The sequence below is a fragment of the Roseovarius bejariae genome, assembly GCF_009669325.1.
Classification (GTDB): Bacteria; Pseudomonadota; Alphaproteobacteria; order Rhodobacterales; family Rhodobacteraceae; genus Roseovarius; species Roseovarius bejariae.
In genome coordinates, this window is sequence record NZ_SZWE01000001.1 from 2,521,478 (window position 1) to 2,576,892 (window position 55,415).

The 55,415-nt window shown below is 61.0% G+C and carries 63 protein-coding genes (2 of these 63 running past the window's edge); 56 read left to right on the forward strand and 7 right to left on the reverse strand.

Annotated features, from left to right (window positions below; translation table 11 throughout):
• Positions 1-591, reverse strand: partial view of a metalloprotease TldD gene (gene tldD / locus FDP25_RS12095; protein ID WP_154152046.1) — the beginning only. 834 nt of this gene lie to the left of the window's left edge; the window shows 591 of its 1,425 coding nt (coding positions 1-591); the start codon lies at positions 589-591; its stop codon lies off the left edge, out of view.
• 191 nt (positions 592-782) lie between these two features.
• Here tldD and coxB point away from each other — a divergent pair, with 191 nt between their 5' ends.
• From coxB to FDP25_RS12135, 9 genes are all read left to right on the forward strand, one after another.
• Positions 783-1,637: a cytochrome c oxidase subunit II gene (gene coxB / locus FDP25_RS12100; protein WP_154152048.1), complete on the forward strand. Its 855-nt coding sequence runs from the start codon at positions 783-785 to the stop codon at positions 1,635-1,637.
• 82 nt (positions 1,638-1,719) lie between these two features.
• Positions 1,720-2,664 (forward strand): heme o synthase, encoded by a 945-nt coding sequence (gene cyoE, locus FDP25_RS12105; RefSeq protein WP_154152050.1) that lies wholly within the window; start codon positions 1,720-1,722, stop codon positions 2,662-2,664.
• Between the two features lies 1 nt (position 2,665).
• Positions 2,666-2,842, forward strand: a complete 177-nt coding sequence (locus tag FDP25_RS17070; protein WP_172982795.1) for a hypothetical protein — start codon at positions 2,666-2,668, stop codon at positions 2,840-2,842.
• The gene (locus tag FDP25_RS12110) at positions 2,842-3,429 is read left to right on the forward strand and encodes a cytochrome c oxidase assembly protein (RefSeq protein WP_154152052.1); all 588 of its coding nucleotides are present in this window, start codon (positions 2,842-2,844) and stop codon (positions 3,427-3,429) included. Before FDP25_RS17070 ends, FDP25_RS12110 begins: the two co-directional genes overlap by 1 nt.
• A 26-nt stretch (positions 3,430-3,455) precedes the next feature.
• Positions 3,456-4,268 carry a cytochrome c oxidase subunit 3 gene (locus FDP25_RS12115; RefSeq protein ID WP_154152054.1) on the forward strand — a complete coding sequence of 271 codons (813 nt, stop codon included), beginning with the start codon at positions 3,456-3,458 and terminating at the stop codon, positions 4,266-4,268.
• Positions 4,269-4,368: 100 nt separating this feature from the next.
• Positions 4,369-5,049, forward strand: coding sequence for an SURF1 family protein (locus tag FDP25_RS12120; RefSeq protein ID WP_154152056.1), 681 nt, complete (start codon positions 4,369-4,371; stop codon positions 5,047-5,049).
• A complete protein-coding gene (thrC, locus tag FDP25_RS12125) occupies positions 5,049-6,437 on the forward strand; it encodes a threonine synthase (protein WP_154152058.1) in 1,389 nt (462 codons plus the stop codon). The genes FDP25_RS12120 and thrC overlap by 1 nt, the downstream gene beginning before the upstream one ends.
• Positions 6,434-7,696, forward strand: a complete 1,263-nt coding sequence (locus FDP25_RS12130) for a M16 family metallopeptidase (protein ID WP_154152060.1) — start codon at positions 6,434-6,436, stop codon at positions 7,694-7,696. The genes thrC and FDP25_RS12130 overlap by 4 nt, the downstream gene beginning before the upstream one ends.
• Positions 7,696-8,280, forward strand: coding sequence for a GNAT family N-acetyltransferase (locus FDP25_RS12135; RefSeq protein ID WP_154152061.1), 585 nt, complete (start codon positions 7,696-7,698; stop codon positions 8,278-8,280). The genes FDP25_RS12130 and FDP25_RS12135 overlap by 1 nt, the downstream gene beginning before the upstream one ends.
• 72 nt (positions 8,281-8,352) lie before the next feature.
• Here the strand turns inward: FDP25_RS12135 and FDP25_RS12140 are convergent, their stop codons facing one another.
• The gene (locus FDP25_RS12140) at positions 8,353-9,723 is read right to left on the reverse strand and encodes a multicopper oxidase family protein (protein WP_154152063.1); all 1,371 of its coding nucleotides are present in this window, start codon (positions 9,721-9,723) and stop codon (positions 8,353-8,355) included.
• Positions 9,724-9,784: 61 nt separating this feature from the next.
• Complete coding sequence (locus tag FDP25_RS12145; protein ID WP_154152065.1) at positions 9,785-10,078, reverse strand: HNH endonuclease; 294 nt, start codon at positions 10,076-10,078, stop codon at positions 9,785-9,787.
• 76 nt (positions 10,079-10,154) lie between these two features.
• Between FDP25_RS12145 and FDP25_RS12150 the strand changes: the two genes are divergently transcribed.
• The 5 genes from FDP25_RS12150 to FDP25_RS12170 all read left to right on the forward strand — a co-directional run bounded on the left by FDP25_RS12150 (position 10,155) and on the right by FDP25_RS12170 (position 15,800).
• Positions 10,155-11,489 carry a mechanosensitive ion channel family protein gene (locus FDP25_RS12150; protein ID WP_154152067.1) on the forward strand — a complete coding sequence of 445 codons (1,335 nt, stop codon included), beginning with the start codon at positions 10,155-10,157 and terminating at the stop codon, positions 11,487-11,489.
• Positions 11,486-12,643: a TIGR03862 family flavoprotein gene (locus tag FDP25_RS12155; RefSeq protein WP_154152075.1), complete on the forward strand. Its 1,158-nt coding sequence runs from the start codon at positions 11,486-11,488 to the stop codon at positions 12,641-12,643. Before FDP25_RS12150 ends, FDP25_RS12155 begins: the two co-directional genes overlap by 4 nt.
• 64 nt (positions 12,644-12,707) lie before the next feature.
• Entirely contained in the window at positions 12,708-14,054 is a 1,347-nt protein-coding gene (locus FDP25_RS12160) for a TldD/PmbA family protein (RefSeq protein ID WP_154152077.1), read from the forward strand.
• On the forward strand, positions 14,041-14,817 hold the full coding sequence (locus FDP25_RS12165) for an inositol monophosphatase family protein (protein ID WP_154152079.1): 777 nt from the start codon (positions 14,041-14,043) through the stop codon (positions 14,815-14,817). Before FDP25_RS12160 ends, FDP25_RS12165 begins: the two co-directional genes overlap by 14 nt.
• Positions 14,818-14,897: 80 nt before the next feature.
• Positions 14,898-15,800: a DMT family transporter gene (locus FDP25_RS12170; RefSeq protein ID WP_154152081.1), complete on the forward strand. Its 903-nt coding sequence runs from the start codon at positions 14,898-14,900 to the stop codon at positions 15,798-15,800.
• Here FDP25_RS12170 and FDP25_RS12175 read toward each other — a convergent pair.
• Entirely contained in the window at positions 15,733-16,557 is an 825-nt protein-coding gene (locus FDP25_RS12175; protein ID WP_154152083.1) for a glycosyltransferase, read from the reverse strand. The two genes, FDP25_RS12170 and FDP25_RS12175, sit on opposite strands and share 68 nt — an antisense overlap.
• A gap of 442 nt (positions 16,558-16,999) precedes the next feature.
• On the opposite strand from FDP25_RS12175, the gene rpsL reads away from it, so the two are divergent.
• The 13 genes from rpsL (at position 17,000) to rplP (ending at position 26,509) form a co-directional block, all read left to right on the forward strand.
• Complete coding sequence (gene rpsL, locus FDP25_RS12180) at positions 17,000-17,371, forward strand: 30S ribosomal protein S12 (protein WP_085818537.1); 372 nt, start codon at positions 17,000-17,002, stop codon at positions 17,369-17,371.
• 12 nt (positions 17,372-17,383) lie between these two features.
• Positions 17,384-17,854, forward strand: a complete 471-nt coding sequence (gene rpsG, locus FDP25_RS12185; protein ID WP_154152085.1) for a 30S ribosomal protein S7 — start codon at positions 17,384-17,386, stop codon at positions 17,852-17,854.
• Between the two features lie 19 nt (positions 17,855-17,873).
• Complete coding sequence (gene fusA / locus FDP25_RS12190) at positions 17,874-19,991, forward strand: elongation factor G (RefSeq protein WP_154152087.1); 2,118 nt, start codon at positions 17,874-17,876, stop codon at positions 19,989-19,991.
• Positions 19,992-20,083: 92 nt separating this feature from the next.
• Entirely contained in the window at positions 20,084-21,259 is a 1,176-nt protein-coding gene (tuf, locus tag FDP25_RS12195; protein ID WP_154149366.1) for an elongation factor Tu, read from the forward strand.
• A gap of 208 nt (positions 21,260-21,467) precedes the next feature.
• Entirely contained in the window at positions 21,468-21,776 is a 309-nt protein-coding gene (gene rpsJ / locus FDP25_RS12200; RefSeq protein WP_057795293.1) for a 30S ribosomal protein S10, read from the forward strand.
• Positions 21,777-21,788: 12 nt separating this feature from the next.
• Positions 21,789-22,613 (forward strand): 50S ribosomal protein L3, encoded by an 825-nt coding sequence (rplC, locus tag FDP25_RS12205; RefSeq protein WP_154152089.1) that lies wholly within the window; start codon positions 21,789-21,791, stop codon positions 22,611-22,613.
• Complete coding sequence (gene rplD, locus FDP25_RS12210) at positions 22,610-23,227, forward strand: 50S ribosomal protein L4 (protein ID WP_154152091.1); 618 nt, start codon at positions 22,610-22,612, stop codon at positions 23,225-23,227. The genes rplC and rplD overlap by 4 nt, the downstream gene beginning before the upstream one ends.
• On the forward strand, positions 23,224-23,520 hold the full coding sequence (locus tag FDP25_RS12215) for a 50S ribosomal protein L23 (RefSeq protein ID WP_154152093.1): 297 nt from the start codon (positions 23,224-23,226) through the stop codon (positions 23,518-23,520). The genes rplD and FDP25_RS12215 overlap by 4 nt, the downstream gene beginning before the upstream one ends.
• Before the next feature lie 346 nt (positions 23,521-23,866).
• The gene (rplB, locus tag FDP25_RS12220; RefSeq protein ID WP_154152095.1) at positions 23,867-24,709 is read left to right on the forward strand and encodes a 50S ribosomal protein L2; all 843 of its coding nucleotides are present in this window, start codon (positions 23,867-23,869) and stop codon (positions 24,707-24,709) included.
• A 3-nt stretch (positions 24,710-24,712) separates the two neighbouring features.
• Positions 24,713-24,991, forward strand: a complete 279-nt coding sequence (gene rpsS / locus FDP25_RS12225; RefSeq protein ID WP_154152097.1) for a 30S ribosomal protein S19 — start codon at positions 24,713-24,715, stop codon at positions 24,989-24,991.
• Between the two features lie 3 nt (positions 24,992-24,994).
• Positions 24,995-25,375: a 50S ribosomal protein L22 gene (gene rplV, locus FDP25_RS12230; protein ID WP_154152099.1), complete on the forward strand. Its 381-nt coding sequence runs from the start codon at positions 24,995-24,997 to the stop codon at positions 25,373-25,375.
• On the forward strand, positions 25,375-26,082 hold the full coding sequence (gene rpsC / locus FDP25_RS12235; RefSeq protein ID WP_154152101.1) for a 30S ribosomal protein S3: 708 nt from the start codon (positions 25,375-25,377) through the stop codon (positions 26,080-26,082). The genes rplV and rpsC overlap by 1 nt, the downstream gene beginning before the upstream one ends.
• Before the next feature lie 13 nt (positions 26,083-26,095).
• Positions 26,096-26,509: a 50S ribosomal protein L16 gene (gene rplP, locus FDP25_RS12240; RefSeq protein WP_154152103.1), complete on the forward strand. Its 414-nt coding sequence runs from the start codon at positions 26,096-26,098 to the stop codon at positions 26,507-26,509.
• Positions 26,510-26,626: 117 nt separating this feature from the next.
• Here the strand turns inward: rplP and FDP25_RS12245 are convergent, their stop codons facing one another.
• Positions 26,627-27,325, reverse strand: a complete 699-nt coding sequence (locus FDP25_RS12245; RefSeq protein WP_246175831.1) for a lysozyme family protein — start codon at positions 27,323-27,325, stop codon at positions 26,627-26,629.
• A gap of 94 nt (positions 27,326-27,419) precedes the next feature.
• Between FDP25_RS12245 and FDP25_RS12250 the strand changes: the two genes are divergently transcribed.
• The 27 genes from FDP25_RS12250 (at position 27,420) to FDP25_RS12380 (ending at position 49,219) form a co-directional block, all read left to right on the forward strand.
• Positions 27,420-28,040 carry a 2OG-Fe(II) oxygenase family protein gene (locus FDP25_RS12250; RefSeq protein WP_154152105.1) on the forward strand — a complete coding sequence of 207 codons (621 nt, stop codon included), beginning with the start codon at positions 27,420-27,422 and terminating at the stop codon, positions 28,038-28,040.
• Positions 28,041-28,139: 99 nt separating this feature from the next.
• Entirely contained in the window at positions 28,140-28,625 is a 486-nt protein-coding gene (locus FDP25_RS12255; protein WP_154152107.1) for a bacterioferritin, read from the forward strand.
• Between the two features lie 202 nt (positions 28,626-28,827).
• A complete protein-coding gene (gene rpmC / locus FDP25_RS12260; RefSeq protein ID WP_154152109.1) occupies positions 28,828-29,034 on the forward strand; it encodes a 50S ribosomal protein L29 in 207 nt (68 codons plus the stop codon).
• A 15-nt stretch (positions 29,035-29,049) separates the two neighbouring features.
• The gene (gene rpsQ, locus FDP25_RS12265) at positions 29,050-29,280 is read left to right on the forward strand and encodes a 30S ribosomal protein S17 (RefSeq protein ID WP_154152111.1); all 231 of its coding nucleotides are present in this window, start codon (positions 29,050-29,052) and stop codon (positions 29,278-29,280) included.
• An 83-nt stretch (positions 29,281-29,363) separates the two neighbouring features.
• Positions 29,364-29,732, forward strand: coding sequence for a 50S ribosomal protein L14 (gene rplN / locus FDP25_RS12270; protein ID WP_008757934.1), 369 nt, complete (start codon positions 29,364-29,366; stop codon positions 29,730-29,732).
• Between the two features lies 1 nt (position 29,733).
• Entirely contained in the window at positions 29,734-30,045 is a 312-nt protein-coding gene (gene rplX / locus FDP25_RS12275) for a 50S ribosomal protein L24 (RefSeq protein WP_154152113.1), read from the forward strand.
• On the forward strand, positions 30,038-30,601 hold the full coding sequence (rplE, locus tag FDP25_RS12280; protein ID WP_154152115.1) for a 50S ribosomal protein L5: 564 nt from the start codon (positions 30,038-30,040) through the stop codon (positions 30,599-30,601). Before rplX ends, rplE begins: the two co-directional genes overlap by 8 nt.
• An 18-nt stretch (positions 30,602-30,619) precedes the next feature.
• On the forward strand, positions 30,620-30,925 hold the full coding sequence (gene rpsN, locus FDP25_RS12285; RefSeq protein WP_154152117.1) for a 30S ribosomal protein S14: 306 nt from the start codon (positions 30,620-30,622) through the stop codon (positions 30,923-30,925).
• 13 nt (positions 30,926-30,938) lie between these two features.
• A complete protein-coding gene (gene rpsH, locus FDP25_RS12290) occupies positions 30,939-31,331 on the forward strand; it encodes a 30S ribosomal protein S8 (RefSeq protein WP_154152119.1) in 393 nt (130 codons plus the stop codon).
• 12 nt (positions 31,332-31,343) lie between these two features.
• On the forward strand, positions 31,344-31,877 hold the full coding sequence (gene rplF / locus FDP25_RS12295; protein WP_154152121.1) for a 50S ribosomal protein L6: 534 nt from the start codon (positions 31,344-31,346) through the stop codon (positions 31,875-31,877).
• Positions 31,878-31,889: 12 nt separating this feature from the next.
• The gene (rplR, locus tag FDP25_RS12300) at positions 31,890-32,249 is read left to right on the forward strand and encodes a 50S ribosomal protein L18 (RefSeq protein WP_154152123.1); all 360 of its coding nucleotides are present in this window, start codon (positions 31,890-31,892) and stop codon (positions 32,247-32,249) included.
• Positions 32,250-32,370: 121 nt separating this feature from the next.
• A complete protein-coding gene (gene rpsE, locus FDP25_RS12305) occupies positions 32,371-32,934 on the forward strand; it encodes a 30S ribosomal protein S5 (RefSeq protein ID WP_154152125.1) in 564 nt (187 codons plus the stop codon).
• Positions 32,935-32,946: 12 nt separating this feature from the next.
• Positions 32,947-33,135, forward strand: coding sequence for a 50S ribosomal protein L30 (gene rpmD / locus FDP25_RS12310; RefSeq protein ID WP_069301454.1), 189 nt, complete (start codon positions 32,947-32,949; stop codon positions 33,133-33,135).
• A gap of 262 nt (positions 33,136-33,397) precedes the next feature.
• Positions 33,398-33,871, forward strand: coding sequence for a 50S ribosomal protein L15 (gene rplO, locus FDP25_RS12315; RefSeq protein WP_154152127.1), 474 nt, complete (start codon positions 33,398-33,400; stop codon positions 33,869-33,871).
• Between the two features lie 111 nt (positions 33,872-33,982).
• Positions 33,983-35,353, forward strand: coding sequence for a preprotein translocase subunit SecY (gene secY / locus FDP25_RS12320; protein WP_154152129.1), 1,371 nt, complete (start codon positions 33,983-33,985; stop codon positions 35,351-35,353).
• Positions 35,350-35,928: an adenylate kinase gene (locus FDP25_RS12325; RefSeq protein ID WP_154152131.1), complete on the forward strand. Its 579-nt coding sequence runs from the start codon at positions 35,350-35,352 to the stop codon at positions 35,926-35,928. Before secY ends, FDP25_RS12325 begins: the two co-directional genes overlap by 4 nt.
• Positions 35,929-36,122: 194 nt before the next feature.
• Positions 36,123-36,491, forward strand: a complete 369-nt coding sequence (gene rpsM, locus FDP25_RS12330; RefSeq protein WP_343032037.1) for a 30S ribosomal protein S13 — start codon at positions 36,123-36,125, stop codon at positions 36,489-36,491.
• A gap of 15 nt (positions 36,492-36,506) precedes the next feature.
• On the forward strand, positions 36,507-36,896 hold the full coding sequence (rpsK, locus tag FDP25_RS12335) for a 30S ribosomal protein S11 (RefSeq protein ID WP_154152133.1): 390 nt from the start codon (positions 36,507-36,509) through the stop codon (positions 36,894-36,896).
• 113 nt (positions 36,897-37,009) lie between these two features.
• Complete coding sequence (locus FDP25_RS12340) at positions 37,010-38,026, forward strand: DNA-directed RNA polymerase subunit alpha (protein ID WP_154152135.1); 1,017 nt, start codon at positions 37,010-37,012, stop codon at positions 38,024-38,026.
• Positions 38,027-38,209: 183 nt separating this feature from the next.
• Entirely contained in the window at positions 38,210-38,635 is a 426-nt protein-coding gene (gene rplQ, locus FDP25_RS12345) for a 50S ribosomal protein L17 (RefSeq protein WP_154152137.1), read from the forward strand.
• A gap of 123 nt (positions 38,636-38,758) precedes the next feature.
• On the forward strand, positions 38,759-40,138 hold the full coding sequence (locus tag FDP25_RS12350; protein WP_154152139.1) for a trypsin-like peptidase domain-containing protein: 1,380 nt from the start codon (positions 38,759-38,761) through the stop codon (positions 40,136-40,138).
• Between the two features lie 3 nt (positions 40,139-40,141).
• Positions 40,142-41,449, forward strand: a complete 1,308-nt coding sequence (locus FDP25_RS12355) for a replication-associated recombination protein A (RefSeq protein WP_154152141.1) — start codon at positions 40,142-40,144, stop codon at positions 41,447-41,449.
• A gap of 313 nt (positions 41,450-41,762) precedes the next feature.
• Positions 41,763-43,373, forward strand: a complete 1,611-nt coding sequence (locus FDP25_RS12360) for an ABC transporter substrate-binding protein (RefSeq protein WP_154152143.1) — start codon at positions 41,763-41,765, stop codon at positions 43,371-43,373.
• A 305-nt stretch (positions 43,374-43,678) separates the two neighbouring features.
• A complete protein-coding gene (locus FDP25_RS12365) occupies positions 43,679-45,289 on the forward strand; it encodes an ABC transporter substrate-binding protein (RefSeq protein ID WP_154152145.1) in 1,611 nt (536 codons plus the stop codon).
• Positions 45,290-45,496: 207 nt separating this feature from the next.
• Positions 45,497-46,453: an ABC transporter permease gene (locus FDP25_RS12370; RefSeq protein ID WP_154152147.1), complete on the forward strand. Its 957-nt coding sequence runs from the start codon at positions 45,497-45,499 to the stop codon at positions 46,451-46,453.
• 15 nt (positions 46,454-46,468) lie between these two features.
• On the forward strand, positions 46,469-47,530 hold the full coding sequence (locus FDP25_RS12375; RefSeq protein ID WP_154152149.1) for an ABC transporter permease: 1,062 nt from the start codon (positions 46,469-46,471) through the stop codon (positions 47,528-47,530).
• Between the two features lie 6 nt (positions 47,531-47,536).
• Positions 47,537-49,219 (forward strand): ABC transporter ATP-binding protein, encoded by a 1,683-nt coding sequence (locus FDP25_RS12380; RefSeq protein WP_154152151.1) that lies wholly within the window; start codon positions 47,537-47,539, stop codon positions 49,217-49,219.
• 445 nt (positions 49,220-49,664) lie between these two features.
• Here FDP25_RS12380 and carB read toward each other — a convergent pair whose 3' ends face one another.
• The gene (gene carB / locus FDP25_RS12385) at positions 49,665-52,964 is read right to left on the reverse strand and encodes a carbamoyl-phosphate synthase large subunit (protein ID WP_154152154.1); all 3,300 of its coding nucleotides are present in this window, start codon (positions 52,962-52,964) and stop codon (positions 49,665-49,667) included.
• Here carB and FDP25_RS17075 point away from each other — a divergent pair.
• Both FDP25_RS17075 and FDP25_RS12390 read left to right on the forward strand, forming a co-directional pair.
• A complete protein-coding gene (locus tag FDP25_RS17075) occupies positions 52,927-53,154 on the forward strand; it encodes a hypothetical protein (protein ID WP_172982709.1) in 228 nt (75 codons plus the stop codon). The two genes, carB and FDP25_RS17075, sit on opposite strands and share 38 nt — an antisense overlap.
• A complete protein-coding gene (locus tag FDP25_RS12390) occupies positions 53,151-54,275 on the forward strand; it encodes an aminodeoxychorismate synthase component I (protein ID WP_154152156.1) in 1,125 nt (374 codons plus the stop codon). Before FDP25_RS17075 ends, FDP25_RS12390 begins: the two co-directional genes overlap by 4 nt.
• Before the next feature lies 1 nt (position 54,276).
• Here the strand turns inward: FDP25_RS12390 and FDP25_RS12395 are convergent, their stop codons facing one another.
• Positions 54,277-55,415, reverse strand: the 3' portion of a protein-coding gene (locus FDP25_RS12395; RefSeq protein ID WP_154152157.1) for an SAM-dependent methyltransferase. The gene runs 91 nt beyond the window's last position; the window shows 1,139 of its 1,230 coding nt (coding positions 92-1,230); its start codon lies off the right edge, out of view — the gene reads right to left on this strand; its stop codon occupies positions 54,277-54,279.

Genomic DNA, 55,415 nt, shown 5'->3' on the forward strand with positions numbered 1-55,415 from the left:
GGCGGTCCCGGTTTCACGGCGGCCATCCTGTTCGACGATGACCGAGACATTGAGACGGGTCATGGGCCGGGTATCCGACACCTCTGAGCCATCGGGCCGCAGGATCACCACCTCTTGGTGCGAGGCGGCGATTGTGGCAGTGACTTGTACGACGCGCGGGTCAAGGCCGCGGGCAAAATCGTCGATCTCGCGCAGGGTTTCGAGCTTGACCGGGAATTCCGCACCGGCGATGGGATCGGCATCTGTATATAAATGCCTGTTGGTTCGTGGCGGGGGCGGGGCCATGGTGCCGCCGCCATCACCCACGGCCAGCCGCGCGGTTTCCACGGCGCGTTTGAGCGCGCCTTCGGAGATGTCAGATGAATGGGCATATCCCGCGACTTCGCCACGTACGGCACGCAGGCCAAACCCTTGTGCGGCGTCGTAAGAGGCTGTTTTCACACGGCCATCATCGAAGACCAAGGCCTCGGACCGGCGGCGTTCAAGGAAAAGCTCCCCGTCGTCGGCGCCCTGTGTGGCCTGCACCAAATGGCGCAGTGCCGTGTCACGGTCAAGCGAAGTGTCGAAGGGGCGAAAGGCACTGTCGGTCATGGGGTCCTGTTCCTTGGGGTGCGACAAATTTGTTTGATCTAAATCAAAAAAGCGTCCGTTTGCCGCAATGGTCTTTCTTGTCTGCCGCCCCAGAATATGGTTTCTAACGGCGATGAAACAACGGGATTCCGTCATGAATACGGACCCAACCGCGAATTTAGCAAGAATGCTACAACCGATCAGGGTGAAAAATGCGTAGACTTTCCAGCCTTCTGGCCGCAATGGCCGCCTTCGCAGCCCTTCCCGCGCACGCGCAGGAAGGTCTTGAGATCATTGGCAAACCGACCGATGGTGCCACGGGCTTTCAGCCGGCGGCGACCGAACTGGCGCGGGACTTGCAATGGCTGGATGGCATGATCCTCGTGATCATCACGGCGATCACGATCTTCGTCTGCGCGCTGCTTGTGTTCGTGATGGTCCGGTACAACCGCAAGTCCAACCCGAATTCGGCCAGTTTCACCCACAATTCGCCGATTGAGGTCGCCTGGACGGTGGTGCCGATCCTGATCCTTGTCTTTATCGGTGCGTTCTCGCTTCCTGTCCTGTTCAAGCAACAGGAAATCCCCGATGCGGATGTCACGATCAAGGTGACAGGCAACAAGTGGTTCTGGAGCTACGAATACAGCGATCACGATTTCGGCTTCGATAGCTTCCTTCTGGCGAAAGACGAGTTGGAAGAATACGGCTACAGCCAGAGCGAATACCTGTTGGCCACCGACACCGCCGTGGTCGTGCCCGTGGGCAAGACCATCGTGATGAATGTGACCGGCTCGGACGTGATCCACAGCTGGACCATTCCTGCTTTTGGCGTGAAGCAGGACGCGGTGCCCGGCCGTCTGGCGCAACTTTGGTTCGCACCCGAAAAGGAAGGTATCTATTTCGGCCAGTGCAGCGAACTGTGCGGCAAGGACCATGCCTACATGCCGATCACCGTGAAAGTGGTGAGCGAAGAGGCTTATGAGCAGTGGTTGACCGGGGCGGTTGAGGAATACGCAGGTGATCCTTCGACCTTGCCAAGGGCTGTCGAAGTGGCCTCGGCAGAGTGATCCTAACAGCGGGTGTGCAGTGGTTGCGCACCCCTGATCGGGTTTCAGGCGGCGGAATCGCGCCGCCCTATCGGAGACTACAATGAGCGACGCAAGTCTGAACAGTACGACACAGACGCAGCCGCACGAGGCGCAGTTCGGCGATTATTTCGCGTTGCTGAAGCCGCGTGTGATGACGCTTGTGGTGTTCACGGCCTTCGTGGGGCTGTACGCGGCGCCGGTCGCGACCAATCCTATCATTGGCTTCGTGGCGATCCTGTTCATCGCCGTGGGCGGCGGCGCCTCGGGCGCGCTCAACATGTGGTGGGATTCCGATATCGACCGGATCATGAAGCGCACGCAAAAGCGCCCGATCCCCTCGGGCAAGGTGACCGAGGACGAGGCCTTTGCCATCGGGATCGCGCTGTCAGGCTTCGCGGTGGTGATGCTGTCGCTGGCAACCAACCTCTTGGCGGGGGCGCTGCTGGCCTTCACCATTTTCTTCTACGTGGTGATCTATTCCATGTGGCTCAAACGCTGGACGCCGCAGAACATCGTGATTGGCGGGGCCGCGGGGGCCTTTCCTCCGATGATCGGCTGGGCGGCGGCTACGGGTGGCATCAGTGTGGAATCGGTGCTGATGTTCACCCTGATCTTCATGTGGACACCGCCGCATTTCTGGGCGCTGGCTCTGTTCATGAAAGGCGATTACCACGAGGCGGGCATTCCGATGCTGACGGTCACCCATGGCCGACGCGCCACGCGGGTGCATATCATCGTCTACACCATCCTGCTGGCCATTCTGGCGGTGGGCACGGCGTTTACCGGCGTCGGCGGTCCGTTGTACCTGACGGTGGCGGTCGTGCTGAACGCGCTGTTCGTCAAAGGCTCGGTGGATATCTGGCGGCGGGACGAAGCCATGGCCGAGGCCGATGGTTACGCCGTGGAGAAAAAGTTCTTCAAGCTGTCGCTGCTCTATCTTTTTGCGCATTTCGGCGCGATTGCCTTCGAGGCGGCGCTTGCGCCCTTCGGATTGGGGGGCTGGTAAGATGGCCCTGTCCAGACAGCATGAGATGCACAAACGGCGGTTCAGCCGGAACCTCGGGCTTGGCCTCGTGCTTGGTGGCTTTGTGGCCTTGGTGTTCCTTTTGACCATTGCAAAAGTCACTGATGACGAATTTGCCGTCAAATCACAGACGCAGAACCAGACGCAGGAGGGGAACTGATGGCGATGGACGATAAATCCAAGACGGTTGTACGCCTTCTGGGCGTCGTGCTGACGATGGGGGCGCTGGCTTGGGCTTCGATCCCTCTTTATGATTGGTTCTGCCGGGTAACCGGGTTTGGCGGCGAAACCAGTGTGGCAACCGCTGGAAGTGACGAGATTCTTGATGAAACGATCAAGGTGCGTTTTGACGCCAGCAAGGAGCGCGACTTCCCCTGGGAGTTCAAGCCGTTGCAACGCGAGGTGGAATTGCGCATCGGGGAAACCGGGCTGGCCTTCTACGAGGCTTACAATCCCACAGATGAGCCGATCGCGGGGCAGGCAAGCTATAACGTGGCCCCGTTTGAGGCGGGTGGGTTCTTTACCAAGATCGACTGTTTTTGCTTTAGCCAACAGGTCTTGCAGCCCGGTGAGCGTGTGGAGATGCCCGTGACCTTCTATGTCGACCCCGAGATCGTCACCGACCGGGACGCGAAGTATACGCACACGATCACCCTGTCCTATACCTTCTATCAGATCGACCTGCCCGAAGAGGAACAACAGGCCGCTCTTGATCAAGACAGTAAAACCGATAAAAACTTGAACTAAGACGCCACGAGGGAAAAACACGCGCCATGGCACACGAGAAAAATCACGACTATCATATTCTGCCCCCCTCCATCTGGCCTTTTATGGGGTCGTTGGCCGGGTTCATTATGCTTTTCGGCGCTGTCCTTTGGATGTCGCCCCAAGTCGACAACAACCAGCCGTGGGTTTTCCTGATCGGCTTTGTCGGCGTGCTCTATGTCATGTTCGGCTGGTGGGCCGATGTGGTCCATGAAGGGGAAACGGGTGATCACACGCCGGTTGTCCGGATCGGTCTGCGCTATGGCTTCATCATGTTCATCATGTCCGAGGTGATGTTCTTTGCCGCGTGGTTCTGGAGCTTTTTCAAACACGCCATGTACCCGATGGGTCCGCAAAGCCCCGCGGTGGATGGGGTTTGGCCGCCGGCCGGGATCGAAACCTTCGATCCTTGGCACCTGCCGCTGATCAACACCCTGATCCTGTTGTGCTCGGGCGCGGCTGCCACATGGGCGCACCACGCTTTGGTGCATGAAAACAACCGTGAGGACATGAAGTGGGGCCTGATCATTGCCATCGCACTGGGCGCGATCTTTACCGTGTTCCAGGCCTATGAATACAGTCACGCCGCCTTTGGCTTCTCGGGCAATATCTATGGCGCGAACTTCTTCATGGCGACCGGGTTCCATGGGGCGCACGTGATCATCGGCACGATCTTCCTGTTCGTTTGCCTGATGCGTGTGATGCGCGGCCATTTCACGCCCGAACAGCATATCGGTTTCGAAGCGGCCGCTTGGTACTGGCACTTCGTTGACGTCGTATGGCTGTTCCTGTTCGCCGCCGTTTATATCTGGGGCGGCTAAACGTCAGCGCAAAAAGGGGCGGTTGCAATTCCGCCCCTGAGACGCAAAAAGCAAAGCGCGCGATCCGTCGCGCGCTTTCGTCGTTAAACGGAGCCTGACTTTGGCACGCTATCTTTTTCCCTTGATCCTTGGCCTCGCCGGTATCGCGGTGCTTGTGTCATTGGGTGTATGGCAAACTCAGAGATTGGCGTGGAAAGAGGGGGTTCTGGCCGATATCGAGGCGCGGATCGCGGCCGAACCTGTAGCACTGCCCGCGCAGTTGGACCCTGAGGCAGACCGCTATTTGCCGGTTGAGGTAAGTGGCACGGTGGGCGACAAGGCGCTGCGCGTCTTGGTGAGCCAAAAGCAGGTCGGCGCGGGGTATCGCGTGATTTCTGCGTTTGATACGGGCGGGCGCCGTATCCTGTTGGACCGCGGGTTCATCAAGGTGGCGCAAGAGATCCCCGCCGCCCCCGAGGGCGAGGTGATGGTGCGCGGCAATGTGCATTGGCCGGATGATCGCAATTCCTCAACCCCTGAGAACGATGTTGAGGGCAACACGTGGTTTGCCCGCGACCTAGAGCAGATGGCAGGGGAACTTGAGGCTGAGCCGCTTTTGGTGGTGGCGCGCAAGACGTCGTTTTCCGACGCCCCCGTGACGCCACTGCCCGTCGACACAAGCAACATCCCGAACGATCACCTGGAGTATGCCGTGACATGGTTTGGCCTGGCCGCGATCTGGGCGGTGATGAGTGGTTATTTCCTGTGGCGCATGCGCAAGACAGCAAAAGGCGAGACGTGATGAAATATATCTCGACAAGGGGCAACGCCCCGGTTCTGAGTTTTGAAGAGGCGATGCTGACCGGGCTTGCGCGTGACGGGGGGCTTTACCTGCCGCAAGAAATCCCGGTTATGAGCGCCGGCGATATCGCGGCGCTTGAGGGGCAAAGCTATGAGGAAGTGGCGTTCCGGGTGATGTGGCCCTTCGTCGGTGATGCCTTCACCGAGGAGGAGTTCCGAGGGATCATCGCACGCGCCTATGCGCCCTTCGGTCATGCCGCCCGAGCGCCCTTGGTGCAGTTGGAGCAGGGGCATTTCCTGTTGGAGCTGTTCCACGGTCCGACGCTGGCTTTCAAGGATTTCGCGATGCAGCTGATTGGCCAGCTGTTCGAGTTCTCGCTCAAACGCTCGGGCAGCCGCGTTTGCATCGTGGGCGCCACCAGTGGCGACACTGGCAGCGCCGCGATCGAGGCGTTCCGGGGGCTGGACGCCGTGGATGTGTTTATCCTTTATCCTCATGGCCGGGTGTCCGAGGTGCAACGGCGGCAGATGACGACGCCCGCGGAGGACAACGTGCATGCCTTGGCGCTGGACGGACATTTCGACGATTGTCAGGCCCGGGTGAAAGATATGTTCAACGATTTCGACTTCCGCGATGCGGTGGGCCTTGCCGGTGTCAACTCGATCAACTGGGCGCGGGTTCTGGCGCAGGTGGTCTATTACTTCACCTCTGCCGTGGCGTTGGGTGCGCCGCACCGCAAGGTGAGCTTCACAGTGCCGACCGGCAATTTCGGGGACATTTTCGCAGGCTACATCGCCAAGCGGATGGGCCTGCCGATTGACCGTCTGGTGGTGGCGACGAACCAGAACGATATCCTGCACCGCTGCCTTTCGACCAGCGAATACAAACCCGATGGCGTGATCCCCTCGATCAGCCCGTCGATGGATATTCAGGTGTCCTCGAACTTCGAGAGGGCGCTTTATTACGCCTATAACCAAGATGGCGCGGCGGTGGCGCAACTGATGGATGAACTGAAGGCCGGGGGCTTCAGCGTCAGCCAAGGCGCGCTTCAGGCCCTGCGCGAAAGTTTCGACTCGGGCCGCTGTGACGAGGATGAAACCCGCGCCACCATTCGCAAGGCTTGGGCCGGGATGGGCGAGTTGCTGTGTCCGCACAGCGCCGTGGGCGTCAAGGTGGCCGAAGAACAGCGCCAGACCGGCACCCCGATGATCACGCTGGCCACGGCCCATCCCGCCAAGTTCCCCGCCGCGGTCGAAGAGGCCAGCGGCATGCATCCCCCCTTGCCCGAGCGTATGGCCGACCTGTATGAGCGGTCGGAACGCGTGACCCGGGTCGAGAACGACCTGGGCGCATTGGAAACCCTGATCAAGGAACGGACCGCGCATTGAGTGTCAATCTGACCACGCTGGACAACGGATTTCGCATCGTCACCGAACCCATGCCGGGGCTGCAATCGGCGGCCATCGGGGTATGGGTCATGGCAGGCGCCCGGCACGAACGGGCTGAACAGAACGGCATCGCCCATTTCTTGGAGCATATGGCCTTCAAGGGCACCGAGCGGCGCAGCGCCTTACAGATCGCCGAGGCGATCGAGGATGTGGGCGGCTATATCAACGCCTATACCAGCCGCGAGGTGACGGCTTATTATGCGCGTGTCCTGCAAGAGGATGTGCCGCTTGCCCTAGATGTGGTGGCCGACATCCTGCGCAATCCCACCTTCGATCCGCGCGAGATCGAGGTAGAGCGCGGTGTGATCCTGCAGGAAATCGGGCAGGCACAGGATACGCCTGACGACATCATCTTCGACTGGCTTCAGGAAGAGGCCTATCCCGATCATCCGCTTGGTCGCACGATCCTTGGCCCCGAGGGCCGGGTGCAGGGGTTTACGCGCGATGATCTGGTTGGGTTTGTCGATGAGCATTACGGCCCGGGTCAGATGATCCTGTCGGCGGCCGGTGCCGTGGATCACGAGGCGCTCGTACGTGCTGCCGAGAAGCTCTTTGGCGATATGCCTGCCAAACCCGCGTTCGAGCCCGCCACGGCACGGTTCAAGGGCGGCGAGGCGCGGCACGTGAAGTCGCTGGAACAGGCGCATTTCACACTCGGGTTCGAAAGCCCCGATTACGGCCACCCACAGATTTACGCGGCGCAGATTTACGCCTCGGCCCTCGGTGGCTCCATGTCCTCGCGACTGTTTCAGGAAATCCGCGAAAAGCGCGGGCTGTGCTATACCATTTTCGCGCAGGCCGGGGCCTATGCCGATACAGGCATGATGACGATCTATGCCGGCACCTCTGCCGGTGAAATGGCGCATCTTGCACAGATCACCGTGGACGAGATGAAGCGCGCCGCCGATGACCTCAGCCAAGAGGAGGTGGAACGCGCCCGCGCCCAGATGAAGGCCGGGTTGCTGATGGGGCTGGAAAGCCCCTCGAACCGGGCCGAACGTCTGGCGCGGATGATGCAGATCTGGGGCCGGGTGCCGGACCTGAAAGAGGTGGTCGAGCGGATCGACGCGGTGACCCTGTCGGAGGTCCGCCAACTGGCCGAAACCACTGCCACCACCGCGCCCGCCGCCATGGCGCTATATGGTCCGGTCGAGGCCGCGCCCAGCCTTGCGGCGCTTCAGGACAGGCGCGCGGCGTAATGTTCATCCCGCGCCGGAAAGTCCGGATCGAGACCGAGCGCCTGACCCTGCGGCAGCCGCTTTTGATCGATTTCCGCGACTGGGCCGCGCTGCGCGAGCAAAGCGCCGAGTTCCTCATTCCATGGGAGCCGGTCTGGGCCGCCGACCACCTGACGCGCAAGGGGTTTTCCAACCGGGTGTATTGGGCGCAGAGGGCGATCACCAATGGCTCGGCCCTACCACTGTTCCTGGTCCGGCGCGAGGACGAGCGGCTTTTGGGGGCGATCACGCTCGACAATATCCGCCGCGGCCCGGCGCAGGCCGGCACGCTTGGCTATTGGATCGGGGAGCCCTTCGCGCGGCACGGCTACATGCGCGAGGCCTTGCAGGCGGTGGTCCACCACGCCTTCGGGCGGCTCGACCTGTCGCGGCTCGAAGCGGCTTGCCTGCCGGAAAACACCGCCTCGCGCGGGTTGCTTGAAAAATGCGGCTTCAAATACGAGGGCGTCGCGCAAAGCTACCTGCAAATCAACGGCCGCTGGCGCACCCACGTCCTTTACGCCGCGCTGCGGATGGATCGGCGCGGGCGCACCGACGTGGGCTAAGGCGCCTGGCTTTTTCTTGGCACAAATACCCCGGGGGTTCGGGGGCTGGCCCCCGATGGTGCTCGGTCTGCGTTAACTCACCCTGATCCAGTTCATCATGCCTGACATCTGGTGGCTGGGCATGTGGCAATGGAACATCCAGTCGCCGGGGTTGTGGGCGTTGAACACGACCTCGCGGGTTTCTCCCGGGGCCACGAGGATCGTGTCGCGCCATGGGCCGAAGCCCTCTCCGAACACTTCACGGAAATGCATCCCGTGCAGGTGCATGGCGTGCGGGAAGGCCGTGTTGTTGGTGATCGGAACCCGGATGGTTTCCCCCATGGAAGCTGCAAGAAGTGGTGTATCGCCCATGCCCACCTGTCCGTTGAAGGCCCAGAATTGCCCGGCATCGGCAAGGGCGCCCATGTCCATCTTTTTCCCCTCATACGTGCCGCCCTCGGGCAACCCGCGCATGGCACCGCCTTCCATGAGTAATGGCACAGCGCGGGCGTTTTCCAGGTCTATTTGCGGCATATCGTTCGGGGGCAGGGGCAAGGGCGCAGGGCGGGTTCTTTGCGCGGTTCCAGCCACAGGGAAGGTGGCAAGTGCGAAGGTCCCTTCGCGTTCGACCGAGGCAAGGATCGCCTCGTCACCCGCTTCGGCGGTGATATCGACGATCAGGTCGGTGCGTTGGGCAGGGCCGAGGGTGACGCGATCCACGCGTTCCGGCGTATCCAGTGGCATGGCGTCATGCGCCACAACCCAAGCCTTGAGGCCACGAAACCGAAGGTCGAAAATCCGTGCCGTGGCGGTGTTCACCAGCCGCAGGCGCAATCGCGTGCCGGGGCGCACCGTCTGGCGATGTTCGGGTGTCGCGTTGACGGTGATGTAATTGCCCAACCGACCGGCGTGGGACATATCGTGCCACGCCCCGAAGGAGGGATGGATCACCGCATCCTCGGCGATCCGCCAATCGTCCAGCACCAGAACCCGGTCGTCGTCCACGTCCGGGGCCTCGGGCTCCTCGACCACCAGAACCCCGGCCATCCCGCGCGAGACCTGTTCGGCCGAATTGGTGTGCGGGTGGTACCAGAAGGTCCCGGCATCATTGAGCTTGAACCGATAATCGAAGGTCTCGCCCGGCGCGACGGGCGCCTGTGTGAGGTCCGGCACCCCGTCCATCGCATTGGGCAGGCGCAGCCCGTGCCAGTGAATTGTCGTATCCTGTGCCTCCAGTGCGTTGACCAGTCGTACATCCAGCGTATCGCCTTGCGTATAGCGCAGCATTTCCCCCGGCACCTGCCCGTTGAAGGCCCAGACATCGGTGGCGGCATAGCCCTCCGGGGCCAATTGCCGGGTCGCGGGCGCGGCGGTCAGGTCTTTCCGGGGCGCGGCCAGCGCGGTGTGTGGCAGGGCGGCCAGCGCCGTGGTGGCGGCAAGGAATCTGCGGCGGGTCAGTGGCATGGGCTTTGTCCTCTTGTTGCGGTCAAGATGCGCCTTTTTGTCGTGCGATCAAGGTCTGAGCCTAGCGTTTCCGCCGCCCTCCCGGCGTTTTCGAGTGAAAGCCCGGGGGGCGCTTGGCAATCCAGTTGATGAACCGGGCCAGACGAGGATGGGTGCGCAGGGCCTCGACCGTCGAAAAATCACGCGCCAGTTCGGCCTCGGTCAGGGTGGCGTGGATTTCGTTGTGGCAGATCTGGTGCAACAAAACCGTCGGTCCGCCCTTGCCTCCTTTCAGCTTGGGCACAAGGTGGTGCAGGCTTTGCCGCGCGTCGGGTGGAATGGGGCGCCCGCAAAGCGGGCAAATCGGATGATCCATCGCTTTTTCTTGATCCTTGGGCTTGAGACGGGCAAGAGGATGCCGGTGACGGGCCAAAAGGCAAGAGGTGTTTGGTATGGAGTGGGACGCGCAACCCGAGATCGTTCAGCAAGCCTGGGGGTATGCCTTGCAAGGATGGGAGGTGGCCCAGGGCTGGTTGATGAGCCCCGCAGCGTGGTCACAGTTCGGGCTGTTGATCGGGTCGTACCTGTTGGCGGTGATTCTGAGCCGGAAACTCAAGCCGTGGCTGGGCCGTCTTCTCAGCCCGGATGAGACGCAGCAAGGCGTGTTTTCCAACATCCGGCGCTTCTTGCTGATCTTCGTGCCACTGCTTTTGCCAATGCTGGCCTATGGCTTTACCGGTATAGGTGAGTCTGTCACGCGGTCGCTGTTCGATAGCGGCGCGGTGATCGCCTTCGGCAAGCGGGTGTTCCTGCTGTTGGCGGCGCATATCCTCGTGCGTGACATCATCGGCGATCCGTTCCTCAAGGTCCTTGGCAAATACATCCTGATTCCGGTGGCGGCGCTGCACGCGGTTGGCCTGCTGGAGGTGGTGACCGAGCGGCTTGAGGCGACCATCGTACCGCTTGGCAACATGTCCTTCGATCTGCTCTGGCTGATCAAGGGCGTGGTCATGGGCGCGGTGGTGTTCTGGTTGGGGCGCTGGTCGAACGATCAATCCTCGACCTATATCGAATCCCAGCAAGAAATGCGGCCGGCCACCCGGCAACTGGCGGCCAAGGCTGCCGAGATCGCGATTTTCGGCGCCGCCTTCCTGATCCTGATGAACATCATGGGGATACCGCTTACCTCGCTGGCGGTCTTGGGCGGTGCGATTGGTGTGGGCCTCGGGTTCGGCCTGCAAAAGATCGCGTCGAACTATATCTCGGGCGTGATCCTGTTGCTGGAAGGGCAGGCCACGGTTGGCGACTATGTCGAGCTGGACAACGGCGAGGCCGGGACCATCGTGAAAACCACCGCACGGGCGATGTTCCTGGAAACCTTCGATGGTCGCTGGATCGTGGTCCCGAACGAGGATTTCATCACGACGCGGGTGGTCAACTACTCGGACCAAGGCAGCGCCAATCGCTACGAGGCGCCGTTCTCGGTGTCTTACAACACCGACATCAACCTGATCCCGCCCATGGTGGAAAAGGCCGTGTCGGATCTGCCCTTCATCCTGCAAGAGCCGGATGGCCCGGATTGCGAATTGCGCGCCTTTGGCGACAGCGGGGTGGAGTTTTGTGTCGAGTTCTGGGTGAACGGCATCGACGACGGCAAGAACAAGTTCACCCCGAAGGTGATGTTCGCCATCTGGAACGTCCTGAAAGACAACGGTATCGAAATCCCCTTCCCGCAGCGCGTTGTGCATCACGTGGGTCTGGACAAGGGCGAGCCCCCGGCGGTATGAGCCGCGCCCTGATCATCGGCGCGGGCCCCGCCGGGTTGATGGCGGGGGAGGCTTTGGCGCAGGCGGGCCATGACGTGACCGTGGCCGAGGCCAAGCCGTCACCCGCGCGCAAGTTCCTGATGGCGGGGAAATCGGGGCTGAACCTGACGAAAGATGAAGGGGCCGAGGCCTTCCTCGCCGCTTATGGCGATGCGGCACAGGCGTTGCGTCCGATGCTTGATGCTTTCGGCCCACGTGACGTGATGGCTTGGGCCGAGGGATTGGGCCAGCCGCTGTTCACCGGCAGCACGGGGCGGGTATTTCCCAAGGCGATGAAGGCCTCGCCCCTTCTGCGCGCATGGCTGGCCCGGCTGGAGGGGCAGGGTGTGCGCCTCAACCGCCGCTGGCGCTGGGCCGGATGGGATGGGGAAACCGTTCTGATGGACACGCCCGAGGGGCGCCTGCGCCTGACGCCGGATGCCACCGTCTTGGCCTGTGGCGGGGCCAGTTGGGCACGTTTGGGGTCAGATGGCGCATGGGCCGGGTACATGCCGGATGCGGTGTCCGCCTTCAAAACTGCCAATATGGGATTCCAGGTGGCGTGGTCCGATCACATGCGCCGCCATTTCGGCACCCCTGTCAAAGGCGTTGCCCTGCATGCAGGGGCGATCACCTCGCGCGGTGAGATCGTGATTTCCGAGCGGGGTATAGAGGGCGGCGGTATTTATTCAGTGTCCGCAGCAATGCGCGAGGGCGCGCCGCTGGTCCTTGACCTGCTGCCCGATCTGGACGTGAACACGGTGCGCCAACGGCTTTCCCGCCCACGCGGCAAGGACAGCCTCAAGAACCACCTGCGCAAGACGCTGAAGCTGGACCCGGTGAAACAGGCGCTGTTGATGGAATTCGCCCGCCCCTTGCCGGAGGATCTGGCGCCGGTGCTCAAGGCATTGCCCATCCCCCACCAAGGCCCGCGCCCCATGGACGAGGCGATTTCGACAGCGGGCGGGCTGCGGTTCGATGCACTCGACAAGGGGCTGATGCTGCGTGACCGGCCCGGCACCTTCGCTGCCGGGGAAATGCTGGATTGGGAGGCGCCGACGGGGGGGTACCTTCTGACAGCCTGCTTCGCCACGGGGCTATGGGCCGGGCAGCACGCGGCGAAATGGCTGACCTGACGGGCCACGTTGCAATTTCGTATTTGCGGGGCTACCTCCTGTTCGGCAACAGGAGGCCCATCGCATGACCCGACCGCTGGATGATCTTACCCACGCGCTTTTGGAGGCCGCTCGTACCGCGGGGGCCGAGTCCGCCGATGCCATGGCGGTGCGCGGCACGTCCCTGAGTATCGACGTACGCGGCGGAGAACTGGAACAGGCCGAGCGCGCCGAGGGTGTGGATTTGGGGCTGCGCGTTCTGGTGGGGCAGCGGCAGGCTTGCGTGTCGTCCTCGGATGAACGCCCCGAGACCATCACAGCACTGGCCGAACGGGCCGTCGCCATGGCGCGCGAGGCGCCGGAGGACCCCTTCATCGGTCTGGCCGGCCCTTCGCAACTGGCGCAGGATTGGGATATCGCGGCGCTGGAACTGGCCGATGACAGCCCCGAACCCGCGCCCGGGGCCTTGCAGGACGATGCCCGCCGGGCCGAGGCGGCGGCGCAGGCCGTCGAGGGCGTGACGCAGGTGCAATCGGCCAGCGCGGGCTATTCCGCGCGTGAGATTTACATGGCCGCGACCAATGGATTTGCCGGGGGGTACAGGCGCACCGACCGGGCGCTGGGCTGCGTCGCCATCGCCGGCGAAGGCACCGGGATGGAGCGCGACCACGATGGCGACAGCCGGATTTTTCAGGCCGACCTGCGCGATGCCGAAGACATCGGCCGCACCGCCGGGGAACGCGCCGTCAGCCAACTGGGCGCGCGCAAGCCGCGCACTGGCGCTTATCCGGTGTTGTTCGATGAACGTATCGCGGCCTCGCTTATCGGGCATCTTCTGGCGGCCAGCAATGGCGCGGCCATTTCGCGGGGGTCGTCGTGGTTGCTGGGCAAGCTGGGCGAGGAGGTTCTGCCCAAGGGTCTGTCCCTGATCGAAGACCCGCACCGCCCCCGCGCCATGGCCTCGCGCCCCTTCGATGCCGAGGGCCTGCCGACGCGCAAACGCGCACTGGTGGACGATGGGGTTCTGACCGGTTGGACGCTGGACCTTGCCAATGCCCGCAAGCTTGAGATGGACAGCACCGGCAACGCCAAGCGCGGCACCTCTTCGGCCCCCAGTCCGGGCAATTGGAACGTGGCGCTGACCCAGGGCGCGCAAAGCCGCGAGGACCTGATCGCGCAAATGGGAACGGGCCTGATCGTGACCTCGATGATCGGCGCGACGATCAACCCCAACACCGGCGACTATTCGCGCGGGGCCAGCGGGTTCTGGGTGGAAAACGGCGAGGTCGTGCATCCCGTCAACGAGATCACCATCGCCGGGTCGCTGCCCGAGATGCTGCGCCGCATGACGCCTGCAAACGACGCCCGCCCATGGCTGAGCCGGGTGGTGCCGTCGCTTCTGGTCGAGGGGTTGACCCTTGCCGGCGAGTGATCTGCCCCTTTTGATCGAGGCCGCGCAGGAGGCGGGCCTGATCGCCACGCGCTATACCGGCGACAGCGCCAAGCGCTGGGACAAGCCCGGCGGCCTTGGCCCGGTGACCGAGGCCGACATGGCCGTGAACGAGATGCTAGAGCGTGATCTGCGCGCCGCCCGGCCCGATTATGGCTGGTTGTCGGAAGAAACCGAGGATGGCGCCGCGCGTCTGGGGCGCGAGCATGTGTTCATCATCGACCCCATCGACGGCACCCGCAGTTTCATCGACGGCTCGGCCACTTGGGCGCATTCTTTGGCCGTGGCCGAGGCGGGCATCGTCACGGCGGCGGTGATCTATTTGCCCCTGCGGAACAAGCTTTATGCCGCCGCCGCGGGGCAGGGGGCGACGCTGAACGATGCGCCGATCACCGTCAGCACCCGCAGCCGCCTTTCCGGTGCCCATGTCATCGCCGCGAAACCAAACCTTGACCCCGGGAACTGGAAGGCCGGGCGTGTGCCCGACGTGGCCCGCGCGCACCGGCCCTCGCTGGCTTACCGGCTCAGCCTCGTGGCCGAGGGGCGGTTCGATGCCATGCTGACCCTGCGGCGCAGCTGGGAATGGGACATCGCCGCAGGTGACCTGATCCTGCGCGAGGCCGGGGCGGTGACCAGTGATCGCAAGGGCAACCCTCTTTGCTTCAACAATGCCGAACCCCTGCTGAACGGCGTGGTAACGGCCAATCCCGCGCTGCACCGGGCGATCCTGTCCGAGCTAAGCTAGGCGATAATCTCGCGATGGGGGTTGCCGGGGCTGACGATCCGGGTCTAATGGCAGGACATTCCCAAGACCCGGACCCACCCATGACACGATCCGACAACCTGACCGGCGCGATCCTGATGATGGCCTCGATGGCCAGCTTCACGATCAACGATACCTTCATGAAGGCGTTGGCCGGGGAGGTGCCGTTGTTTCAGGTGCTCTTTCTGCGGGGGATTTTCACCACGGTTGCCGTGGCCGGAATCGCCTGGTGGATGGGGGCCTTGTTCGCCCGCGTCTCGCGGCGCGATGCCGGTAGTATCCTCTTGCGCATGGTGGGCGAGATCGGGTCGGCCTATTTTTTCCTTACCGCGCTGTTCAACATGCCCATCGCCAACATGACGGCGATCCTTCAGGCGTTGCCGCTGACCATCACGCTGGCCGCGGCTCTTGTGTTCGGCGATCCCATCGGCTGGCGGCGGATGTCGGCGATCCTGATCGGGTTCGTCGGTGTCATGCTGATCGTGCGGCCGGGGGCCGAGGATTTCACGGTCTATTCGATCTATGCGCTGGTCGCCGTGGGCTTCGTCACGCTGCGCGATTTGGCCACCCGGCGGCTGTCCAAGGAAACGCCGACGATGCTGGTGACAGTCATCACCTCGACCTCGATCATGATCTTTTTCGGGCTGGCCAGCCTGACAATCGACTGGGCGCCCATGGATGCGCGCGCCTACGGCCTGACCTTCGGGGCGGCGGTGATGATCATCGGCGGCTATCTCTTTTCGATCATGGTGATGCGGGTGGGCGAGATCAGCTTTATCGCGCCCTTCCGCTATACCGGGTTGATCTGGGCGCTTCTGCTGGGCTGGCTTGTCTTCGACGAATGGCCCGGTCCGGTCACCCTTCTGGGGGCGGCGATCGTCGTGGGGTCGGGGATGTTCATGCTGTATCGCGAAGCACAGCTTGGCCGCCAAACACGCTTTTCACATGGGCCTCGTCCACGTTGAATTTTGCGCGCAGCAGGTCCAACTGTGCAGGCGTGGCCGGTGCGGGTTTGTCCTTGCGGTTCGAGGCATTGGAATCGTTGTCGCCATGCACGGCGCGGATATACATCGGCATCCCCGGGTCAATCAGCGTCGGCATGGTTTCATGCAGCTTGTGATGCCCATAGTTCATGATCGTCTTCTTCGCCCCGGGTTTGAACAGGGCCGCAAGGCCACAGGCCAGGAAGGGAATCTGCACCTCGCGCAGGCGGATACCCTCGGGCGATAGCGCGGCCTCGAAGCCGCTGGAGAATTCAAAGACCATGTTCTGCCATGGCTGGCGCATGGGGGCGGACCGCCCGGCCAGACGTCGGATCGCCCGGACAAAGTTTACCCCCACCGCATCGTCGTCATCCAGACGGAATTGCAGGGATTCCTCGGTATCCTCGCCCAGTTCCGCCTTGATGGCGGCCTGCATGGCATAGCGGTGCTTGACAGGCTCCATCTCGACGATCCTGATCTGTTTTACCGGCGCGGTGATGTCGTGGAGCCGGTCGAGATAGGGCTTGGGCATTCGCGGCCCGATCACGATAAGGAAGGTAAATCGCGGGTCCCTCTGCGCCGCGATCGACGGAAGGGTCAGGGTTTCGAAATGGTTGAACCGAAGGTCCATGCGCTCGGGCTGATATAGGTAAGCCTCGCGTTCTTCCACGCTGTCGTGCATCCGTTTGAACCCGCCAAGGGCAGGGTAGGAAAATCGGCATAATCCGATGACGCGCATCGCGGCCCTCACTTGCATGTACTGCGGGGCATGGTGACAAATGCATGGGGCGCAAACAAGGCCAAAGGCAGGCGTTTGGATGCAAACCGCGACCGCGCATTCAGACTTGTCACCCCGTAAAACCACCCGTACACGGTCGCTCCGGGCCCGCGATGCCGCAGGCGAAAAGGGCCATGGAAGCGGCAGTTGACAACCCTCGCGACTCCCCCTATACGCGCCTCATCCCGGCGAGGGGGTCGCCCCGGTGCCGAACTCAAGATTGAAGTGGTCAAGATCCAGGCGCTTTTATATGCCTCGATCCTCTGGGAACCAACCGCGTCGTTCACCTCGGAATGGGAACGAATGCGGCATTTGCGTTTTGCGGACGCGTAAGGCGCTGAAAGTTTAACCGCACGCATCCGCGTGCAAGACACATGTGTTGCAAGACGGGGAAAGAGACCCAATGCCAACGATCCAACAGCTGATCCGCAAGCCGCGGCAGCCCAAAATCAGAAGTCAGAAGTCCATGCACCTGCAGGGGTGCCCTCAGAAGCGTGGCGTCTGCACGCGCGTCTATACCACGACGCCGAAAAAGCCGAACTCGGCCATGCGGAAGGTTGCCAAGGTGCGCCTGACCAACGGCTTCGAAGTCATCAGCTATATCCCCGGTGAAAGCCACAACCTTCAGGAGCACTCGGTTGTCCTGATCCGTGGCGGCCGTGTGAAAGACCTTCCCGGTGTGCGCTACCACATCCTGCGCGGTGTGCTTGACACGCAAGGCGTCAAGGATCGGAAACAGCGCCGCTCGAAATACGGCGCCAAGCGTCCGAAGTAAGAGGAATAACAGATGTCCCGTCGTCACGCCGCTGAAAAACGTGAAATCCTGCCCGACGCCAAGTATGGCGACCGGGTTCTTTCGAAGTTCATGAACAACCTGATGATCGATGGTAAGAAATCGGTCGCGGAAAAGATCGTGTACAACGCCCTCGACCGTATCGAAGACAAGGTCAAGCGCGCCCCGGTCGAACTGTTCCACGAAGCTCTGGACAACATCAAACCCGCCGTCGAGGTCCGCTCGCGCCGTGTGGGTGGTGCCACCTATCAGGTGCCCGTCGAAGTCCGCCCCGAGCGCCGCGAAGCTCTGGCGATCCGCTGGCTGATCACCGCCTCGCGCTCGCGCAACGAAAACACGATGGAAGAACGCCTTGCTGGTGAGCTGCTGGACGCAGTCAACAGCCGCGGCTCCGCCGTGAAAAAGCGCGAAGACACTCACAAGATGGCCGAGGCGAACAAAGCCTTCAGCCATTACCGCTGGTAAACCCTAGAGGCATTACACCATGGCACGCGATTATCCGCTCGAACGCTACCGCAACTTCGGCATCATGGCGCATATCGACGCAGGCAAGACCACCTGCTCGGAGCGCATCCTGTTCTACACCGGCAAATCCCACAACATCGGTGAGGTGCACGATGGTGCGGCCACCATGGACTGGATGGAGCAGGAGCAGGAACGCGGTATCACCATCACGTCGGCTGCGACCACCACCTTCTGGGAGCGCACCGAAAACGGCACCGAGCCCGATTCCGAGAAACACCGCCTGAACATCATCGACACCCCCGGCCACGTTGACTTCACCATCGAAGTCGAACGTTCGCTGGCCGTGCTCGACGGTGCCGTCTGTGTTCTCGACGGGAACGCCGGTGTCGAGCCGCAGACCGAAACAGTTTGGCGTCAGGCCGACCGTTACAAGGTTCCGCGTATCGTTTTCGTCAACAAGATGGACAAGATCGGCGCAGACTTCTTCAACTGCGTGCGCATGATCGAAGACCGCACCGGCGCCACTGCCGTTCCGGTTGGTATCCCGATCGGTGCCGAAAGCGATCTGGAAGGTCTGATCGACCTCGTGACCATGGAAGAGTGGCTCTGGCAGGGCGAAGATCTGGGCGCATCCTGGATCAAGGCCCCGATCCGTGATGAGCTCAAGGACATGGCCGACGAATGGCGCGGCAAGATGATCGAACACGCCGTCGAGCAAGACGACGACGCGATGGAAGCCTACCTTGAAGGCGAAGAGCCCGACGTGCCGACCCTGCGCAAACTGCTGCGCAAAGGCACCCTGTCGCTCAGCTTCGTTCCGGTTCTGGGTGGGTCGGCCTTTAAAAACAAAGGTGTTCAGCCGCTGCTCAACGCCGTGATCGACTATCTCCCCAGCCCGCTGGACGTTGTCGATTACATGGGCTTCGCCCCCGATGACGAAACCGAGACCCGTGACATCGCGCGCCGCGCCGATGACAGCATGCCGTTCTCGGGCCTGGCGTTCAAAATCATGAACGACCCCTTCGTCGGTTCGCTGACCTTCACGCGCATCTACTCGGGTGTCCTGAACAAGGGTGACACCATCCTGAACGCGACCAAGGGCAAGAAAGAGCGCATCGGTCGTATGATGATGATGCACTCCAACGACCGGAGCGAGATCGAAGAGGCCTTCGCCGGCGACATCATCGCCCTGGCCAGCCTGAAAGACACCACCACGGGTGACACGATCTGTGATCCCAAGGCGCCTGTCGTTCTGGAAACCATGACCTTCCCCGATCCGGTGATCGAAATCGCGGTCGAGCCGAAGACCAAGGGTGACCAGGAAAAAATGAGCCAGGGCCTGCAACGCCTGGCCGCAGAAGACCCCTCCTTCCGGGTGGAGACCGACCTCGAGTCCGGTCAGACCATCATGAAAGGCATGGGCGAACTGCACCTCGACATCCTGGTTGACCGCCTGAAGCGCGAGTTCAAGGTCGACGCGAACATCGGTGCGCCGCAGGTGGCCTATCGTGAGACCATCGGTCACGAAATCGAACACACCTACACCCACAAGAAACAGTCGGGTGGTTCGGGTCAGTTCGCCGAAGTGAAGATGATCATCTCGCCCACCGAAGCCGGTGAAGGCTACTCCTTCGAATCCCGCATCGTCGGTGGCTCGGTGCCCAAGGAATACATCCCGGGCGTTGAAAAAGGCATCGAATCGGTCATGGATAGCGGCCCGCTGGCCGGCTTCCCCGTGATCGATTTCAAGGTCGCCCTGATCGACGGTAAGTTCCACGACGTGGACTCCTCGGTCATGGCCTTTGAAATCGCGGCGCGGATGTGCATGCGCGAAGGTCTCCGCAAGGCCGGTGCGAAACTGCTGGAACCGATGATGAAGGTCGAAGTGATCACGCCGGAAGAATACACCGGCTCCATCATCGGCGACCTGACCTCGCGTCGTGGCCAGGTTTCGGGGCAAGAGCCGCGCGGCAACGCCATCGCGATCGACGCCAACGTACCGCTGGCCAACATGTTCGGCTACATCAACACGCTGCGCTCCATGTCTTCGGGCCGCGCGCAGTTCACGATGCAGTTCTCGCATTACGACCCGGTCCCGTCGAACATCTCGGAAGAGATTCAGGCGAAATACGCATAACCGTCGGTGCGCCCTGAGGGCGCACCCTACATCCACCCGTAGGGTGCGCAGGGACGCGCACCGCACGACAAAAGAAAGAGGGAGCCAAGACCATGGCAAAGGAAAAGTTTGACCGTTCGAAACCGCACGTGAACATCGGGACGGTTGGTCACGTTGACCACGGCAAGACGACGCTGACGGCGGCGATCACGAAGTATTTCGGTGATTTCCGTGCATATGACCAGATTGACGGCGCGCCGGAAGAGAAGGCCCGCGGGATCACGATTTCGACGGCCCACGTCGAATACGAGACCGAGAACCGTCACTACGCGCACGTCGACTGCCCCGGCCACGCGGACTATGTGAAGAACATGATCACCGGCGCGGCGCAGATGGACGGCGCGATCCTGGTTGTGAACGCGGCCGACGGCCCGATGCCGCAGACCCGCGAGCACATCCTGCTGGCCCGCCAGGTCGGCGTGCCCGCGCTGGTCGTGTTCCTCAACAAGGTTGACCAGGTTGACGACCCCGAGCTGCTCGAGCTGGTGGAAATGGAAGTTCGCGAACTGCTGAGCGACTACGACTTCCCGGGCGACGATATCCCGATCATCGCCGGTTCGGCGCTGGCGGCGATGGAAGGCAACAACCCGGAAATCGGCGAAGAGAAGATCCGCGAGCTGATGGCCGCCGTGGACGATTACATCCCCGCGCCGGAGCGTGACGTCGACAAGCCGTTCCTGATGCCGATCGAAGACGTGTTCTCGATCTCGGGTCGTGGTACGGTTGTGACCGGCCGTGTCGAGCGTGGCGTGATCAACGTTGGCGACGAGATCGAGATCGTCGGCATCCGCGACACCAAGAAGACGACCTGCACCGGCGTTGAAATGTTCCGCAAGCTGCTGGATCGCGGCGAAGCGGGCGACAACATCGGCGCGCTGCTGCGCGGTGTGGACCGTGACGGCGTTGAGCGTGGTCAGGTTCTGTGCAAGCCGGGATCGGTGACGCCGCACACCAAGTTCGAAGCCGAGGCCTATATCCTGACCAAGGAAGAAGGCGGTCGTCACACGCCGTTCTTCGCGAACTACCGTCCGCAGTTCTACTTCCGCACGACCGACGTGACCGGCACCGTGACGCTGCCCTCGGGCACCGAGATGGTGATGCCGGGCGACAACCTGAAGTTCGAGGTTGAGCTGATCGCGCCGATCGCCATGGAAGATGGTCTGCGCTTCGCCATCCGCGAAGGCGGCCGCACCGTCGGCGCCGGCGTCGTGTCGAAAATCATCGAGTAAGGTCGAAATTCGGCTCGCCGAATTTCTGGCCGGGGTGACAGGTGAATTGCGAAGCAAATCACCGAGAACCCAAGCAAGATGAAAAGAAAACCAAGTCCCGGGCCACTGGTCCGGGATTTGCCCGGACAGCCCGGGACCCGTTCGAAGAGGGGGGCTGGATGCTCTGGCCGTCCTCCTATCAACTTTAACGCCGCGAAAGGCTACTAACATGCAAAGCCAAAATATTCGCATCCGGCTTAAGGCATTTGACTACCGCGTTCTGGACGCCAGCACGCAGGAAATCGTCAATACCGCCAAACGCACCGGTGCAGACGTGCGCGGGCCCATCCCGCTGCCGAACAAGATCGAGAAGTTCACTGTTCTGCGTGGCCCGCACGTGAACAAGAAATCCCGCGATCAGTTCGAGATCCGGACGCACAAGCGCCTTCTCGACATCGTCGATCCGACGCCGCAGACCGTGGACGCGCTGATGAAGCTCGACCTCGCCGCCGGCGTGGACGTGCAGATTTCGGTTTAAGGAGGGCAAGAGATGTTGCGCTCTGGTATTATCGCGAAAAAAGTCGGCATGACCCGGCTTTTCATGGAAGACGGACGGCAGATTCCTGTCACCGTTCTTCAACTGGACAAACTTCAGGTGGTCGCACAGCGCACCGCCGATCAACACGGCTACTCGGCGGTTCAGCTGGGTGCAGGCTCGGCCAAGGCCAAGCGTGTGAGCAAAGCCATGCGCGGTCACTTCGCGACCGCCAAGGTCGAGCCCAAGCGCAAGGTTGCCGAATTCCGTGTCGATCCGGAAAACCTGATCAACGTGGGTGAAGAAATCACCGCCAACCATTACTTCGAAGGGCAGTTCGTGGACGTCTGCGGCACCTCGATCGGTAAAGGGTTCGCCGGTGGCATGAAGCGCCACAACTTCAGCGGTCTGGAAATGACCCACGGTGTTTCGATCTCGCACCGGTCGCACGGTTCGACCGGCCAGTGTCAGGACCCGGGCAAGGTTTTCAAAGGCAAGAAGATGGCCGGCCACATGGGCGCGGCCCGCGTGACCACGCAGAACCTTCAAGTCGTCAAGACCGACGCCGACCGTGGCCTGATCATGGTCAAGGGTGCCGTTCCCGGCGCCAAGGGTGGCTGGGTCACCGTGAAAGACGCGGTCAAGAAACCGTTCCCCGAGAACGCGATCCTGCCCGCCGCTCTGAAATCCGCAGCCGAAGAAGCCGCGAAAGCCGCTGAAGAGGCCGCAGCCCAGGCCGCAGCCGAAGAAGCCGCTGCCGCCGAAGCCGCCGCTGCCGAGCAAGCCGCACAAGAAGCCGCTGCCGAAGCAGAGGCCGAGAAGAAGGAAGGCGAAGAATGAAACTCGACGTGATCAAACTGGACGGCGGCAAGGCCGGCTCGGTCGATCTGGGCGAAGACATCTTCGGCCTGGAACCGCGTGCCGACATCCTGCACCGCGTGGTCCGCTGGCAGCGCAACAAGGCGCAGGCTGGCACCCACAAGGTCAAGACCCGCTCGGAAACCAGCTACTCGACCAAGAAGATCTACCGCCAGAAGGGCACCGGTGGCGCGCGCCACGGCGACCGCAACGCGCCGATCTTCCGCAAGGGTGGTATCTACAAGGGCCCGACGCCCCGCAGCCACGCGCATGAGTTGCCCAAGAAGGTTCGCCAACTGGGCCTCAAGCACGCGCTGAGCGCCAAGGCGAAAGCCGGTGAGCTGGTGGTGATCGACACCGCCGAAACCGATGGCAAGACCAAGACCCTGGCCAAGCAGGTCAAGGATCTGGGCTGGAAACGCGCTCTGATCATCGACGGCGCAGAGGTGAACGAGGGCTTCGCCCGCGCCGCTGCCAACATCGACGGTCTGGACGTGCTGCCCAGCGTCGGCGCAAACGTCTATGACATCCTCAAGCGTGATACCCTCGTGATCACCAAGGCGGGTGTCGAAGCACTGGAGGCTCGTCTGAAATGAGCGCAGAAGCCAAACACTACGATGTGATCCGCAAGCCGGTGATCACCGAGAAGGCCACCATGGCGTCGGAAGCGAACGCCGTTGTCTTCGAGGTGCACATGGACGCCAACAAACCCCAGATCAAAGAGGCCATCGAGGCGCTCTTCGGTGTGAAGGTCAAAGCGGTCAACACCACGATCACCAAAGGCAAGCAAAAGCGTTTCCGTGGCCAGCTTGGCCGCCGCAACGACGTGAAAAAGGCCTATGTCACCCTCGAAGAGGGCAACACCATCGACGTGACGACTGGTCTTTAAGTCGCCTTTGCGGATGATGAATTTAAGCCCCGGCTGCGCAAGTGGCCGGGGTTTTCTTATCGTGGCGCGGAATCTAGGCGCGTTGCGCCACCGCGCGCGTCGCCGCTGGTGGTCGGGCGGCATATGGCGCAAGCCCATTGTTTTCTGGGCCAAACCCCTTGACCCGCACCGCCCGCTCCCCTATCAGACCCCATCGCCGTGCCCCGGATTCGTCCGGGGCTCTGCTTTTGTTCGTAAGAACAGCAAGAACCGGGGACCTACGGGGCCTCATACCATCGGCCACCTTCGGGGGGCTATCACATAGGCGGGGCAGGGCCCTGCCGCTAGCAAACGGAAGACAGAAAGCATGGCACTCAAGTCGTATAAGCCGACGACGCCGGGCCAGCGCGGGCTGGTGCTGATCGACCGTTCGGAGCTGTACAAAGGGCGTCCGGTCAAATCCCTCACCGAGGGTCTGACCAAATCGGGCGGCCGGAACAACACCGGGCGGATTACCTCGCGTCGTCGCGGGGGTGGGGCGAAACGCCTCTATCGCGTCGTTGATTTCAAACGCAACAAATTCGATGTGGCGGCCACCGTCGAGCGGATCGAATACGATCCGAACCGGACCGCCTTCATCGCGCTGATCAAGTACGAGGACGGCGAACAGGCCTATATCCTCGCGCCCCAGCGTATGGCCATCGGCGACAAGATTTTCGCCGGTAACAAGGTCGACATCAAGCCCGGCAACTGCATGCCCTTCGCCGGGATGCCCATCGGGACCATCGTTCACAACATCGAACTCAAGCCCGGCAAGGGTGGCCAGATCGCACGCGCCGCGGGCACCTATGCCCAGTTCGTCGGCCGTGACGGTGGCTACGCCCAGATCCGCCTGAGCTCGGGTGAACTGCGCATGGTCCGTCAGGAATGCAAGGCCACCGTCGGTGCCGTGTCGAACCCCGACAACAGCAACCAGAACTACGGTAAAGCCGGTCGTATGCGCCACAAAGGCATCCGCCCGTCCGTCCGTGGTGTGGTCATGAACCCGATCGATCACCCCCATGGTGGTGGTGAGGGCCGGACCTCGGGTGGTCGTCACCCGGTCACGCCCTGGGGCAAGCCGACCAAGGGTGCCCGCACCCGCAACACGAACAAGGCGTCGCAAAAGCTTATCATCCGCTCGCGTCACGCCAAGAAGAAGGGCCGCTAACACATGGCACGTTCTGTATGGAAGGGCCCGTTTGTTGATGCCTACGTCCTGAAAAAGGCCGAGGCAGTACGCGAAAGCGGGCGTAACGAAGTCATCAAGATCTGGTCGCGCCGCTCGACGATCCTGCCCCAATTCGTGGGCCTGACGTTTGGCGTCTATAACGGGCACAAGCACGTCCCCGTTAACGTGACCGAGGACATGATCGGTCAGAAATTCGGTGAATACTCGCCGACCCGTACCTACTATGGGCACGCGGCCGACAAAAAAGCCAAGAGGAAGTAAGCCATGGGTAAGGATAAGAATCCCCGCCGCGTGGCGGACAACGAAGCGATGGCCAAGCTGCGCATGCTGCGCACCAGCCCGCAAAAACTCAACCTCGTTGCGGCGATGATCCGTGGCAAGAAGGTCGACAAGGCTCTCAACGACCTGACCTTCAGCCAAAAGCGGATCGCCGAGGATGTGCGCAAGTGCCTCCAGTCGGCCATCGCCAATGCCGAGAACAACCACAACCTGGATGTCGACGAACTGATCGTCGCCGAGGCCTATGTCGGCAAGAACCTTGTCATGAAGCGCGGTCGCCCGCGCGCCCGTGGCCGGTTCGGCGCGCTGCGCAAGCCGTTCTCGGAACTGACCATCAAGGTGCGTCAAATTGAGGAGCAAGCCTAATGGGTAACAAAGTCAATCCGATTGGCATGCGCCTTCAGGTGAACCGCACCTGGGACAGCCGCTGGTACGCCGATACGAAGGATTACGGTGATCTTCTGCTCGAAGACGTCGCGATCCGTGAGTTCATCGAGAAAGAGTGCAAGCAGGCCGGCGTCAGCCGTGTGATCATCGAACGTCCGCACAAGAAGTGCCGCGTCACGATCCACACCGCACGTCCGGGTGTGATCATCGGCAAAAAAGGCGCCGATATCGAAACCCTGCGCAAGAAGCTGGCGAAAATGACCGACAGCGAATTGCACCTCAACATCGTCGAGGTTCGCAAGCCCGAACTGGACGCCGCTCTGGTCGGTGACAGCATCGCACAACAGCTGGAGCGTCGTGTGTCGTTCCGCCGTGCGATGAAACGTGCCGTGCAGAACGCGATGCGCATGGGCGCCCTTGGCATCCGTGTGAATGTCGCCGGTCGTCTGGGCGGGGCCGAGATCGCACGTACCGAATGGTACCGCGAAGGCCGTGTGCCCCTGCACACCCTGCGCGCCGACATCGACTATGCCCACAAGGAAGCCGAAACGCCCTACGGCATCATCGGCATCAAGGTGTGGATCTTCAAAGGCGAGATCATGGAGCACGACCCGTCGGCCCGTGATCGCAAAGCCCAGGAGCTCCAGGATGGTCCCGCGCCCCGTGGCGCCGGCGGCCGTCGCTAAGGAGGACTGAACAATGCTTCAACCAAAGCGTACAAAGTTCCGCAAGCAGCACAAGGGCCGCATCAAGGGCCTCGCCAAAGGTGGGTCGGACCTGAACTTCGGGTCCTACGGCCTCAAGGCCACCCAACCCGAGCGCGTGACCGCCCGTCAGATCGAGGCCGCCCGTCGTGCCATGACGCGTCACATGAAACGTCAGGGCCGCGTCTGGATCCGGATCTTCCCGGATGTCCCCGTGACCGCCAAACCGATCGAGGTTCGGATGGGTAAAGGGAAAGGCTCGGTCGACCGTTGGGTTTGCAAAGTGAAGCCCGGTCGCGTGATGTTCGAGATCGACGGTGTGTCCGACAGCGTCGCCATGGAGGCCCTGCGCCTCGCGGCGATGAAACTGCCGGTCAAGACCCGCGTCGTTGTTCGGGAAGATTGGTAACGTCATTCGCTTGCGAATGACGCGTGCGGTATAGCGGATTTCTGAAAGAAATCTGCGGGCCGCACCCCGGTGAAGAAAAAGAAACCCCCGTCAGGAAACTGGCGGGGGTTTTTCTTTTTACCCATCCAAAATCGCCCGCACCTCCCGCGCAAAAACCGCATACTCCATCGTCGCCGTGTTCCCGGCATATCCCTGATAATAACTCCGCCCCGAGGGCAGGGGCAGGCCGGCCCAGATTTTCGCAAGGTTCAGCATGAAGGTCTCTGCCGTGATCTCCCCGGTCTGCGCCTTCAAAAAACCCGCATCGCCCAGCAACAGGTTGGCCAGACGGTCCTGCACCTCCGGGCTGAACCGGGTCTCGGGCGGCAGGCCCAGCCGTTTCACCGAATGCCGCAAGGTCGCCGGGATAAACTGATACCGGCCGATGGCATGAGGTTGCCCCGGCGTGGCGGCAATCCATGCAAAGATCTCACCCAAACTCATATCCGTCGGGCGTTTGGGCGGTTTCACCCGTGCCCCGTGTTGCACCGCGTCATATCCCATTGGCCCGGCCTCGGCCCGGGCGATCAGATCGTGCAATCGCGCGGCCTTGCCACCGCCTTGCCGCAACGGCGCCTCCCTCCGCCCGGGTAAGGCGGCGAATAGCCCACCGTCGGCCTCATCCATGAAAAGGCTTGCCAATCGCGCCTTGGCCGTCGTTTCGCCCTGCACCGTAAACAGAGGTTGCCGGGCCGCGAACAGGCCTGCCGCCGATGGCTCAGCAAGGCCCGCGCCTGCAAAGACCATCCATATACAAACCGCGATAATAACCCGCATTGCCCTTGCCCCTTTCTGGTGCCTCAATGCGGGGTATGGCGCAAAGACCTAAAGATTTCCTTGCCTTTGGCCCCACGCGCGGTATCACGCGGCCATGGCACAGATAGATTCCCTTTTCGTCACCCGTCTTTACCGCGCCGCTTTGTCCGAACATGGCCCCGCCATCGACGCGCAGGAGCTTGAGGCGTCTTGTTATTCCATCGCCGAAGATGACGAGGCAGGGCAGGAGTGGTGCGAAACCGAAGGCTACCCCGGCTATACCTCCTATGCCTCGCTCACCGATTTGCCGTGGCGCTTCCCGATCTTCGCCGATCTGGTCGAGGCGCTGGACAAACACGTCGCCGCCTTCGCCGAAGATCTGGAATTCGATCTCGACGGGCGCGAATTGAAGCTTGAAGACCTCTGGATCAACATCCTGCCCGAAGGCGGCACGCATTCATCGCACCTGCACCCGCATTCGGTGATTTCCGGCACCACCTATGTGTCCATGCCCGATGGGGCCAGCGCCCTGAAACTCGAAGACCCGCGCTCGGCCCGGATGATGGCCGCCCCGGCGCGCAAAAAAGGCGCCCGGCGGGAGTTGCAGACCTTCACCTATGAAAAACCCAAGGTCGGCGACGTTCTGCTCTGGGAAAGCTGGCTGCGCCACGAAGTGCCGATGAACATGTCCGAAGACGACCGGATTTCGGTCAGCTTCAATTACGCCTGGGCGTGATCACGACGTTCTTTTCGTATTTTGAAAATAATATGTGTTGGGGGTTCAAATCCGTGCATCAAGGCGTAGCTTGGATGCATAGGAAAAGGGAGCATCTCCATGTCCAATGACACCACACTCAAAAACCTGAATACCGCGTTGCAGATGGAACTGACCGCAGCGCACCAATACCAGTTGCATGCCCATTTGCTGGACGATTGGGGGCTGGACAAGCTGGCCAGGCAGATGCGCGGAGAGTTCGACGAGGAAAACGGACACGCGGACAGGTTCCTCGAACGGATTTTTGCCCTTGGCGGAGAGCCGGAAATGGCCTTTGCCGCGACACCCAAGGTTTCCGGGTCCTTGCGTGACATGTTCCAAAGCGACCTCGACGACGAAAAGGACGCGATCAAGTTCTACACGCAGGCCGCCAAGGCCGCCTACGAGGCGGATGATCTGGCCTCCAAGGCGCTGTTCGAAGGCATCGCGATAGAGGAGGAAGGCCACAAGGAATGGCTCGAACTCCAACTCAGCCTGCTGGACCGTCTGGGCGAGCAGCGCTACGCGTCGAAATATGTCACGGCGGGCGAAACCGTAGAAGACTAAGCCCGCGCGACGCGCGGTCAACGCCCGGGGGCAAGCCAAAGTTTTGCTTGCCCTCGAATTTTACCTCCCTTATAGAGCGCCAATCCATGGGTCCCCCGCGCGTCGGGGGATTCGTGTTGTATTGCAATTCATCCACCAGGTCTCAGGTCACCCTGTACCAACCGACAGGGGCCCGCTGGTGTTTTGAGAAAGGAAAAAGGCGATGAACGCCCAAGAGCTGAGAGACAAGACGCCCGACCAGCTGCGCGAGCAGCTGACCGAGCTGAAGAAAGAGCAGTTCAACCTGCGCTTTCAGGCTGCCACGGGGCAGCTGGAAAACCCCGCCCGGATGAAAACCGTGCGCCGCAACGCGGCCCGCGTTCTGACCATCCTCAACGAAAAAGCCGCTTCCGCGGCCGACGCAGAATAAGGGAGGCCTTGAGTTATGCCCAAACGTATCCTTCAAGGCACCGTGACCAGCGACGCCAACGCCCAAACCGTGACCGTTTCGGTCGAACGCCGCTTCACGCACCCGGTTCTGAAGAAAACCATCCGTAAGTCCAAGAAGTACCGGGCTCACGATGAGAAGAACGCCTACAAAGTGGGTGATCGCGTGCGCATCATCGAATGCGCTCCGAAATCGAAGACCAAACGCTGGGAAGTGCTGGAGGCGTAAGCCTCCGTCACGGACCGGTATAATCGAAACCCTGGGGTCCACGGCCTGACTGCAAGGCGGCCCCAAAGGTCGGGAGAAACCAAATGATCCAGATGCAGACCAATCTGGATGTTGCTGACAACTCCGGCGCGCGCCGGGTTCAGTGCATCAAGGTCCTGGGTGGCTCCAAGCGTAAATACGCGTCCGTCGGCGACATCATTGTCGTCTCGGTAAAAGAAGCCATCCCGCGCGGCCGCGTGAAAAAGGGTGACGTCCGAAAGGCCGTCGTCGTGCGCACCGCCAAGGAAGTTCGCCGGGAAGACGGCACCGCGATCCGCTTCGATCGCAACGCCGCCGTGATCCTCAACAACAACAACGAGCCGGTCGGCACCCGTATCTTCGGGCCGGTGGTTCGCGAGTTGCGCGGCAAGAACTTCATGAAAATCATCTCGCTCGCCCCGGAGGTGCTGTAAGATGGCTGCTAAACTGAAAAAAGGCGACAAGGTCGTCGTGCTCGCCGGCAAGGACAAGGGCAAGGAAGGCACCATCGCCTCCGTTGACCCCAAGGCCGGCAAAGCCGTGGTCGAAGGCATCAACATGGCCATCCGCCACACCCGCCAAAGCCAGAACAGTCAAGGCGGCCGCCTGCCCAAGGCCCTGCCGATCGACCTCAGCAACCTGGCGTTTCTGGACAAGAACGGCAAACCCACCCGCGTTGGCTTCAAGACCGAAGGCGACAAGAAGGTGCGTTTCGCCAAGACCACGGGGGACGTGATCGATGCTTGATACCGCAAATTACACCCCGCGTCTGCGCCAGCAGTTCCGCGACACGATCAAAGCGGCTCTGAAAGAAGAGTTTGGCTATACCAACGACATGCAGATCCCGCGCCTGGACAAGATCGTCCTGAACATCGGCTGCGGTGCCGAAGCGGTCAAAGACTCCAAGAAAGCCAAATCGGCCCAGGAAGACCTGACCATGATCGCCGGCCAACAGGCCGTCGTGACCAAGGCAAAGAACTCGATCGCCGGTTTCCGCGTTCGTGAAGACATGCCGCTCGGTGCCAAGGTGACCCTGCGCGGTGACCGCATGTACGAATTCCTCGATCGTCTGATCACGATTGCAATGCCCCGCATCCGCGACTTCCGCGGCGTGTCGGGCAAATCCTTCGATGGTCGTGGCAACTATGCCATGGGCCTCAAGGAACACATCGTGTTCCCCGAGATCAACTTCGACAAGGTCGATGAGGTCTGGGGCATGGACATCATTATCGCCACCACGGCGCAAACCGACGCTGAAGCCAAGGCGCTGTTGAAGCACTTCAACATGCCCTTCAACAGCTGATCGCGGGAGGAATTTGATATGGCTAAAAAAGCAATGATCGAACGCGAGAAGAAGCGTCAGCGCCTGGTTGCGAAATACGTCGCCAAGCGGGCCGCTCTCAAAGAGATCATCAACGACGAAAGCAAGCCGATGGAAGAGCGTTTCCGCGCCTCCCTGAAGCTGGCGGAACTGCCGCGCAACAGCTCGGCCACCCGGTTGCACAACCGCTGCCAGCTGACGGGCCGTCCGCATGCTTACTACCGTAAACTCAAAGTGTCGCGGATCGCCCTGCGCGAACTTGGCTCGAATGGCCAAGCTCCCGGCATGGTGAAATCGAGCTGGTAAGGAGGACGATTAGATGAACGATCCTATCGGCGATATGCTCACCCGGATCCGCAACGCAGCCATGCGTGGCAAGTCCACCGTCATGTGCCCGGCCTCCAAGCTGCGCGCATGGGTTCTGGACGTGCTGGCGGACGAAGGTTACATCCGCGGCTATGAAAAAGTGACCGGCGCAAACGGTCACCCGGCCCTGGAAATCAGCCTGAAGTACTTCGAAGGCGCCCCCGCCATTCGCGAAATGAAACGGGTCTCCAAACCCGGTCGTCGCGTCTATGCGAGCGTCAATGACATCCCGTCGGTCCGTCAGGGCCTGGGCGTGTCGATTGTCTCCACCCCCAAGGGTGTGATGTCGGACGCATCCGCACGCGCCGCCAACGTCGGTGGCGAAGTGCTTTGCACCGTATTCTAAGGAGGCCCGAACATGTCTCGTATCGGTAAACAACCCGTGGCCCTGCCCGATGGCGTTACTGCCTCGCTCAGCGGCCAGACCATCGAAGTGAAGGGGCCCAAGGCCACCAAGACCTTCACCGCGACCGATGACGTCACCATCACCATCGAGGATGGCCAGGTGACGGTTGCGCCGCGCGGCAAATCCAAGCGCGCGCGCCAACAGTGGGGGATGACCCGCACGATCATCGCGAACCTGGTCCACGGCTCCAACGAACCCTTCAAGAAAGAGCTCGAAATTCAGGGCGTGGGCTACCGCGCTCAGATTCAGGGCAACATCGTGAAGCTTAACCTCGGCCTCAGCCACGACGTGGATTTCGAGGTTCCGGAAGGTGTGACTGTCACCGCGCCCAAGCCCACCGAACTGGTGGTCGAAGGCTATGACAAGCAACTCGTCGGTCAGGTCGCGGCAAACATCCGCGATTGGCGCCGCCCCGAGCCCTACAAGGGCAAAGGGATCCGCTACAAGGGCGAGTACATCTTCCAGAAGGAAGGCAAGAAGAAGTAAGGAACGCGACAGATGGCAAACAGCAAAAGAAAACTGTTCCAAAAACGCCGCCTGCGCGTTCGGAGCAAACTTCGCAAGGTCAACGCAGGGCGTCCGCGCCTCAGCGTGCATCGTTCGAGCAAGAACCTCAGCGTGCAGATTATCGACGATCTCAACGGCGTCACCCTGGCCTCGGCCTCGACGCTCGAAAAAGATCTGGGCCTCAAGGGCAAGAACAACCTCGAAGCCGCCGCGAAAATCGGCAGCACGATCGCCGAGCGCGCCAAGAAGGCCGGCATCACCGAGGCACAGTTCGACCGTGGCGGCTTCCTCTTCCATGGCCGGATCAAGGCCGTGGCGGACGCAGCCCGCGAAGGCGGTCTGAAAATCTAAGGTGTAGGGGGCCGGTGTTGCTGGCCCCCTCGATGATCAGGGTCGCGGCCATGGTGCCGCGACACCAGTGATCGAGACAACCGGAATGGTGCCGCAGGGTGCCGCATGGAAAGGATGCCAAATGGCAAGAGATGACAACCGCCGCGGAGGTCGCGATCGCGACGAAGCGCCGGAATTCGCAGATCGCCTTGTCGCGATCAACCGCGTGTCGAAAACCGTGAAAGGTGGTAAGCGCTTCGGCTTTGCCGCTCTCGTGGTCGTCGGCGATCAGAAAGGCCGCGTCGGCTTCGGCAAGGGCAAGGCCAAAGAGGTGCCCGAGGCGATCCGCAAGGCGACCGAACAAGCCAAGCGCAAGATGATCCGTGTGCCCCTGAAAGAGGGCCGCACCCTGCACCACGACGGTTTTGGTCGTCACGGCGCGGGCAAGGTCGTGATGCGCACGGCGCCGACCGGGACCGGTATCATCGCCGGTGGTCCGATGCGTGCCGTGTTCGAAATGCTGGGCGTGCATGACGTCGTGGCGAAATCGACCGGGTCGCAGAACCCCTATGCGATGATCCACGCCACCCTGAACGCGCTGCAATTCCAATCCAGCCCCCGCATGGTGGCACAGCGCCGCGGTAAAAAGGTCGCCGACATCCTGAAAAAGGATGACGCACCGGCCAAAGAATCCGCCGAAGCGTAAGGAGAGCGACCAATGGCCAAGACTATCGTCGTCAAACAAATCGGCTCGCCGATCCGCCGCCCCGAGAAACAGCGCCAGACGCTGATCGGGTTGGGCCTGAACAAGATGCACAAGACCCGCGAGCTGGAAGACACCCCGGCCGTGCGCGGCATGATCGCCAAGATCCCGCACATGGTCGAAATCATCGAGGAAAAGGGCTGAGCCGTTTTCTTTAAAAGAAAACGGACCGGAAATTTTGAAAATTTCCGCCGCCAAGGTCCAGACGCCCCGGTCAGAAATGGCCGGGGCGTTTTGCATTTAATGATGGGGCAGGGGGGTGCACATTTCTTGCCCCCTTGCATCGCGCCCTTTCACCCCTTATACGCCCGCGGGTGGCCTCTTGGGCTACGACTCAACATATCAAGAAACGCCGTGGTTGGCCTATCACGCTTCGGGGGTCACATCCGGCATCAGGAGAAGCGACATGAAACTGAACGAACTGCACGACAATCCCGGCGCAACCAAACGCCGCAAGCGTATTGGCCGTGGCCCGGGCTCGGGCATGGGCAAAACCGGCGGCCGGGGCCTGAAGGGTCAGAAATCCCGCTCGGGTGTGGCCATCAAGGGCTTTGAAGGCGGCCAGATGCCGATCTATCAGCGCCTTCCCAAGCGCGGCTTTACCAAACCCAACCGCAAGAAATTCGCCGTGGTGAACCTCGGCCTGATCCAGAAATTCGTCGATGCGGGCAAGCTGGATGCGAAATCCGCCATCACCGAAGACGCGCTGCTTGATGCGGGCCTCGTGCGCCGCAAGCTCGACGGTGTGCGCGTTCTCGCCAAGGGCGAGGTGACCGGCAAGCTCAACATCGAAGTGACCGGCGCGTCGAAATCCGCCGTCGAAGCTGTCGAAAAGGCGGGTGGCTCCCTGACAGTCACAACCGCGCAGGCGGCTGAATAACAGGTTGTGAGCGGCGCCCGCGCCGCTTACATAACCTTAAGTTTTCCCAAACGCCGCCTGGGCCGGAAAACGGCTTGAGGCGGCGTTGTCGTTCAAGGAAGAGACCCGCGCATGGTATCTGCAGCAGAACAAATGGCCGCCAACACCAGTTGGGCCGCCCTCGGCAAGGCCACCGATCTCCGCAACCGCATCCTGTTCACGCTCGGTCTGCTGGTCGTTTACCGGCTGGGCACCTATATCCCGGTCCCCGGTATCGACGGCGCCGCGCTGCGTGACTTCATGGAAGGCGCGCAGGCGTCGATCGGCGGGATGCTGTCGATGTTCACCGGCGGTGCGCTTGGCCGTATGGGCATCTTCGCGCTTGGCATCATGCCCTATATCTCGGCCTCGATCATCGTTCAGCTTCTGACCGCCATGGTCCCGGCGCTCGAACAACTCAAGAAAGAGGGCGAGCAGGGCCGCAAGAAGATCAACCAGTATACCCGCTACGGCACCGTGGGGCTTGCCACGCTGCAATCCTACGGGCTGGCGGCCTCGCTCCAGTCGGGCGACCTGGTGACGAACCCGGGCTTCTTCTTCATCGCAAGCTGCATGATCACCCTCGTCGGTGGCACCATGTTCCTGATGTGGCTGGGTGAACAGATCACCGCGCGCGGTGTCGGCAACGGTATCTCGCTGATCATCTTCGTGGGCATCATCGCCGAGGTTCCCGCCGCCCTTGCGCAGTTCTTTTCCCAAGGCCGCTCGGGCGCCATCTCGCCCGCGGTGATCATCGGCGTCATCCTCATGGTCATCGCCGTGATCGCCTTCGTGGTCTTCATGGAACGCTCCCTGCGCAAGATCCATATCCAGTACCCCCGCCGCCAGGTGGGCATGAAGGTCTATGACGGCGGCACCTCGCACCTGCCGATCAAGGTGAACCCGGCGGGCGTGATCCCGGCGATCTTCGCTTCCTCGCTGCTGCTGCTGCCCGCCACGATCAGTACCTTCTCGGGCAACCAGACCAGCCCCATCATGTCGACGATCATGGCCTATTTCGGCCCCGGACAGCCGCTCTACCTGCTGTTCTTCGCCGCGATGATCGTTTTCTTCGCGTATTTCTACACCTACAACGTGGCCTTCAAACCCGATGAGGTTTCCGACAACCTGAAAAAGCAGAACGGCTTTGTCCCCGGCATCCGCCCGGGCAAGAAAACCGCCGAGTATCTCGAATACGTGGTGGCCCGTGTTCTGGTTCTCGGCTCGGCCTACCTTGCGGCAGTTTGTCTCCTGCCCGAAGTTCTGCGTAGCCAATTCGCCATTCCTTTCTATTTTGGCGGCACCTCGGTCCTCATCGTGGTCTCCGTGACCATGGACACGATCCAGCAGGTTCAATCGCACCTGCTCGCCCACCAGTACGAGGGCCTGATCGAGAAATCGCAACTGGGCGGCAAAGGTAAGGGCAAGAAACGCGCCCGCAGAAAAGGGACAGGACGCAAATGAATATTATCCTCCTCGGACCACCGGGCGCGGGCAAGGGCACACAAGCCCAGAAACTCGTCGATGCACGCAACATGATCCAACTCTCGACCGGCGACATGCTGCGCGAGGCCAAGGACAGCGGCACCGAAATGGGCAAGATCGTCGCCGATGTCATGGCCCGCGGTGACCTTGTCACCGACGAGATCGTGATCGGCCTCATCCGCGAGAAGCTGCAAGGCGACAAGCAGGGCGGCTTCATCTTCGACGGCTTCCCCCGGACGCTGGCACAGGCTGACGCATTGGCCGACCTCCTGCAAGAGCAGGGCGAGTCCCTCGATGCGGTGATCGAAATGCGCGTCGATGACGACACGCTCGTCAAACGTATCGTCGGCCGCGCCGAAGAAGCGCGCGCTGCGGGCAAACCCGTGCGCGCCGACGACAACGAGGAAAGCGTCAAACACCGCTTGATGGAATACTACAAGAAAACGGCTCCTCTGATTGGTTATTACTACGCCAAGGACCAACTCCAAAGCGTGGACGGATTGGGCGCGATCGACGAGGTTTCCGGCGCCATCGCGGGCGTGCTGGACAAATAAGGGCAGGGGGGTTGACGCCCCTCGATTTTGCGCCTAACCACCCCTATCTCGAAAGAGTAAATGATTCCCTATTGGTCCGTCCGATTGCGAATCGATCACCTGGAATTCAGCTGCGGCCCGAAGCGTCACGCCTCGGGCCTACGTTGTGAAAAAAGGTTCTGGAGCTACGGAACCGCAACGAAAGGATATGACACGTGGCACGTATCGCCGGCGTAAACCTTCCCACCGCCAAACGGGTGCCTATCGCCCTGACCTATATCACCGGAATTGGCCACACCTCGGCCAAGGCCATCTGCGAAGCTGTCAACATCGACCCCACCCGCCGGGTGAACGAGCTCAGCGACGCCGAAGCACTGGCCCTGCGCGAACACATCGACGGCAACTACACCGTCGAAGGTGACCTGCGCCGTGAAGTGCAGATGAACATCAAGCGCCTGATGGACCTCGGGTCCTACCGTGGCCTGCGTCACCGCCGCAACCTGCCGGTTCGCGGTCAGCGGACGCACACCAATGCCCGCACCCGCAAGGGCCCGGCGAAACCCATCGCCGGCAAGAAGAAGTAAGGGAGGGCTTGAGAAATGGCACGTGATACTCGTCGCACCAAGAAAAAGGTTTCCAAGAACATCGCCACCGGCGTTGCTCATGTGAACTCCTCGTTCAACAACACCAAGATCCTGATCTCGGACGTGCAAGGCAACGCCATCTCGTGGTCGTCCGCCGGCACCATGGGCTTCAAGGGCTCGCGCAAGTCGACCCCTTACGCCGCCCAGATGGCCGCCGAAGATGCCGGTCGCAAGGCACAGGATCACGGTATGAAAACTCTTGAGGTCGAAGTTCAGGGCCCCGGTTCGGGCCGTGAATCGGCGCTTCGTGCGCTGGCCGCCATCGGCTTCAACATCACCTCGATCCGTGACGTGACGCCGATCGCGCACAACGGCTGCCGCCCGCCGAAGCGTCGTCGGGTCTAAGCACTTTTTATTTGGTTGGGGCCGCGTGTTCTGCACGGCCCCAATCCGTCGTTTTAAACCTCGGGCGTTCCGGACCTTCGGACATGGGGCCGGGACAGGAATGGAGGGACCACATGATCCACAAGAATTGGGCCGAATTGATCAAGCCGACCCAGCTTGAGGTGAAGCCGGGCAACGACCCGCTCCGCCAAGCCACCGTCGTGGCAGAACCGCTTGAGCGTGGCTTTGGCCTGACGCTCGGTAACGCTCTGCGCCGCGTGCTGCTCAGCTCGCTGCAGGGTGCCGCCATCACCAGCGTTCAGATCGACAACGTCCTGCACGAGTTTTCCAGCGTCGCGGGCGTTCGCGAAGATGTCACCGACATCGTGCTGAACCTCAAGGGCGTTGCCCTGCGCATGGACGTCGAAGGGCCCAAGCGCCTCTCGATCAATGCCAAGGGCCCGGGTGAGGTCACTGCCGGTGACATCGCCGACAGCGCGGGTATCGAGATCCTCAACAAGGATCACGTGATCTGCCACCTCGACGAAGGCGCCGACCTTTACATGGAACTGACCGTCGGCACCGGCAAAGGCTATGTTGCCGCCGACAAGAACAAGCCCGAGGATGCGCCGATTGGCCTGATCCCCGTGGACGCGATCTATTCGCCGGTCAACAAGGTCAGCTACGATGTCCAACCCACCCGTGAAGGGCAGGTGCTGGATTATGACAAGCTGACCATGAAAGTCGAAACCGACGGTTCGATCACGCCGGATGATGCCGTGGCCTTTGCCGCCCGCATCCTGCAAGACCAACTGTCGATCTTCGTCAACTTCGAAGAGCCCGAGTCGGCCGGTCGTCAGGACGAGGACGAAGGTCTCGAATTCAACCCGCTGCTTCTCAAGAAAGTGGACGAGCTGGAACTGTCGGTCCGTTCGGCGAACTGCCTGAAGAACGACAACATCGTTTACATCGGCGACCTGATCCAGAAAACCGAAGCCGAGATGCTCCGCACCCCGAACTTCGGCCGCAAGTCGCTCAACGAGATCAAAGAGGTTCTCTCGGGCATGGGTCTGCACCTCGGCATGGATGTCGAAGACTGGCCGCCCGACAACATCGAAGATCTGGCCAAGAAATACGAAGACCAGTTCTAAGAATTTCGTGGGCCGTTTCGTACGACTCGTACGATCCGGCCCGCGGCACCCCCGAGTTTCGTACGAAACTCACGTACAAAACGTACGACTCGTACGAAACTTACCCCGGGCACCCGCCCCAAGGAGAGTCGGTGACACGCATCATCGGCCAGACAAAGCAAAACACAGCAAAGGACTAGAAAAATGCGTCACGCAAAAGGCTACCGCCGCCTCAACCGCACCCACGAGCACCGCAAGGCCCTCTGGGCCAACATGGCCGGTTCGCTCATCGAACATGAACAGATCAAGACGACCCTGCCCAAGGCGAAGGAACTTCGCCGCGTGGTCGAAAAGCTGGTAACCCTCGGAAAACGCGGCGATATTCACGCCCGCCGTCAGGCCGCGGCCCAGCTTAAGCAGGACAAGTACGTCGCGAAACTCTTCGACGTCATCGGCCCGCGCTACGCCGAACGTCAGGGCGGCTACGTCCGCGTCCTGAAGGCCGGCTTCCGCTACGGCGACATGGCCCCGATGGCCATCATCGAATTCGTCGATCGGGATGTCGACGCCAAAGGTGCCGCAGACCGCGCCCGCGTCGAAGCCGAAGAAGCGGCGGCAGGCGAAGAATAAGATATTGAAACCAAACGGTTTCTTTTCGGGCCCCTGCCAATTTGGCGGGGGTCTTTTTCTTTGCGGTTGCACTTTCCCGCCCGCCTTCGCATATCTTTGGGACATGGAATTGAAGGGGGTTTCATGCTCCGCGTCTTGATCATCCTTCTCATTAGCCTCAGCTCCCCGGCATGGGCCGAAACCCGCGTGCCCGGCTCTCAGGCCGAGATTTCCATGGGGTTTACGCCCGTGGTCAAGCGCGCCGCCCCCGCCGTGGTGAACATCTACGCGCGCCGGATCGTCAATGTCCGCTCAAGCCCCTTTGCGGGCGATCCGTTTTTTCAAAACCTTTTCAACAACTTCGGGGTGCCGCAACAGCGGGTGCAGAACTCTCTCGGCTCCGGCGTGATCCTCAGTGAGGACGGTATCGTCGTGTCGAATTACCATGTCGTTGGCGAGGCAACGGACATCCGTGTTGTCCTCAAGGATCGGCGCGAGTTCGAAGCCAAGGTCTTGTTATCAGACGAAGAATCCGACCTTGCGATCCTCAGGATGCAGGATGCGCCCAGCCTCCCCGCCCTCGAATTGCGCGATAGCGACACTGTTGAAGTGGGGGAACTGGTCCTTGCCATCGGCAACCCCTTCGGCGTCGGCCAAACCGTCAGTTCCGGTATCGTGTCGGGCCTTGCCCGCTCGGGCACAGCCACCGGCAATGCGCGGGGCTACTTCATCCAGACGGATGCGCCCATCAACCCCGGCAACTCGGGCGGGGCGTTGGTGGACGTGAACGGCCAACTCATTGGAATCAATACATCAATTCTAAGCCGGTCTGGCGGATCGAATGGTATCGGTTTTGCCATTCCTTCGGCCTTGGTGGCGCAATTCGTCGCCCAGGCCAAGGCCGGCAACAGCCGCTTTGAGCGGCCGTGGGCCGGCCTTTCCGGGCAATCCGTGACGGCTGACATGGCCGAAGGTCTGGGGCTGGACCGACCGGGGGGGATCATCATCTCCGAGGTTCACCCGGACAGCCCCTTCGCGGAGGCGGACATTCGCCCCGGGGACGTGATCACGCAGGTGGACGGTTTGCCGGTCAACACACCCGCAGAAATGATTTTTCGCATGTCCGTCAAGGGCTTGGGGGAAGAGGTCAAGCTAACCCATTACCGTGATGGGCACCGTGATGTGACACCCATCCGCTTGATCGCGGCACCAAACGAGCCCCCACGCGATCAGACAACCACCGGCAATGGCTCGGCAATTCCGGGTCTGACATTGTCCACTCTCAACCCTGCTGTGATCGCTGACTATGATCTGTCGCTGATGAGTGGCGGGGTTGTTGTCGATGATCCGGGGCAGGTAGGCGCGCGCGCGGGCCTTCGAAGGGGGGATATTCTTTTGTCCATCAATGGCTTGGCCCCCAAGGCAAGCCGTGAAGCCGTGGGCTTTCTGCGCGACGCGCGCAACCGTTTGGCCCTCGAGGTCCAGCGGGGATCGCGGCGTTTGGTCATGCGGTTTCGGCTTTAAGGGATGAGCGATCTTTTCGATCAGGCCCCTGACGCCATTCCCGACACCGCACCGCGCCCCTTGGCCGACCGCCTGCGCCCGAAAACCCTAGCGCAGGTGATCGGGCAGGAGCAGGTGCTTGGTGCGCAGGCCCCGCTTGGTGTCATGCTGTCCTCGGGCAGCCTGTCATCGCTGATTTTCTGGGGGCCTCCAGGTGTTGGCAAAACCACCATCGCCCGGCTTCTGGCCGATGAAACCGATCTGCATTTCGTTCAGATCAGTGCCATTTTCACTGGCGTTCCCGAACTGAAAAAGGTCTTTGAACAGGCCAAGCACCGTCGCGCGAACGGGCAGGGGACGCTTTTGTTCGTGGACGAGATTCACCGATTCAACAAGGCGCAGCAGGACGGGTTTCTGCCCCATATGGAGGACGGTACGATCCTTCTGGTGGGCGCGACCACGGAAAACCCCAGTTTCGAGTTGAACGCAGCCCTTCTGAGCCGCTCTCAAGTTCTTGTTCTGGAACGACTTTCCCTTGCCGATCTGGAACGCATGGCGCAACGTGCCGAGGCCGAACTTGGCCGTGCCCTGCCGCTGGACGGTCCGGCGCGCGAGGCGCTTTTGGAAATGGCCGATGGCGATGGCCGCGCGCTTTTGAACCTGATCGAACAGGTCGCGGCGTGGCAGGTGGATGGCAAGCTGGATACCGAGGCCCTGACGACCCGGCTAATGCGGCGGGCGGCGAAATACGACAAGGGCGGGGATGAGCATTACAATCTGATATCTGCGCTGCACAAATCGGTGCGCGGGTCCGATCCGGATGCAGCACTGTATTGGTATGCCCGGATGCTCACCGGCGGTGAGGACCCGCGCTATTTGGCGCGCCGGATCACCCGGATGGCGGTTGAGGATATCGGCCTTGCCGACCCGCAGGCACAAACCGTTTGCCTGCACGCTTGGGAAACCTATGAGCGTCTGGGAAGCCCCGAAGGCGAATTGGCCTTGGCGCAGGCCGTGACCTACCTCGCCCTCGCGCCCAAATCCAATTCTGGCTATGCCGCCTACAAGGCGGCCATGCGAGAAGCCAAGAAAACCGGCAGTGAGCCACCCCCCAAGCATATCCTGAACGCGCCAACCAAGCTGATGAAAGATCAGGGTTATGGCGATGGCTATGCCTATGATCACGATGCCGAGGATGGGTTCTCGGGGCAGAACTATTTCCCGGACGGCATGACCCGACCGGCCCTTTATCAACCGGTTGAACGTGGGTTCGAACGCGAATTGAAGAAGCGACTCACCTACTTTTCCAAGTTGCGCGCACAGCGATCATAGGCGCGTTACAGGCGATTTCACTTCTCGTCACGGTAGTACACTTGTTTTTTTCCGACACTGGTTTCCAGCCGATCAGAAGGTCGTTTTGCCTGATTATACGGCTGAATTCACGCCATTCTGGCATCAATCACTGGAATCTAAAAAAAATTTGAATAGCCAAGCTATAGGGTAGAAGGCTGCCGGATTTCGTGTTTTGTTACCTGTATGTCGCATTTAGGCTACCGGTCTACGCAAAGGGAAGGGAAGCTTTGCAGGAGAGACACATTCTGACAGCTCCAATCAGCGAACAAGACCAAATTAACAGGGATAAAACATGACAAAGGTCAAAGATCAGTTACTCATCGACCGGCTGGCGGATGCCGCCCGCAACGGCAAGATTTCGCGCCGGTCATTCATGCACTACTCGATGGCGGCGGGCATGACCGCTTCGGCCGCCACGGGGCTCTGGACCACTCAGGCTCAGGCGCAGCCCAAGCGGGGTGGCACCTTTAAGGTGGGCATGCATGACGGCAATTCGTCCGACACCCACGACCCGGGCCAGTATGTCTCGCGCCAGCAGATCTATCTCGCCCACCAGTATCGCAGCTATCTGACGTTGATTGAGCCCGACGGCACGCTCGGGCCGGACCTTGCAAGCGACTGGTCAGCCAACGAAGACGCCTCGGTCTGGACCTTCGAGATCAACCCGAACGCGTCGTTCCACAGCGGCAATCCGGTGATGGCAAAGGATGTGGTCGCATCGCTCAACCACCACCGCGGCGAGGAGTCGACCTCGGCGGCCAAATCGCTGCTGTCCTCGGTGACCGACGTGACGGCCGATGGCGATCACACGGTCGTCGTTTCTCTGGAAAGCGGCAACGCCGACCTGCCTTGGCTGATGACCGACTATCACCTTGCCATCTGCCCGGCCAATGACGACGGCAGCATCAACTGGCAGTCGGGCGACGGTTCGGGCCCCTACAAGATTGATCAGGGGGAGTGGGGCGTCGGCTGGAAGCTCAGCCGTCATGACGGCTGGCACCTCGAGGGCGCCTATTTCGATAATGTCGAGATGCTGGTGCTCAACGACCCGAACGCGCGCCAGACTGCACTGGTCACCGGCGATGTTGACGCGGTGTCGCTGATCGACATCAAAACCTCGGCGCTCTTGCAGCGCGATCCCAACATCGCCGTGGAGAACGTGCCCTCGGCGGCCGCGATCACAATGCCGATGTTCTGTGACACCGCGCCGTTCGACGATGTCAACGTGCGCAACGCGCTCAAGTTGTCCATCGACCGCAACGAGATCATCGAGAAGATCGCCTTCGGCGCGGCCACCATCGGCAACGACTTCCACCATTCGCCGGCCCAGCCTTATTGGCCCGACGATATTCCGCAGCGCGAATACGACCCTGAGCAGGCCAAGTCGCTGCTCAAGAAGGCGGGGATGGAGGACCTTACGGTCAGTATCTCTACGGCCGACAGCTTGTTCTCGGGCGCCGTCGACATGTGCGTGCTTTACGCCGAGCAGGCAAAGCAGGCCGGCATCACCGTCAATGTCATACGCGAGCCCAACGACGGGTACTATTCCGACGTTTGGTTGAAAAAGCCGTTCTGCGCGGTTTCCTGGGGCGCGCGCCCCACGCCGGACGTGATGTATACTCTGGCTTACAAGGCCGATGCGGACTGGAATGAAAGCCGTTGGAAGAACGAGCGGTTCAACGAGTTGCTGCTACAGGCCAAGTCCGAACTCGACGACAGCCTGCGCGCCGAGATGTACCGCGAAATGGGTATGATCGCCCGTGACGATGGCGGCACGATCATCCCGATGTTCAACAACTTCGTCTACGCGCGGCGCAGCAATGTGATGCATGGCGAAAACCTTGCGGCAAGCTGGGAGCTGGACGGTGCCCGCGCGCCAAGTCGCTGGTGGTTCTCGTCCTGATCGGATGTCTGAAGATTATCCACTCCGGTGCGGTTGGCGCCGGGGTGGGATCGGCGCTTCGCGGCCGCGATTCTCCGAGCGCGTCTCGTGCGTGTGGGCCCTAATTCACAACGGTTCCCGATGTGCCTTCCCAACCAAAATTCGCTTTGAACACAGCAAGTAAAGGGTAGAAGTGTTTCGGATTTCGTGTTTTGATATTAGCGTGTCGGTTTCAGAACACTCACCTTGTGCAGAGATAGGAAATCCTTACCCGGCGCATGCAAAAAAAGATCACCATGATCAAAAAAATCCTCCAGGGAGACAATATGACCAACAAAGACAACCAAATTCTGATCGACCAGCTGGCCGATGCCGCCCGCGACGGCAAGATTTCGCGCCGGTCGTTCATGAACTATTCCATGGCGGCCGGGATGACCGCGTCGGCCGCAACCGGCCTGTGGGGCACCTCGGCCAAAGCCGCGCCTAGCCGCGGTGGGACGTTCCGTCTTGGTGCGCACGACGGCAACACCGGTGACACCCATGATCCCGGCACATACGTCACCTTCTCGATGATCCAGGTGGCGCATACTTTCCGCTCGTACCTGACCCTGATCGAACCCGATGGGTCGCTTGGCCCGGATGTTGCGCAAGAATGGAGCGCATCGCCCGACGCGAAGGAATGGACCTTCGTGATCAATCCGAAGGCCACCTTCCACAGCGGCAAGAAGGTCACGGCGGACGATGTCATCGCCTCTATCAACCACCACCGCGGCGAAGATACCACGTCGGCGGCGGCGGCGCTCGTTTCGGATGTCGAAGAGCTGGTCAAGGTCGACGACATGACCGTCACCTTCAAACTGGCTAGCGGCAACGCGGACCTGCCGTGGCTGATGACCGACTACCACCTTGCGATCTGCCCGGCCAATGACGACGGCACGATCGACTGGAAGTCCGGCGACGGCTGTGGCCCGTACAAATTGGTCGAAACCGAATTCGGTGTGAATTACCGCTTTGTGCGTCATGAAGACTGGCACCTTGAAGGCGCCTATTTCGACGAGTGTATCGTGACGGTTCTCAACGATCCGAACGCACGTCAGACAGCACTTGTTACCGGCGATGTGGATGCGGTGACGCAAATCGAATTGAAAACCCTGTCGCTGCTGCAACGTGACCCGAATATCGAAATCGACAACGTGCCGTCGGCGGCTGCGATCACCATGCCGATGTTCTGCGACGTGGCGCCCTTCGATAACGTGGATGTACGCAATGCTCTCAAGCATTCGATCAACCGTCAGGAGATCATGGACAAGATCACCTTCGGGACGTCGACGATGGGCAATGATTTCCACCATTCGCCGGCCATGCCGTATTGGCCCGAGGGCCTTGAGCAGAACGACTATGACCCTGACAAGGCCAAGTCGCTCCTCAAAAAGGCAGGTGCCGAAGGTCTGAGCACTGAAATCAGTGTCGCTGACTCCGTTTTCTCGGGTTCGGTCGACATGTGCGTTCTGTTCGCAGAGCAGGCCAAGGCGTCCGGCATCAATATCTCGGTCAAACGTGAGCCGAATGATGGCTACTACTCGGACGTCTGGCTGAAAAAGCCGTGGTGCGTTGTGCAGTGGGGCGCACGTCCGACTCCGGACGTGATGTACTCCTTGGCCTACAAGGATGACGCGGCATGGAACGAAAGCCACTGGCAGAATGAGCGCTTCAACGAGTTGCTCCTCAAGGCCAAGGCCGAGCTGGACAATGACCTGCGTGCCGAAATGTACCGCGAGATGGCGATGCTGGCGAAAGATGATGGCGGAACGATCATCCCGTTCTTCCCGAACTTCGTTTATGCCCGTCGCAGTAACGTGAAGCATGGTCCGGATCTGGCGGCAAGCTGGCAAATGGACGGCGCGCGCGCTTGTAGCCGCTGGTGGTTCGAAGGCTAAGCCAACATTCTCCGGCCCGGCGCAACCCCTGCGCCGGGCCTTTTCACTGCCTCGTCGTACAACGGTCGCCAACAGGGCCGCGACAAGGCCACAAGCCCGAACCGGAACGATCTACGTTCAAGCGTTCAATGGGCATAAGAACTGTTACGCCGCTTGTGTTCGGCCTTATGGCGGCCCGGCACACGGCACAACAGCAGGAGGGAACAGATGGGAGACATTCTAGGGCTGGTAGGTAAACGGCTCGGTCTCGGATTAATCATCCTATTCGTGATTTCGATCATTATCTTCTTCATGGTCGAATTGCTGCCGGGTGACATCGCTCAGGCGGTTCTGGGACAAGGCGCTACCGAAGAAAACCTGGCCGCATTGCGTAAGCAAATGGGCCTCGATCAACCCGCCATCGTGCGGTATCTGGACTGGCTTTCAGGCGCAGTCTTTTTGGATTTCGGCAATTCGATCGTCACCGGCGAACGTGTGAGTGCCGTGATCAGTGAGCGTTTCATGAATACGCTTTTCCTTGCGGCCTACGCTGCGGTAATCGCCGTACCGGTGGCCATCATCCTTGGTGTCGTTGTCGCGCTGTTGCGCAACTCGATCTTCGACCGGGTGGCAAACGTGGTCACGCTTAGCTTCATTTCATCGCCCGAGTTCTTCCTCGGCTATATCCTGATCCTCTTCTTCGCAGTGAAATGGCAAATGTTTCCCGCGATTTCGAGCCTCAGTGAAGGTATGAGCCTTGGCGAGTTGTTGGTCAGGACCTTCCTACCGGCACTGACGCTGGTTCTGGTGGTCATGGCGCATATGATGCGGATGACCCGGGCGGCGATCATCAACCTTCTGGCGTCCCCCTATATCGAAATGGCGCGCCTGAAAGGGACTCCGCCGTGGAAAGTGATCGTCAAGCACGCCCTGCCGAACGCATGGGCCCCGATCATCAACGTTGTGGCACTGAACCTCGCCTACCTGATCACCGGCGTTGTGCTTGTGGAGGTGGTGTTCGTCTATCCCGGTATCGGTCAGGCTCTGGTCGATGCGGTGTCGAAACGTGACTTCCCCGTGGTGCAGGCTTGCTGCCTGATCTTCGCGGCAACCTTCATCCTGCTCAATCTCGCAGCGGATGTCGGCGCCATTCTCACCAACCCGCGTCTGCGGCATCCGAAGTAAGGGGAGTAGAAACAAATGAGTCTATTTGTAATCGGATACTACGCCTTGCTTCTGGCAGTTTCCTGCCTGGCGGCGTTTTACAACAAACGGCAGATCTTCATGGTGGCCTTCGGGCTGACGATGGTGTCGTTCCTTCTGGGAATCATCGGCGGAACGGCTGCCCTGAAAGGCGTCGCGATCTGCGCGGGTCTGCTTGGGCTGGCGGCCATGGTGTCATATGCCTTCCGTGAGTTCATGATCCAGCTCGCCTCGGATGATCTGGCAAAAGAACTTCGGACGGCGCCGATGACGGCGGCCTTCGGGATGTTCGTGATCTTCACCTACATCATCATGGGGGTTTTCGCGCCATGGATCGCACCGCACGGTGAGGCCGAAGTGATCGCGTCTGCCTTTGCGCCGCCGGACGCGAACATGCTTCTCGGCGCCGACCAGTTGGGCCGCGACATGTTCAGCCGCATCATCTATGGCGCGCGTAACTCGGTTGGCCTTGCCTTGGCTGCAACCGTGGCTGCCTTCGTGTTGGGTGCGCTTGCCGGCCTTCTGGCCGCTACAAAGGGCGGCTGGTTCGATCAGTTCATGGGCCGGGTGGCGGATGTGATCATGTCGATCCCCTCGCTTATTTTCGCCCTGCTTATGCTGTCGATTTTCGGCCCGCATATCCATGTGATCGTGATCGCGGTTGCCGTTATCTATGCACCGCGCGTCTTCCGCCTGACACGGGCGGTGGCGGGCAACGTGGTTGTCATGGACTATATCGAAGCAGCCAAGTTGCGGGGTGAGGGGACATGGTACCTGATCCGGCGCGAAATCCTGCCGAACTCAACCGCGCCTCTGGTGGCGGAATTCGGCTTGGAGTTCTGCTTTGTGTTCCTGCTGGTCGCGGGCCTGTCGTTCCTTGGCCTCGGCATCCAGCCGCCCACGGCGGACTGGGGCTCGATGGTGCGGGAAAACGCAACCCTGATCTCATTCGGTGACATCACACCCCTGATCCCGGCGGCGGCGATTGCCCTGCTGACGGTTGGGGTCAACTTCGTGGTGGACTGGATGCTGCATCGTTCCTCGGGACTGAAGGAGTAATCGACAATGCTTAAAAAGAAAGAAGTCCTGCTGGAAATCAAGGACCTGCAAATTCAGGGCTATTCCGATGAAACCTGGGTCGACATCATCAAAGGTGTCGATCTGACCCTCCACCGCGGTGAGGTTCTTGGCCTCATCGGGGAATCGGGCGCCGGGAAATCCACCATTGGTGCAGCGGCCATGGGCTATGCACGTGACGGGACGCGAATCTCGGGCGGGTCGATTGAATTCGACGGGATGGAACTGACAACGGCAAGCGAGGAAGAAAAGCGCAGTTTGCGCGGACATCGTATTGCCTATGTGGCGCAATCCGCCGCGGCGTCGTTCAATCCCGCGCATAAGATCATCGACCAGCATACCGAAGCGCCGCTTCATTACCGCTTGAAAAAGCGGACCGAGGCGCAAGAAGATGCGATGGAGCTTTACGAAAAGCTGCGTCTGCCCAATCCGCATGAGATTGGCTTTCGGTATCCGCACCAGGTTTCGGGCGGGCAGTTGCAACGTGCCATGACAGCCATGGCCATGTCGTGTCGGCCCGACCTGATCATCTTCGATGAACCGACGACGGCGCTTGACGTGACCACCCAGATCGAGGTGCTGGCCGCGATCCGCGACATCGTGGACGAATACAACACCGCCGCCATCTACATCACCCACGACCTCGCGGTCGTGGCGCAGATGGCCGATACGATCAAGGTGCTGTTGAAGGGTGAGGAGGTCGAAGAGGCCCCCACCAAGGAGATGCTCGACAACCCGCAAGAGGATTATACCAAGTCACTCTGGGCGGTTCGTAGCTTCAAGCGTCCGCAAAAATCGCGGCCCAAAGATGCGACTCCGCTTATTTCGGTACGTGGTGTGGATGCCTCCTATACCGGCGGTGAGAAGGTTCTCGATGACGTCAGCTTTGATGTCTACGAGGGGATGACCGTTGCCGTTGTGGGTGAATCCGGGTCCGGCAAATCCACGACGGCGCGTGTGATCACGGGTCTCTTGCCGCCTTCCAAGGGGGAGGTTCTATTCAAGGGCGAACCTTTCCCGCCCGATTACCGGAACCGCACCAAGGACCAGTTGCGCCAATGCCAGATGATCTACCAGATGGCCGATACCGCGCTGAACCCCAAGGTGCGAATTTCGGAGATCATCGGCCGGCCGGCACAGTTCTATTCCGGCCTCAGTGGTGCGGCGCTCAAGAACCGGGTGGACGAACTGCTTGATCTGATCGAGCTTGAGCCATCCCAGTTCTACAATCGCTATCCACCTGAACTGTCGGGCGGGCAGAAACAGCGGATCGGGATCGCCCGGGCCCTCGCGGCAGAACCCACCTTTATCGTCTGCGACGAGGTCACCTCGGCGCTTGACCAACTGGTGGCGGAAGGTATCCTGAAACTGCTTGATCGACTCCAGAAGGAGCTGAACCTGGCTTACATGTTCATCACCCACGATCTGGCCACTGTGCGCTCGATTGCTGACGAGGTGGTGGTCATGCAGCATGGTAAAGTCGTGGAGCAGGGGCCCAAGGAAGAGATGTTCAAGCCTCCGCATCATCCCTATACCGATCTGCTGCTCAGCTCGGTGCCCGAAATGGACCCGGAGTGGCTGACGACTCTGCTGGAAGAACGGGGCGTGGACAACGTGGGCGATGCAGCCACGGCGCAAATCGACCCGAACGATCCGAAGATCAGCGGCTGATATACGCAATGTGAAAATGAAAGCGGCGGATGGTTTTCTAACCATCCGCCGTTTCTATTTCGTGCGGTGTGCAACCGGGGCAGGGAGGAGAGGCCCGGTTTAAAGTGCCCTGGATCAGGTGATGGACATCGCGCTGAACACCATCGTCGCCACGATGATGCCGTACACGATGAGGACCGCCGGCCAGGAAGCACTGTGCATACGCAATTCGCGGTTCAGTTCGTCGCGGGTCATATTGTCGGCCTCCTGAAGGTTTGAGGTTGCGGTTATCCGGGCGTTACTGCGTCCGTAACTTGCAAATAATGGATTTTTTCCACCGCGCAATCTTTTTTCTGCTAAAAATCTATGCACCATTTGCAATGCCGAATGCGCCGGACGTCATGGCTGACACCCGGCGCAGGTTTTCGACATTCCGTCGTTTCAAATCGACTTAACGCGGCATGTTTTACGCGTTCGGTCCTTGCAACGGCATCACCTGCAATTCCCCTTCCAGCCGCGCCTTGATGGCTTGGGCGGCGGCATGGGCGCCCGCGGCGGTGGTGAAATAGGGGATCTTGTCATAAAGCGCGACCGAACGAATCTCGCGGCTGTCTTCCACCGCCTGCGCGCCTTCGGTGGTGTTCATGACCAGCGTGATCTGCCCGTCTTTCAACATATCCACGATGTTCGGGCGGCCTTCGTAGACCTTGTTAACCACGTCGCAGTCAATCCCGTGCTCACTGAGGAAACCCGAGGTGCCGCGGGTCGCAACGATGGTAAAACCCATCTCGACCAGCAGGCGCGCGGTGTCGACCAATTGGTCGGTCTTGTCCGCATCCTTGATCGAGAAGAACACCTTGCCGCCCTCGGGCAAATCCGCACCGGCGCCCATCTGCGCCTTCAGGAACGCCCGCGGGAAGGACACGTCCCACCCCATCACCTCCCCGGTCGAGCGCATCTCGGGCCCGAGGATCGTGTCGACGCCGGGGAAGCGCGCAAACGGCAGCACCGCTTCCTTGACCGAAAACCATGGCATATTCGGATCGGCCAATGTCATCTGGTCGGCCATCGGCAGGCTGCCGGGCATTGCGCCTTCGGGATAGGCTCCGCGATGCGGGAAGGCGTCCATTTTCTCGCCCGCCATCAGGCGCGCGGCGATCGAGGCAATCGCGCTGTCGGTGGCCTTGGCCACGAAGGGCACCGTGCGGCTGGCGCGCGGGTTCACCTCGATCAGGTAAATATCGTTGTCCTTCACGGCGAACTGCACGTTCATCAACCCCTGCACGTTCAGCGCAAGGGCAAGCGCCTCGGTCTGGCGTTTGATCTCGGCAATCGTTTCAGGGCACAGCGAATAGGGCGGCAGCGAACAGGCGCTATCGCCCGAGTGAACGCCAGCCTCTTCGATGTGCTGCATGATGCCCGCCACATGCACGGTTTTCCCGTCACACAGGGCGTCCACATCGCATTCGATCGCGCCGGATAGGTAGCCATCCAGCAGAACCGGGCTGTCCCCGGACACCACGACCGCCTCGGCGATATAGCGTTCCAGATGCGCCATGTCGCGGACGATTTCCATCGCCCGTCCGCCCAGAACGTAAGACGGGCGAATAACCAGCGGAAACCCAATTCCTTCTGCGATTTCAAGGGCTTCTGCATCCGAATGGGCAATGCCGTTCGACGGTTGCTTGAGCTTGAGTTGATTGACAAGCGCCTGGAACCGCTCGCGATCCTCGGCCAGGTCAATCGCGTCCGGTGACGTGCCCAAGATCGGAATGCCCTCGGCTTCCAGATCATTGGCCAGCTTGAGGGGCGTCTGCCCGCCGAACTGCACGATCACCCCATGCAGGGTGCCGTTTTCCTGCTCGACCCGCAGGATTTCCATCACGTGCTCGAATGTCAGCGGCTCGAAATACAGACGATCCGAGGTGTCATAGTCGGTCGAAACCGTCTCGGGGTTGCAGTTGACCATGATCGTCTCATAGCCCGCGTCGGTCAGCGCGAAACAGGCATGACAGCAGCAATAGTCAAACTCGATCCCTTGGCCGATCCGGTTCGGCCCGCCACCCAGAATGACCACCTTCTTGCGGTCGCTGGGGCGTGCTTCGCATTCCACGTCGCCCATCATCGGGGCTTCGTACGTGGAATACATATAGGGTGTTTGCGCCTCGAACTCGGCGGCGCAGGTGTCGATCCGTTTGAAAACGGCCGTCACCCCTTTGGCATGGCGCGCGCGGCGCACATCGGCTTCGGTAAAGCCGGTCAGCTTGGCAAGGCGGGCATCGCTAAAGCCCATCATCTTGAGCTTGCGAAGACCGGCCTCGTCACTGGGCAGGCCGTTGGTTTTCACCTCCTCTTCGGCCTCCACGATCTCGCGGATACGCGACAGGAACCAAGGATCAAAGGCGGTGGCGGCCTGAATCTCGTCGTCGCTCAGCCCCTCGCGCATGGCCTGCGCGATGGTCCGCATCCGGTCGGGGGTCTGTTCGCTGATCGCCTTGATCACGGCGGCCTTGTCGGGCGCGCCGGGGATGTCCACCTCGTCAAAGCCGGTCAGGCCCGATTCCATCGACGACAGGGCCTTTTGCAACGATTCGTGGATCGTCCGGCCAATCGCCATGGCCTCCCCCACCGATTTCATCGCCGTGGTCAGCTTGGGTTCCGAGCCGGGGAATTTCTCGAAGGCGAATTTCGGGATCTTGGTGACGACATAATCAATCGTCGGCTCAAAGCTGGCCGGCGTCACCTTGGTGATGTCGTTGTCCAATTCGTCCAGCGTGTACCCCACGGCCAGTTTCGCGGCGATCTTGGCAATCGGGAAGCCCGTCGCTTTTGACGCCAAGGCAGAAGAGCGGCTCACACGCGGGTTCATCTCGATCACAACCATGCGCCCGTCTTCGGGGTTGATGGCCCATTGCACGTTCGAACCGCCGGTTTCCACGCCGATCTCACGCAGCACGGCGATACTGCCGTTGCGCATGACCTGATATTCCTTGTCGGTCAGCGTCAGGGCAGGGGCCACGGTGATCGAATCGCCGGTATGCACGCCCATCGGATCGACGTTTTCGATGGAGCAGACGATGATCGCGTTATCCGCTTTGTCGCGGACGACCTCCATCTCGTATTCCTTCCACCCCAGAAGCGACTCGTCGATCAGGATCTGGCTGACGGGCGAGGCATCGAGGCCCGATTTGCAGTAATGCTCGTAATCATCGCGGTTATAGGCCACGCCGCCGCCGGTGCCGCCAAGGGTAAAGGCGGGGCGAATGATCGCCGGAAGGCCGACATGTTCAAGCGCCTCCATGCACTCTTCCATGTTGTTGGCGATGGTGGCCTTGGGGTTCTCGATGCCGAGTCGATCCATCGCCTCGCGGAACAGCTTGCGGTCCTCGGCCATCTCGATGGCCTCGCGGTTGGCGCCGATCAACTCCACCCCGAATTTCTCCAATACGCCCATGTCTGCCACGGCCAAAGCGGTGTTCAGGCCGGTTTGGCCGCCCATCGTGGGCAACAGGGCGTCGGGGCGCTCTTTCTCGATGATCTTGGCGACGGCCTCGGGGGTGATCGGCTCGATATAGGTGGCATCGGCCAGCCCCGGATCGGTCATGATCGTCGCGGGGTTGGAGTTTACGAGGATGACGCGGTATCCTTCCTCGCGCAGGGCTTTGCAGGCCTGTGCGCCGGAATAGTCGAACTCGCAGGCTTGGCCGATAATGATCGGGCCCGCCCCGATGATCATGATGGACGAGAGGTCTGTTCTTTTCGGCATGGTGATCCCCGGGCAGCTGATTGGGCGCATCGCCAGTATGGGTGCGCGCAAATTGATGGCGGTTATATCCATCATGCGCAGGCTTGCAAGGGGGATCGCAAATCTTGAACGAATGGCCGCTTTTGTGGGTGTCATTCGGACTATGGCGGATTACATACCGCCAGATCGCAACGGGAAACACGGCATTTGAAGATTCGGTTCGATAATGGCCCCAAGGCCGCCGCCTGCCGTTTCGCGCATCCGCGCGAAATGATCGTTGCGCATGAGGTCGCACAGGTGCCCGCCGCCCTTGAAGCCCTCGATGCCGCCCAAGGCGCGGGCGGATGGCTTGCTGGGTTTGCCAGCTACGAACTGGGATTCGCGTTGGAGCCCCGGCTTGAACCGCTCATGCCCAAAGACCGCCGCCTGCCGCTCCTGCAATTCGGGGTTTATGACGCCCCCGAAGACGCGCCCGACCTCATGCACGGGCCTGCCAGCCTGCACCGTTTCCAACCCGGCTGGCGCAAGGCGCAATACGCGCAAGCCTTTCAGACGGTGCATGACTATATCTGCGCCGGTGACATCTATCAGGCGAACCTGACTTTCCCGCTGTTCCTGCGTACGAAAGGCACGGCGCAGGCACTCTATCATGCGCTGACACAGGTGCAGCCCGTCCGATACGGTGCGATGATCGAGGCCGAGGGGCTACCCGCGATCCTCTCACGCTCGCCCGAGCTTTTCTTCCGCACCAAACCCGATGGCCGGATCGAAACCCGCCCCATGAAGGGCACACAACCGCGAAGTAGCGACACGAACGAAGACACCCGTCGTAAGGCCTTCCTGCAAACGGACGAGAAAAACCGCGCCGAAAACCTGATGATCGTCGACCTTCTGCGCAACGACATCAGTCGCATCTGCGAGGCCGGAAGCGTCAAGGTGCCGGAACTCTTCTGCGTCGAAAGCTATGAAACCGTGCATCAGATGGTCTCGCTCATCACCGGGCAGATGCAGGCGGGCACCGGGTTGGGCGACATCTTCCGCGCGTTGTTCCCCTGCGGCTCCATCACCGGGGCACCGAAACTGCGCGCCATGGAAATTCTTGCCGAACTCGAAGGCGCGGCGCGCGACATCTATTGCGGCACCATCGGCTGGGCGGCCCCCGATGGCACGTCGGAATTCAACGTGGCGATTCGCACGCTGATGCTTGAGGGGGATGAGGTCCGCCTCAACGTGGGCGGCGGCGTGGTCTACGACAGCACCGCCGACGCCGAATACGAAGAGGCGCTCTGGAAGGCCCGCTTCGCCCGGGCTCTTACCCCCGCCATCGCCTGATCTATTCGGCGGCGTGGCGCATGTCCTCCACAGGGGCAGGATAAAGGTAATCGCGCGTCAATGGCACCGCGTCCTGCTTGGGCGATAGCTGGAACTGGAACACCACTTGCCGATTGAACCGAAAGGTCAATTCGCAGGCAATCAGGTAATACCGCCACATCCGGCAAAAGCGTTCATCATACAGCGCGCGGGCCTTGTCGATATTCGCCATGAACCGATCATGCCAGTGCTTGAGGGTCTCGGCATAATGCAGCCGCCAGATTTCGATATCCGTCGTATATAAATCCTGCCCTTCGATGGCATGGGTCGCCTCGGACAGCGCCGGCACATAGCCGCCGGGAAAGATGTACTTGGCGATCCACGGGCTGGTCACACCCGGGCGCTCACACCGTCCGATGGTATGGATCAGGGCCACGCCGTCATCCCGCAGCCTTTCGCGCACATTGCGGAAATACTCGCCGTAATGCGGCACGCCCACATGTTCGAACATGCCGACCGAAACCACCCGGTCGAACCTGTCCTCAACATGCCGGTAATCCATCAATCGAAAATCCACCCGGTCCGACAGGCCCGCCGCCTCGGCCCGGGCCCGTGCCATGGCGTGCTGTTCACGCGACAAGGTTACGCCCACCACGTCCACCCCATAGTCCTGCGCAAGCGTCAGGCCCATACCGCCCCAGCCACAGCCGATGTCCAGAACCCGCATTCCCGGCTCAAGCAGGAGTTTCCCGGCGATATGCTGTTTCTTGGCCGCCTGCGCCTCTTCCAATGTCATGTCCGGATCACGGAAATAGGCGCAGGAATACTGCCGGTCTTCATCAAGAAAGAGGTCATACAACTCCCCCGACAGGTCGTAATGATGCGCGACATTGGTCTGCGCGCGCCCCACGGGGTTGAACTGTCCCAAGGACCGCAGCAAATGCCGCCCAACTTCCAGCGGACGCCGAAACCACGGTTGCCCACTCGCCGCAATGTTGCGAATGGCCAGCCCGAGGAACCCGTAAAGGTCATCACCCTCGATGGTCAGGCGGCCATCCATATAGGCCTCCCCCACCGCCATGTCGGGCGAAATAACGATTTTGCGCGGTAGCGTCGGGTCATGCAGGCGCACCGCAACGGCCTCTCCCTTGCCGTCGCCAT

Bases quoted from the DNA above. Each gene is read 5' to 3' on its own strand.
- coxB (WP_154152048.1), top strand. From the start codon at position 783: ATGCGTAGACTTTCCAGCCTTCTGGCCGCAATGGCCGCCTTCGCAGCC.
- cyoE (WP_154152050.1), top strand. From the start codon at position 1,720: ATGAGCGACGCAAGTCTGAACAGTACGACACAGACGCAGCCGCACGAG.
- FDP25_RS17070 (WP_172982795.1), top strand. From the start codon at position 2,666: ATGGCCCTGTCCAGACAGCATGAGATGCACAAACGGCGGTTCAGCCGG.
- FDP25_RS12110 (WP_154152052.1), top strand. From the start codon at position 2,842: ATGGCGATGGACGATAAATCCAAGACGGTTGTACGCCTTCTGGGCGTC.
- FDP25_RS12115 (WP_154152054.1), top strand. From the start codon at position 3,456: ATGGCACACGAGAAAAATCACGACTATCATATTCTGCCCCCCTCCATC.
- thrC (WP_154152058.1), top strand. From the start codon at position 5,049: ATGAAATATATCTCGACAAGGGGCAACGCCCCGGTTCTGAGTTTTGAA.
- FDP25_RS12135 (WP_154152061.1), top strand. From the start codon at position 7,696: ATGTTCATCCCGCGCCGGAAAGTCCGGATCGAGACCGAGCGCCTGACC.
- FDP25_RS12140 (WP_154152063.1), bottom strand. From the start codon at position 9,723: ATGCCACTGACCCGCCGCAGATTCCTTGCCGCCACCACGGCGCTGGCC.
- FDP25_RS12145 (WP_154152065.1), bottom strand. From the start codon at position 10,078: ATGGATCATCCGATTTGCCCGCTTTGCGGGCGCCCCATTCCACCCGAC.
- FDP25_RS12150 (WP_154152067.1), top strand. From the start codon at position 10,155: ATGGAGTGGGACGCGCAACCCGAGATCGTTCAGCAAGCCTGGGGGTAT.
- FDP25_RS12155 (WP_154152075.1), top strand. From the start codon at position 11,486: ATGAGCCGCGCCCTGATCATCGGCGCGGGCCCCGCCGGGTTGATGGCG.
- FDP25_RS12160 (WP_154152077.1), top strand. From the start codon at position 12,708: ATGACCCGACCGCTGGATGATCTTACCCACGCGCTTTTGGAGGCCGCT.
- FDP25_RS12170 (WP_154152081.1), top strand. From the start codon at position 14,898: ATGACACGATCCGACAACCTGACCGGCGCGATCCTGATGATGGCCTCG.
- FDP25_RS12175 (WP_154152083.1), bottom strand. From the start codon at position 16,557: ATGCGCGTCATCGGATTATGCCGATTTTCCTACCCTGCCCTTGGCGGG.
- rpsL (WP_085818537.1), top strand. From the start codon at position 17,000: ATGCCAACGATCCAACAGCTGATCCGCAAGCCGCGGCAGCCCAAAATC.
- rpsG (WP_154152085.1), top strand. From the start codon at position 17,384: ATGTCCCGTCGTCACGCCGCTGAAAAACGTGAAATCCTGCCCGACGCC.
- fusA (WP_154152087.1), top strand. From the start codon at position 17,874: ATGGCACGCGATTATCCGCTCGAACGCTACCGCAACTTCGGCATCATG.
- tuf (WP_154149366.1), top strand. From the start codon at position 20,084: ATGGCAAAGGAAAAGTTTGACCGTTCGAAACCGCACGTGAACATCGGG.
- rpsJ (WP_057795293.1), top strand. From the start codon at position 21,468: ATGCAAAGCCAAAATATTCGCATCCGGCTTAAGGCATTTGACTACCGC.
- rplC (WP_154152089.1), top strand. From the start codon at position 21,789: ATGTTGCGCTCTGGTATTATCGCGAAAAAAGTCGGCATGACCCGGCTT.
- rplD (WP_154152091.1), top strand. From the start codon at position 22,610: ATGAAACTCGACGTGATCAAACTGGACGGCGGCAAGGCCGGCTCGGTC.
- FDP25_RS12215 (WP_154152093.1), top strand. From the start codon at position 23,224: ATGAGCGCAGAAGCCAAACACTACGATGTGATCCGCAAGCCGGTGATC.
- rplB (WP_154152095.1), top strand. From the start codon at position 23,867: ATGGCACTCAAGTCGTATAAGCCGACGACGCCGGGCCAGCGCGGGCTG.
- rpsS (WP_154152097.1), top strand. From the start codon at position 24,713: ATGGCACGTTCTGTATGGAAGGGCCCGTTTGTTGATGCCTACGTCCTG.
- rplV (WP_154152099.1), top strand. From the start codon at position 24,995: ATGGGTAAGGATAAGAATCCCCGCCGCGTGGCGGACAACGAAGCGATG.
- rpsC (WP_154152101.1), top strand. From the start codon at position 25,375: ATGGGTAACAAAGTCAATCCGATTGGCATGCGCCTTCAGGTGAACCGC.
- rplP (WP_154152103.1), top strand. From the start codon at position 26,096: ATGCTTCAACCAAAGCGTACAAAGTTCCGCAAGCAGCACAAGGGCCGC.
- FDP25_RS12245 (WP_246175831.1), bottom strand. From the start codon at position 27,325: ATGCGGGTTATTATCGCGGTTTGTATATGGATGGTCTTTGCAGGCGCG.
- FDP25_RS12250 (WP_154152105.1), top strand. From the start codon at position 27,420: ATGGCACAGATAGATTCCCTTTTCGTCACCCGTCTTTACCGCGCCGCT.
- FDP25_RS12255 (WP_154152107.1), top strand. From the start codon at position 28,140: ATGTCCAATGACACCACACTCAAAAACCTGAATACCGCGTTGCAGATG.
- rpmC (WP_154152109.1), top strand. From the start codon at position 28,828: ATGAACGCCCAAGAGCTGAGAGACAAGACGCCCGACCAGCTGCGCGAG.
- rpsQ (WP_154152111.1), top strand. From the start codon at position 29,050: ATGCCCAAACGTATCCTTCAAGGCACCGTGACCAGCGACGCCAACGCC.
- rplN (WP_008757934.1), top strand. From the start codon at position 29,364: ATGATCCAGATGCAGACCAATCTGGATGTTGCTGACAACTCCGGCGCG.
- rplX (WP_154152113.1), top strand. From the start codon at position 29,734: ATGGCTGCTAAACTGAAAAAAGGCGACAAGGTCGTCGTGCTCGCCGGC.
- rplE (WP_154152115.1), top strand. From the start codon at position 30,038: ATGCTTGATACCGCAAATTACACCCCGCGTCTGCGCCAGCAGTTCCGC.
- rpsN (WP_154152117.1), top strand. From the start codon at position 30,620: ATGGCTAAAAAAGCAATGATCGAACGCGAGAAGAAGCGTCAGCGCCTG.
- rpsH (WP_154152119.1), top strand. From the start codon at position 30,939: ATGAACGATCCTATCGGCGATATGCTCACCCGGATCCGCAACGCAGCC.
- rplF (WP_154152121.1), top strand. From the start codon at position 31,344: ATGTCTCGTATCGGTAAACAACCCGTGGCCCTGCCCGATGGCGTTACT.
- rplR (WP_154152123.1), top strand. From the start codon at position 31,890: ATGGCAAACAGCAAAAGAAAACTGTTCCAAAAACGCCGCCTGCGCGTT.
- rpsE (WP_154152125.1), top strand. From the start codon at position 32,371: ATGGCAAGAGATGACAACCGCCGCGGAGGTCGCGATCGCGACGAAGCG.
- rpmD (WP_069301454.1), top strand. From the start codon at position 32,947: ATGGCCAAGACTATCGTCGTCAAACAAATCGGCTCGCCGATCCGCCGC.
- rplO (WP_154152127.1), top strand. From the start codon at position 33,398: ATGAAACTGAACGAACTGCACGACAATCCCGGCGCAACCAAACGCCGC.
- secY (WP_154152129.1), top strand. From the start codon at position 33,983: ATGGTATCTGCAGCAGAACAAATGGCCGCCAACACCAGTTGGGCCGCC.
- FDP25_RS12325 (WP_154152131.1), top strand. From the start codon at position 35,350: ATGAATATTATCCTCCTCGGACCACCGGGCGCGGGCAAGGGCACACAA.
- rpsK (WP_154152133.1), top strand. From the start codon at position 36,507: ATGGCACGTGATACTCGTCGCACCAAGAAAAAGGTTTCCAAGAACATC.
- FDP25_RS12340 (WP_154152135.1), top strand. From the start codon at position 37,010: ATGATCCACAAGAATTGGGCCGAATTGATCAAGCCGACCCAGCTTGAG.
- rplQ (WP_154152137.1), top strand. From the start codon at position 38,210: ATGCGTCACGCAAAAGGCTACCGCCGCCTCAACCGCACCCACGAGCAC.
- FDP25_RS12350 (WP_154152139.1), top strand. From the start codon at position 38,759: ATGCTCCGCGTCTTGATCATCCTTCTCATTAGCCTCAGCTCCCCGGCA.
- FDP25_RS12355 (WP_154152141.1), top strand. From the start codon at position 40,142: ATGAGCGATCTTTTCGATCAGGCCCCTGACGCCATTCCCGACACCGCA.
- FDP25_RS12360 (WP_154152143.1), top strand. From the start codon at position 41,763: ATGACAAAGGTCAAAGATCAGTTACTCATCGACCGGCTGGCGGATGCC.
- FDP25_RS12365 (WP_154152145.1), top strand. From the start codon at position 43,679: ATGACCAACAAAGACAACCAAATTCTGATCGACCAGCTGGCCGATGCC.
- FDP25_RS12370 (WP_154152147.1), top strand. From the start codon at position 45,497: ATGGGAGACATTCTAGGGCTGGTAGGTAAACGGCTCGGTCTCGGATTA.
- FDP25_RS12375 (WP_154152149.1), top strand. From the start codon at position 46,469: ATGAGTCTATTTGTAATCGGATACTACGCCTTGCTTCTGGCAGTTTCC.
- FDP25_RS12380 (WP_154152151.1), top strand. From the start codon at position 47,537: ATGCTTAAAAAGAAAGAAGTCCTGCTGGAAATCAAGGACCTGCAAATT.
- FDP25_RS17075 (WP_172982709.1), top strand. From the start codon at position 52,927: ATGATCATGATGGACGAGAGGTCTGTTCTTTTCGGCATGGTGATCCCC.
- carB (WP_154152154.1), bottom strand. From the start codon at position 52,964: ATGCCGAAAAGAACAGACCTCTCGTCCATCATGATCATCGGGGCGGGC.